Here is a 57,671-nt window from a genome sequence, read left to right as displayed (position 1 = left end):
ATAACGCTTGAGCGTGGCGATCACCTGGGCATGGCTGCGGCGTACGTGCAGCAGCGCCGGTAGGTCGAAGTCGCAGGCGATCTGTAATTGCGCTTCAAACAATACCTGCTGCTCGGCAGGGTCGAGCTCCGGCAGGTAATAGTCCAGGCCGATCTCGCCTACCGCACATATGCGCGGGTCGCCGCGCAGGCGCTCGAACCAGTTGCGCAGTTCCAGTAGATGTTCGGGCCGATGCTGGGCCAGAAACACCGGGTGCAGGCCGAGCGCGGCATACACGCGCGTGTCGCTGCAGGCCAGCTGCCAGACCCGCTGCAGGTTATCTGCCGTCACCCCCAGCACCACCACTCGCTCCACGCCGCTCGCTGTGGCATTACTCAAGACATGCTCGCGGTCGGCGTCGAACTCGGGAAAGTCCAGGTGGCTGTGGGTATCGATCAGGCGCATGGTCAGGTCGGCTGAATACGTTGCTTGAAGGTTCGCGGTACCGCGTGCACACCCGGTTGGTAGCGCTTCTGTTCGATGGCTGCCAGCGCCAGTTCCAGCGCGGTGGCGGCGATCAACCCGTGCTGCTGGGCCATGGCATTGACCGGCAGTGGCAGGAAATCGAGCAACTGGTTGTCACCGAAGGTACCCAACTGCAGCTGGCGTGATTCGGCCGGGCGGGCCTGGAGGGCGTCGAACACCCCTTGCAGCAGAACATAGGAGGTGGTCACCAGCGCATCCGGCAAACCGCCATGCTCGGCAATCAATTGCTCCATCAGGCGCTGGCCGCACTCGCGGCTGAACGCTTCACCCTCGTAGCGGCGGATCTCCCCGGCAAACTGCTGCAGGGCTTGATCGAAGCCGCCGGCACGGGCCTGACTGACCGAAAGCTCTGGGCGTGCACCGATCAGGGCAATGCTGCGCGGGGCGGTTGCCAGCAGGCTGCGGGCCAGTTGCTGGCTGGCGTCGCGATCGTCGCTGATGACCGAGCAGAAGTGCGTGGGGTCAAGGCCACGGTCGATAGCGATCACCGGCAGGCCTTTGTCTTGCAGGGCGCGGTAGCTGTCATCTTCGCTGGGCAGGCAACTGGCGACGAACAATGCATCGCAGCGCCGCGCGCGGAACAGCTGCTGCAGCTGCCGCTCGATGTCCGGCTGGTCGTCGCTGCTGGCGATCAGCAGTTGGTAGCCACGCGCGCGGGCCGCCTGTTCGAGTTGCTTGGCAATACGTGCATAGCTGGGGTTCTCCAGATCCGGGAGAATGAAGCCCAACGTGCGCGTGTGCCGGCTACGCAGACCCGCCGCCTGGGGGTTTGGCGTGAAGCCATGGGCGTCGACCACCGCCTGCACACGCTCGACGGTGGCGCTGCTGATGCGCTGCTGTTCGGCCTTGCCGTTGATGACATAGCTGGCGGTGGTGACTGACACACCTGCCAGACGGGCGATATCACTGAGTTTCACCGAATTTTCCTTGTTATTTCCGGGACTGGCTGTGGGACCTGATTGGCTAGTTTGACCCAGCCTCAAGCCTGCGCGCAGGCGACCATTGTCGCAATTGTCCGACGGGATGGGGCTTTTTCGTCGCAAGATTATCGAGTAACGTGGCCGCCTGGTCAGATTAAACGTTTCAGCCGACATTTATCAGCGGGCACTGCCGCCTGCGTCGGCTGTTGAGCTGGTTGTTTTGCTGAATTTCACAACAATACCTCAGTACCCACTGCGGGACTGCAAAAGGAGAAGGTCATGCTCGAGCTCGCCAAAGAGCAGATAGCCATGGGTCAGTCTGCCGCCGACAAAGGCCAGGCCCTGCGCCTGCTGGCTGACTGCCTGGTTGCCGATGGGCTGGTTGCCGAGGGCTACCTGCAAGGCTTGCAGGACCGCGAGGAGCAAGGCTCGACCTTCCTCGGTCAGGGCATTGCCATTCCCCACGGCACGCCGCAGACGCGTGATCAGGTGTTTGCCACCGGCGTGCGCCTGATGCAGTTCCCCGAGGGCGTGGACTGGGGTGATGGGCAGATGGTCTACCTGGCGATTGCCATCGCCGCCCGCTCCGACGAACACCTGCGCCTGTTGCAGTTGCTGACCCGCGCCCTCGGCGAAACCGACCTGGCCCAGGCACTGCGCCGGGCCAGCTCTGCCGAGGCGCTGTTGAAACTGTTGCAGGGCGCACCGCAGGCGCTGGCGCTGGATGCGCAGTTGGTCAGCCTGAACCTGGCGGCTGACGACTTCGAAGAGCTGGCCTGGCGCGGCGCTCGTTTGCTGCAACGCGCCGGCTGCGTCGACAGCGGCTTTGCCGCCATGCTGCAGCAGGCCGAGCCGCTGCCGCTGGGCGAAGGCCTGTGGTGGCTGCATAGCGAGCGGCAGGTGCGCCAGCCGGGGCTTGCGTTCATCACCCCGCAGCAGCCGCTGCGTTATCGCGATCAGCCGCTCAATGGCCTGTTCTGCCTGGCCAGCCTGGGTGCTGCCCATCAGGCCTTGCTCGAGCGCCTGTGCGAAGTGCTGATCGAAGGCCGTGGGCAGATGCTCTATCAGGCCACCAGCAGCCGTACCGTGCTTGAAGTGCTCGGCGGCGAAGTGCCGGCCGACTGGCCCAGTGCACGGATTGTGCTGGCCAATGCCCACGGGCTGCATGCACGCCCGGCCAAGGTGTTGGCGCAACTGGCCAAAGGCTTCGAGGGTGAAATCCGTATTCGTCTGCTTGACGACAGCCAGCCGGCGGTATCGGTGAAGAGCCTGAGCAAGCTGCTCGGCCTCGGCGCCCGCCGTGGTCAGACGCTGGAATTGATTGCCGAACCGAACATTGCCAACGATGCCCTGCCGGTGTTGCTGGCGGCCATCGCCGACGGCCTGGGTGAGACGGTTGAAGCACTGCCCGAAGCCAGCACCGTAGAGGTCGCAGTGGTTGCCGAACCGCTCTCGGCACCTGTTCCTGGCAGCCTGATTCAAGGCGTGCCTGCCGCCCCGGGCATTGCCTGCGGGCCGGCGCATGTCTGCGTCGAGCGTGAAATCGACTATCCGCTGCGCGGTGTCTCGCCAAGCCAGGAGCGAGCGCAATTGCGCGCTGCGCTGGAAACCGTCAATGCCGAGCTGCAGGCACTGGTGCAGCGTAGCGACAAGGCCATCGGCGAGATCTTCATCACCCATCAGGAAATGCTCGCCGATCCGGCCCTGATGGACGAGGTCGAGCAACGCCTGAGCCAGGGCGAAAGCGCTGCCGCCGCCTGGATGAGCGTTATCGAGGCCGCCGCGCGCCAGCAGGAAGCCCTGCACGACACACTGCTCGCCGAGCGCGCTGCCGACCTGCGTGACATTGGTCGACGCGTGCTGGCGCAACTGTGCGGCGTCATCGATACCCCGGAGCCAACAGAGCCGTATGTGCTGGTGATGGCCGAAGTCGGCCCGTCCGACGTCGCCCGGCTCGATCCGCAGCGGGTCGCCGGTATCGTCACCGCCCAAGGTGGCGCCACCGCCCACAGCGCCATCGTTGCGCGCGCGTTGGGTATCCCAGCGGTGGTTGGTGCAGGCGCGGCAATGCTGCTGCTTGCCCCGGGCACGCCGCTGCTGCTCGACGGCCAGCGCGGCCGAGTCAACGTGGCGCCGGCTGCCGATGAGCTGCAACGTGCATTGACCGAACGCGACCAGCGTGAACAGCGCCTGCAGCAAGCCTGGGCCAGCCGCCATCAACCCGCCGTCACCCGCGACGGTCATGCCATCGAAGTTTTTGCCAACATCGGCGGCAGCCAAGGCATCGACAAAGTCGTCGAGCAGGGCGCCGAAGGCGTTGGCCTGCTGCGCACCGAGCTGATCTTCATGGCTCACCCGCAGGCGCCCGACGTCGCTACTCAGGAAGCCGAATACCGGCGCGTCCTCGATGGCCTCGACGGGCGCCCGCTGGTAGTGCGCACGCTGGATGTCGGCGGCGACAAGCCGCTGCCGTACTGGCCGATCGCAAGCGAAGACAACCCGTTCCTTGGCGTACGCGGTGTGCGCCTGACCTTGCAGCGCCCGCAGATCATGCGCGACCAGTTGCGCGCATTGCTGCAAGCTGCCGACGGCCGCCCGCTGCGGATCATGTTCCCGATGGTCGGGCAGATCCACGAGTGGCGCGAAGCCAAGGCCATGGTCGAGCAGCTGCGCGAGGAAATTCCGGTCGCCGACCTGCAATTGGGGATCATGGTCGAGGTGCCTTCCGCGGCCCTGCTGGCGCCACAGCTGGCGCGCGAGGTGGACTTCTTCAGCATCGGCACCAATGACCTGACCCAGTACACCCTGGCCATCGACCGTGGCCACCCGAGCCTGTCGGCCCAGGCTGATGGCCTGCACCCGGCAGTGCTGCGCCTGATCGACATGACCGTGCGCGCCGCCCATGCCGAAGGCAAGTGGGTGGGGGTCTGTGGCGAGCTGGCCGCCGACCCGCAAGCGGTGGCCATATTGCTTGGGCTTGAGGTCGACGAGCTCAGCGTGGCCTCGCGCAGTGTCGCCGAAGTCAAGGCGCTGGTGCGCCAGCGTGATTACCAGACGGCCCGTGCGCTTGCGCTCGAGGCCCTGCAACAAGACAGCGCCGCCGCCGTGCGGGCGTTGGTGGAGCACTACTGATGGCCAAGATTCTTACCCTGACCCTGAACCCGGCGCTGGACATCACCGTCAGCCTCGACAGCTTGCGCGCAGGCCAGGTCAACCGCAGCCAGGCGCAGCACAGCCACGCCGCCGGCAAGGGCCTGAATGTCGCCCAGGTGCTGGCCGACCTTGGCCACAGCGTGACCGTCGGCGGGTTTCTTGGCCGCGACAACCTGCAGCCGTTCGAAGCGCTGATCGAGTGGCGCGGCTTTACCGACTGCTTCGTCCGCGTGGCCGGCGAGACGCGCAGCAACATCAAGCTGGTCGAGGCCAACGGTTGCGTCACCGATATCAATGGCCAGGGACCGGAGGTCGATGCCGCCTCGCGCAGTGCGCTGATGCGTCAGCTGCTGCAAATCGCTCCTAGCCATGATGCGGTAGTGGTCGCCGGCAGTCTGCCGCGCGGCATCGACCCGCAGTGGTTTGCCGAACTGCTCCTGCAGCTTAAGGCGCAAGGCTTGAAGATTGCCCTGGACAGCAGCGGCGAGGCCTTGCGCGCAGGCCTTCAGGCGGCGCCCTGGCTGGTCAAGCCGAACACCGATGAGCTGGCTGAGGTGCTTGGCCACAGCGTCACCGGCCGAGCCGAACAGCAGCAGGCTGCCAGTCAACTACTGGCAAGCGGCATCGAGCACGTAGTGGTGTCGCAAGGCGAGCAGGGCGTCAGTTGGTACCGCGCAGGTGCCGCGCTACACGCGCAACCACCGCAGGTGCGGGTGGCGAGCACGGTCGGTGCCGGCGATTCGCTGGTGGCCGGCATGGTCCATGGCCTGTTGCAGGCGGAGTCACCGGCACAGACGCTACGCCGCGCCACCGCCATCGCCGCCCAGGCGGTGACGCAGGTCGGCTTTGGTATCCGCGACAGCGCGCAGCTGGAGCAACTGCAAGCAGGCGTACACATCACAGAACAACAAGAGGCTTGCCGATGAACATTGCCATTGTCACCGCCTGCCCCAACGGCCAGGTCTCCAGCGTACTCAGCGCGCGCCTGCTGGCGGCTGCAGCGCAGCGCCGCGGCTGGAGCACCAGCGTCGAGGTGCAGGATGCCGAGCACCCCGAACGTAGCCTGAGCGCCACGCAAATTGCCGAGGCCGACTGGGTGCTGGTGATCAGTACCGGTGCGGTCGATCTGTCGCGGTTCGTTGGCAAACGCCTGTACCAGAGCACGCCGGCTCAGGCGTTGGCCGATCGCGAGAGTTTTCTCGATGAGGCCGCCGCTCAGGCGCAGGTCCACAGCGCCAGCGCCGTGCTCGATGCGCCGGCCGCGCTGGGCCCGCCAAAGATCGTTGCGGTCACGGCCTGTCCAACCGGCGTCGCCCATACCTTCATGGCCGCCGAAGCCTTGCAGCAGGCGGCGCAGCAGTTGGGCTACCAGCTCACGGTGGAAACCCAGGGTTCGGTCGGTGCGCGCAATCCGCTGTCGGCACAGGCCATTGCTGAAGCCGATGTGGTGCTGCTGGCGGCCGATATCGAAGTGCCGACGGCGCGCTTTGCCGGCAAGCGGGTATACCGCTGCGGCACCGGCATTGCTCTCAAGCAAGCCAAGGCGACCCTCGACAAGGCCTTGCTCGAAGCCAAGCAGGAAAGCGCTGCCGATGCCGCAGCGGGAGCCACGGCCAGCAGCGAGAAGAGCGGTGTGTACAAGCACCTGTTGACCGGTGTGTCGTTCATGCTGCCCATGGTGGTGGCCGGCGGTTTGCTGATCGCCTTGTCCTTCGTGTTCGGCATCAACGCCCACGAAGTGCCCGGCACCTTGCCGGCGGCGTTGATGCAGATCGGTGCTGAGGCAGCCTTCAAGCTGATGGTGCCGTTGCTGGCCGGTTACATCGCCTGGTCAATTGCCGACCGCCCTGGCCTGGCGCCGGGGATGATCGGCGGTATGCTGGCGACCATTCTTGGTGCGGGCTTTATCGGCGGCATCGTAGCCGGCTTTCTTGCCGGCTACAGCGCCAAGGCGATCAGCCGCTGGGTGCGCTTGCCGAGCAGCCTCGAGGCGCTCAAGCCGATCCTGATCATCCCGCTGCTGGCCAGCCTGTTCACCGGCCTGGTGATGATCTATGTGGTGGGCCAACCGGTGGCGTCGATGCTGGCGGGCCTGACCCAGTTCCTCGACAACATGGGCACCACCAACGCCATTCTGCTCGGGCTGCTGCTGGGCGGGATGATGTGTGTGGACCTTGGCGGGCCGATCAACAAGGCGGCCTATGCGTTCTCGGTCGGCCTGCTGTCGAACCAGAGCTTTGCACCTATGGCCGCGACCATGGCCGCCGGCATGGTGCCGCCGATCGGCCTGGGAATCGCCAGCCTGATTGCCCGCAGCAAGTTCGCCCAGAGTGAGCGCGAGGCGGGCAAGGCTGCCTTGGCCTTGGGCCTGTGCTTCATCTCCGAAGGTGCGATCCCATTTGCTGCCAAAGACCCACTGCGGGTGATTCCGGCAAGTGTCATCGGCGGCGCGCTGACCGGGGCGCTGTCGATGTACTTTGGCTGCAAACTGATGGCGCCGCATGGCGGCCTGTTCGTGTTGTTGATCCCCAATGCGATCAACCATGCGCTGCTGTACTTGCTGGCGATCGCCGCCGGCAGCCTGGTCACCGCAGTGATCTACGCGGTGCTCAAGCGTAAGGAACAAGTCGAGCTAGCGATAGCGCCGGTCAAGGCCTGAACCCAAATCTGGGCCCATCCGCGAGGGTGGGCTCAGGTTCTGTAGCAAATCCCGAAAAGCCCCAATTGAATTTCTGACTGGCTTGTTCCAAGCGGTGTTTGTGACATCTGTTTCTTGCACAACCTGGTATTTCTGTCAGTTGCTGATAGGCCGCGCAGATGAGTAACTGCGTCCGACCATTCTTCAGTGCTGGATGGCTCAGGGAGAGCTTCATGACGGATTCAGGTGTAATACGGAGGTTGCATGACAATGACATCCAGTCAGCATGGGCGCGTTTTTTAGAGTTACAAACGACTTTCTTTGGGCCCGGGGAGGTCCAGTGGCTGCAACATCACCAGGCATTGCGCGGCGACGTGCTTGAAATTGGCAGTGCCTTAGGACACTACGGGTCGTATCTGGCCGGGCAGTGTGCCGCGCATCAAGTCGTCGGCCTTGAGGCCAGTGCCGATTTAATCGCTCGCCAGTCGTCCCTCCCCGGCAACTATCGGATCGAGCAATGCCGTGTCGGCGCTCAACCCCTACCTGAACGCCACCGCGGCCGCTTCGACACCTGCGTGGTGCGCTATGTATTGCAACACGACCCCGCGCCGTTACGCTTGCTGCAGACGTTGCATGATGCGCTGCCGGTCGGTAGCCGAATTTTCCTGGTCGAGGAAGATGATCGGCTGTTTGTATCCAACGGACGGTACGCCCCTTGGGATGCAGCCGTGGCCATCTGGAAACGCGCATGCCGCTTTGGCGGCACCAATAGCCAAATCGGTATGGACCTGCCGATCCTTGTCGAGCGCGCCGGTTTTGCTGTGGAAGACTTCAGCATCGACCTGCGTAGCAATATCGACAATCCGGTAATGTTCTTCGACTTTTTCAAATCCGTGGTCGAATTGTTGTGGCTGTCGACGCCCGAGTTTGTAAGTGATGAAGAGTTTGCATTCGTTTCCATGGGTTTAGAGCAGGCGCCTCCCTTGGGACTGTGTGCGGTTTATCCACAGATCAGACTGGTTGCTCGAAAACGGTGAAAGAATTTCAAGTGGGGCTTTGCGTGTAGCGCCTAGCGCCTAGCGCTTGTGCTTCTGCCGCAATGGCACGAGCAGTTCACCCAGCCCGTTGTGATCAATCTCATGCATCAAGGCCAGCAGCGCCCCTAGCTCACCTGGCGGAAAGCCCTTGCGCGCGAACCAGCCAAGGTAATCGCCGGGTAGATCGGCCAACAGCCGTCCCTGATATTTGCCGAACGGCATGCTGCGGGTTACCAGCAGTTGCAGGTATTCAGGTTTCATCGCCAGCCGCCTCCGGACAAAGCGCCGACGATACTGCAATCTGCACGAGGGCCCAAGCGGTCATCATGCAGAACGCCACTTCGGCGAATCCTACCTTAGATCATAACTATATGATTTTTATAGATTTTATCCTGCTCGACAAATTGGCACGAAGCCTGCTCTGTATATAACCACTTCCCACTGCCAAGGAGTTTGAGCAATGAGCAATCCAAACAAAGATGTAATCGACGTCCTCAACGACCTGATCGAATACAGCAAGGATGGCGAGAAAGGCTTCAAGACCTCTGCCGAGGACGTGAAGAATCCTGAGCTGAAAGCGTTCTTCGTCAAGCGCGCCGCCGGCTGCGCCACCTCGGCTGCCGAGCTGCAAAGCGAAGTGCGTCGTCTGGGCGGCGACCCAGAAACCTCCACCAGCATCAGCGGTGACCTGCACCGTGGCTGGGTCAACCTGAAGTCGCTGGTTACCGGCAAGGACGACGAAGCGATCCTCAATGAAGTCGAGCGCGGTGAAGACCACGCCCTCAAGGCTTACAAAGAGGCCCGTGAGAAGCTGGTCAAACTCGGCCGTACTGCTACCGACAGTAGCTACAACCTGGTCGAAACCCAGCTGCAAGGTGTTCAGCGCAATCACGATGAAGTGAAAGCCCTGCGCGACGCAGCACGCGCCCGCTCTTAATCGAGCGGTCCCTCTACCCGGTTACGGCCTTTGGCCTTGGCCCGGTAGAGGGCCTCGTCCGCGGTGCCCAGCAGGCTGGTCAAGTCTTGCTGGGTACCGGGGATGTACAGGCCGATTCCGATGCTCACCGTCACCGAGTGGGTATCTGCGCCAAACGGCGCCAGGCTTTCCACCCCCTGCTTGATCCGCTGCGCCAGCAGTAGTGCGCCCGCCTGTTCAGTTTCCGGCAGCACAATCTGAAACTCTTCCCCTCCATAGCGCGCTGCCAGGTCTGACGGCCTGCGAATACAGCCCTCTATGGTCTTTGCGACTTCCCGCAATGCATGGTCACCACCGGCATGCCCGTGACGTTGATTGAATGCCTTGAAATAATCGATATCGACCATCAGGATCGCCAACGGCCTGCGATTGCGCTGTGCCCGCGCCCATTCCAGACGCAGCACCTGATCCAGCCGCCGGCGGTTGGCAAGGCCGGTCAAGCTGTCGGTTGCCGCCAGTTTTTCCAGGCCCAGTTCGAGCTCCTGACGACGGCGTAGCTCGCGCCCCAGCAGTACGGTCAGCCAGAGGATGGCGATGCACAGTACGCCCGTGGCGATACTCACCACGGCGGCGGTGCGGCGCCACGACTGGAACACTTCATTGCTCGAATGCGCCACTACCACCAGCAATGGCTGGTCGGCAACCTGGGCGAAGGTGTACAGGCGCTCGACCCCGGACGCACTGGATTTGGCGGTAAAGCTGCCACTGCGTTGGCTGAGGATACGCTGGAAGTTGGGCCGGGCACCGAAGTTACTGCCGATCAGCGTACTTGGCGCCGCGCTGGGATGGCGTGCGAGTAACTGGCCGTCGGTATTGAACAGGCTGATGCTGCTGTCGGCACCGATATCCAGGCGCTGGAACAGCTCGCTGACGTAACCCAGGCGCAGCGCACCGGCAGCAATACCGGCAAACTCTCCATTCGGCCCGCTGATTCGCCGGCTGAAACTGATGCACCAGTCCAGATCGCCAAGTCTGGCCTTGAACGGCGGGCCGATCAGCATGCCTAGATTGGCGTTGGCCTGATGGGCTTTGAACACTCCGGTATCGGCGAAGTTGGCTTTGCGCGGGACAATATTGGTGGAGTCGCCGATCACGTTGCCCTGCGCATCGATCCACAGCACGTCGCCACGCCGGCGGTCGACGAAGGCTTCGTTGAACAGCAGCCGCTGGCGCAGCTCGCTCGGCACGCCAGTCAGTTCCTGGCGCCCGACTGCCCAGATCAGCCCTTGCAGGGACTGGTCGTAAAGCTCGATGTTGCGCAGCACATCGCTCTCGATCAGCTGGACGATGTTGCTCGACGAGCGGATTGCCGACTGCTCGACACTGTCGCGTTCGCGGGCCAGCAAGAACACCACGATCGCCAGAATCGCGAGCACAGCCAGGCAGCTGCCCAGATTGAGCAATAGTTCGGGGTGCGACTTGAGCGGGGCATTCCCCGGTGATCGATTGGGCAACATCAGGCTCGTAACTGCGTAAGTCCCTCGTGTCCTTGAGGGGAGGGCCAGGGCGGGGCGGCGGTAGTGTAGGGAAGCGGTGATTGTCGGACAAGAAGTTATCTGGCCATCCGACGAGTGCGTGCAGCACTGGTGGGGCTGATACGGGGCGCTCGGCAGCTGTAAAGCCGCGTTGCAGAGTGCCCCGTGCTTGCAGGTCGTGATCAGAACAGGTTGAGCGGATAATCCACGATCAGGCGGATTTCATCGTTGTCCTGCTCGGCAGCATAGGCCTGGTTGGCGCGGTGGCTGGCATAGCGCAGCAGCACCGACAGGTCCTTGAAGTCGCCCTGCTGGAATACGTACTTGATGTCCAGGTCACGCTCCCAATGGGTAGCGTGCTTGCCGTCGGCATTGTAGTAGTCGTAGTAGGCGTTGTTTTGCGCTGCCTTGGTCAGGTCAGCTTCACCGCGTGAGTACGACAGTTCAGTGCTCAGGCCATCGACGCCGAGGCCGGCAAAATCATAGGCGTAGGCCAGCTTCCACGAGCGCTCGTTCGGTGCGTTGAAGTCCGAGTACATCCGCGAGTTGTCGAGGAACACGCTGTCACCCAGATTGATGTAGTCGAACGGCGTGTTGCCGTTGACCCGCTGATAGGCGGCGGTAACGCTGTGATGACCGGCGTTGACGGTGAAGTGCAGGCTGAAGGTGTTGTTGTCGATGTCGCCCAGCAGCGCCTGGCCGGTGTCCTGCGTGTGATAGAAGTGCAAACCCGGGTTAAGGCTAACCAAGTCGTTGACTGCATAGGTGTAGTCAAAGTCGAAGTAGTACTGGTTCCAGATGTCCTTGAGCTCGGCTGCATAGAGGTTGCTGGTGATCGCTTCGCTGCCGCTCCAGGAGGCGCCGGCCCAGCTCAGGTGCTGACTGTCGCGGTTATCCTGCAAGGCGCCGTAGTAAGTGTCGATGCGGCGGTGGCCGCTCTGGTTGTACGGTTTGGTGAAGCTGACCTGGCCACCTTCGAGGAGCAGGCCGTCGATGCTGTTGTTGCTCAGGCTGACGCCGCGAAAAGTCTGCGGCAGCATGCGCGTTTCGCCGCCGGCGATAACCGGGTTGCTGAGGAACAGGTCACCGGCCTTGAGCTCGGTGTCGAACGCCCTGAGCTTGAGCGCGGCACCGGCGGTGGAAAAGGAATGCGGCGCAGCGCCCAGCTCGCCGTTGGCCTTGGTGTGTTCAGGCAGGACGCTGGTGCCGGCATAGCCGCCACCGCCATCGAGCTTGAGCCCGAGCATGGCGTGCGCATCCAGGCCGAAGCCGACAGTGCCCGGGGTGTAGCCGGACTCGAAGCGGGCGACGAAACCCTGGCCCCATTCACGGTTGTCGCGCACGCCGCTATTGAGGTTGTTGCGGTTGAAGTAGGCGTTGCGCAGATGCAGGTTGAACGAGGAACCTGCAACAAAACCTTCAGCGGCTTCGTCGGCGTGGGTAACGCTTGGCATCGTTGCGGCGAATGCAATGAACAGCGGGGTGAAACGGAAAGCGGAAGACACCGGTTAGAGCTCCTTTGGTCTGACGGTGGGGCAATTTTTATTGTCGAAAAACGCAGTGACTGCAGTGAGTCAAGGTATCTGCGTGGTGCAAATTCTGGACATAAAAAAAAGCCGCTGATCAGCAGCGGCTTGAAGAGGCTAACACATCGGCGCTTAGGGCGCCCATGTGCAGGCCTTGGGAAGAGGGGCAGTTGCAGGCAGCTCGATCAGCTGTCGCTGGCAGCATCCTGGTCAGTCTTGGCAGCCGTCTGCTGCGCATCTTTGCTGGCCTCAGCCGACTGTGCGGCATAGCCTTCGCGGGCTTCTTGATGGACCGCTGCGAGGGCTGCGTTACGGGCGACAAAGGCCGGCGATTCTTCAGCCATGGCCAGCGGTGACAACAACAGGGAAGAGACAACGAACAGGCTCGCGATACCCATACTGTTGGACATTTGAAACAACCTTCTTGCGCTGCAAGTGTGAGTGAGGACAGGCGCCAAACTAGTCCTCTTCAGCCCGCAGAAACAGCATCCGGTTGGAGATGCACTGTTGCGGAAAAAGTAACGATAACCATCGAACGCCTCAGCTTTCAGCGGCAAACCCGCTGGCTTGAGCGCTCGGCAGGCGAATGCCGAAAGTGTTGCTGCCTTCGCTGCTGCGGACAAATACTTCACCGCCGTGCATCAGCGCGATTGCCTTGACGATCGCCAGGCCCAGGCCATGATTGCCAGCGCCGTTATTGCTGCGCGCGGCATCGACCCGGTAGAAGCGCTCGAACAACAGTTGTAGGTGCTCGTCGGCGATGGCTGGGCCGGGGTTGCTCACAGCAATGCTGACCTGCTCGGGCTGCGCTTCGATGCGTACGGTGATCACCTGGTCGGCCTGGGTGTGCTGCACGGCGTTGTGCAACAGATTTATCAGCGCTCGGCGCAACTGCGCGGTTTCGATCGGCGCGACAGCATCGCCGCTGACCCTGACCTGCACTTGAGCGTCTTCGAGGATGTAATCCAGGTAGTCGAGGGTGGTGGCCACTTCCGCGGCCAGCGACGCCTCGGTCAGTGCGGTGGCCTTGCTGCCCTGATCGGCGCTGGCCAGGAACAGCATGTCGTTGATGATGCTGCGCAGCCGTTCCAGCTCTTCAAGGTTTGATTGCAGTACGTCAAGGTAGTGCTCGGCGCTGCGCCCGCGGGTCAGTGCCACCTGGGTCTGGCCGATCAGGTTGGTCAGCGGCGAGCGCAGTTCGTGGGCGACATCGGCGTTGAACGCCTCGAGTCGCGAATAGGCGAGGGTGACCCGCTCCAGGGTGGCGTTGAAGGCGCCGGCAAACTGCGCCAGCTCAGGGGCCAGTTGCTCGGTCGGCAGCCGCCCATCCAGGCGCGGCACGGCCAGCGCCTGGGCTTTGCTGGAAAGCTCTGACAGCGGGCGCAAACCGATGCGTGCCACCCAGTAGCCCAGCAGAGCGGCCAGCAGCACGCCCAGCGCGGCCAGGCTGACGATGGCCACCAGCAAGCTGTGCTGCGCCTGCCAGAAGGTTTCGGTGTCGATGCCGATCATGAAGCGCAGCGCTGGCCGCTGTGCCAAGGGCGGCAGCTCGCTGACCAATATCTTGTACGGGTAGGGACTGCCGTTCAGGCGCAGGTCGCGCATGCCATCGGGGCCTTCGGCGAAGGCGCGGATCTGTTCGCTGGGTTTGCCGTACTCGAACTGCGGGTCGCTACTGACCGCCCAGAAGCGGATGCGCCGGTCTTCTTCGCTGAGCAGGTTGAGCTTGTTGCTGACCTTGAGCCAGTGCTCGTGGGTGCCGAAGCGCTTCAGGGTTGACTCGAGCACGCTGTAGCGGGCGTCCAGTTCGGCCGCAGGCAGCAGGTCGAGGCTGCGGTCGACCTGGCGGTACAGCGCGGCGCCGATCAGCAGGAACACCGCCAGCGCCACCAGCATGAACAAGCCAGCCAGGCGCAGCGCGATGGAATTAACCGGCACGGTTTTCCAGGACATAGCCCATGCCTCTGATGGTATGCAGCAGCTTGTTGGCGAACGGCCCGTCGAGTTTGGCCCGCAGGCGTTTGATCGCCACCTCGACGACATTCGCGTCGCTGTCGAAGTTGATGTCCCAGACCAGCTCGGCGATGGCGGTCTTGGAGAGGATTTCGCCCTGGCGCCGGGCCAGCACGCTGAGCAGCGAGAACTCTTTGGCGGTCAGCTCCAGACGCTGCCCGGCGCGGCTGGCCTTGCGGCTGATCAGGTCGATCGAGAGGTCAGCGACCTGCACCTGCAGCGGCTCATGATTGCTGCTGCGGCGAGTCAGCGCCTGCAGGCGGGCGACCAGTTCGAGAAACGAAAACGGTTTGCCGAGGTAGTCGTCAGCGCCCTCGCGCAGGCCGTGGATACGGTCTTCGACGCGCTCGCGGGCAGTCAGCATGATCACCGGCGTCTGCTTGCGTGCGCGCAGGCCACGCAGCACGCCGTAGCCATCCAGGCCGGGGAGCATGACGTCGAGCACGATCACGTCATAGTCGCTATGCAGGGCCAGGTGCAGGCCGTCGGTGCCATCGCGGGCGACGTCAACGGTGAAGCCTTGTTCACTCAGGCCACGGTGCAGGTAGTCGGCGGTTTTTTCTTCGTCTTCGACGATCAGTACTCGCATGGTCTGCTCTCAGCTGATACGTGGCGCGGCGGCGTCGGTGTGGCGGCGATGGAACAGGCGCTCCAGCGCCAGGTAGATCACCGGCGTGGTGAACAGTGTCAGCGCCTGGCTCACCAGCAAACCGCCGACCACGGCGATGCCCAGCGGCTGGCGCAGTTCGGCACCGGTGCCAAAGCCGAACATCAATGGCACTGCGCCCAGCAGCGCAGCCAGGGTGGTCATGATGATCGGCCTGAAACGCGTCAGGCACGCCTGATGAATGGCCTGCTCCGGGCTCATGCCGTGTTTGCGCTGAGCCTCGAGGGCGAAGTCGATCAACAGGATACCGTTCTTCTTGACGATGCCGATCAGCAGCACCACGCCGATCAGGCCCATGATGCTGAAGTCCTGCCCCATCGCCCAGAGCAGAATCAGCGCACCGAGGCCCGCTGATGGTAAGGTCGAAATGATGGTCAGCGGGTGTACGAAGCTCTCGTAGAGCACGCCGAGGATGATGTACACCGCTACCAGCGCAGCGAGGATCAGCCACGGCTGGCTCGACAGCGAACTCTGAAAGGCCTGTGCCGCGCCCTGGAAGTTGCCGCTGATCGAATCGGGCATGCCCAGTTCGCGCTGGGTCTGCTCGAGGATGCGTACGGCATCGCCAAGGGCCACGCCCGGCGCCAGGTTGAATGACAGGTTGGCGGCCGGGAACAGGCCGTCATGGGCGATCGACAGCGGCCCGGTACTCGGCGCAGCGACGTGCGCTACCGCGGCCAGTGGCACCATCTCGCCGGTCAGCGGCGAGCGCAGATAGAAGTAGTTGAGGCTCTCGGCCTTGCCACGCTGGCGCGCGTCCAGTTCGAGTATCACCTTGTACTGGTTGGTCTCGGTCTGGAATTCGCTGATCTGCCGCTGGCCGAAGGCGTCGTACAGTGCCTGGTCGATATCGGTGGTGGTCAGGCCGAAGCGTGCCGCCGCCTGGCGGTCGATGTCGATGCGGGTGACGCTGGCGCCCAGTTGCAGGTCATTGGACAGGTCACGCAGGGCCGGCACTTCGCGCAGGCGCTCGGTCAGGCGTTGGGTCCAGAGGTTGAGGGCAACGCCGTCGTTGCTTTTGAGCACATATTGATACTGGGTGCGCGACGGCCCGGAGCTGAGGTTGATGTCCTGGCCGGCGCGCATGTACAGCACCACGCCGGGCACCTTGGCCAGTTGCGGGCGCAGCCGGTCGATCAATTCGCTGGCGGTGACGTCGCGCTCGCCGCGGGGTTTCAGGGCAATCCAGAATCGGCCGTTGGCGATGGTCTGGTTGTTGCCGGTCACCCCCACTGCGTGGGAGAAGGCACGTACTGCCGGGTCAGCCTCGATGATCTTGGCCAACGCTTCGTGCTTGGCGACCATCGCCGGGTACGATACATCCGCCGCCGCTTCGCTGGTGCCGAGAATGAAGCCGGTGTCCTGCAGCGGGAAGAAGCCCTTGGGGATGGCCACGTAACCGACCACCGCCAGCGCCAGGGTCAGGCCGAACACGCCAAGGGTCAGGCGCTGGTGGGCGAGGGCGCGATTCAGGCCCTTTTCATACCAGCGCAGCAAGCGCTCACCGAAACCGCCATGCTGCTCGGCACTCGGCCGACGCATGAACAGGGCGCTGAGTGTGGGTGCCAGGGTCAGCGAGACCAGCACCGAAATCAGGATGGTCGCGGTGGCGGTCAGGGCGAATTCCTTGAACAGCCGACCGACCACTCCGCCCATGAACAGCAGCGGGATGAACGCGGCAATCAGCGAGAAGCTGATTGAAATCACCGTGAAGCCGATCTCGCCGGCGCCTTTGATCGCCGCTGTACGGCTGTCATCGCCGGCTTCAAGGTGACGGTGAATGTTCTCGACCACGACGATGGCATCGTCGACCACAAAGCCGACCGAAATCACGATCGCGACCAGGGTCAGGTTGTTCAGGCTGAAGCCCATCACGTACATCAGTGCGCAACTGGCAATCAGCGACACGCCAAGCACGCTGGACACCACCAGGGTCGCCGACCACTGGCGCAGGAACAACGCCATCACGCCGATCACCAGCACTACCGCGATCAGCAAGGTCAGCTCGACCTCGTGCAGTGACGCGCGGATGGTCTGGGTACGGTCCTGCAGCACCGACACTTCGACCGAGGCCGGCAGCATTTCCTGCAAGCGCGGCAGCGCCGCCAGCACGCGGTCGACGGTGTCGACGATATTCGCCCCCGGCTGGCGAAACACCACCAGATTGAGCCCGAGCTGATCGCCGGCCCAGGATTTGACATAGGCGTTCTCGGCGCCCTCGATGACCTTGGCGACATCGCTCAGGTACACCGGCGCGCCATCGCGATAGGACACGATCAGCCGGGCGTAGTCCTCGGGATGAAACAGCTGATCGTTGGCGCTGATGGTCGACACACTGTGTTCACCGTACAGCGCGCCTTTGGCCAGGTTGAGGCTGGTCTGCTGAATGGCCAGGCGGATGTCGGCCAGGGTCAGGCCGATGGCGGCGAGTTTTTCCGGCTGCGCCTGGACCCGGATGGCCGGGCGCAGCTGGCCGGAAATATTGATCAGGCCGACCCCGTCGATCTGGCTCAGCTGGCGCGCGAGCAAGGTCTCGACGTAGTCACTCAGTTCGTTGCCGGGCATTTGCGCCGAGCTGACGGTAAGCACCAGCACCGGGCTGTCGGCCGGGTTGACCTTGCGCCAGGTCGGCGGGTTGGGCAGGTCCTGGGGCAGTTTCGAGGTGGCCGTGTTGATCGCTGCCTGGACTTCCTGGGCGGCGGTGTCGATGTTCTTGTCGAGGCTGAACTGCAGGATCAGGTTGGTCGAACCCAGTGCGCTGCTGCTGGTCATCTGGGCCAGGCCGGGGATGGCGCTGAACTGCACCTCTAAAGGCGTGGCCACCGATGAAGCCATGGTTTCAGGGCTGGCCCCGGGCAGTTGGGTGGTGACCTGAATGGTTGGAAAATCCGCCTCTGGCAGCGGTGCCACTGGCAACCTTGGGAAGGCAATTGCGCCGAGCAGGATCAGCGCGAAGGTCAGCAGCAGGGTTGCCACCGGGTGATCGATGCACCAGGCCGAGAGGCCGTTGCGGCTGTTCATGGCTGTGGCCTGCGCTCGGCCAGCTCGGTGCTGGCGGGTGCATCGCCGAGCACGTCGACGCGCGCGCCAGGTTTGAGCCGCGACTGGCCATCGAGTACCAACTGATCGCCGGCGGCTACCCCGCTGATGATGGTCAGGTCGCTGTCCTGAAACAGCGCCTTGACCGGCACGCTGGTGACCTTGTCGCCGTCCAGTCGATAGACATAGTGGCCATCGACGCCGCGTTGCACCACCGGCGGTGGCACCACCAGCGCGCCGCGATCAAGCCCTGTGCGCAGTTTGACCGTGACCAGTTGGCCGGGCCAGAGCAGGCCGTCCTCGTTGTCGAATGTGGCCTTGATGCGCAGGGTGCCGGTGTTGGCCGATATCTGGTTGTCGATCAAGGCCAGGCGGCCTTCACCGAGCAGCGTGCGCTGATTATCGGCATCCATGAACGCTTGCACCAGTGCCGGCTCGGGTGCCTTGAGCAACTGCTGCAGGGTGGGCAGCAGTTGTTGCGGCAGGGCAAACTCGACTGCAATTGGATCGATCTGGGTCACGCTGAACAGGCTCTGGGTATCGCTGCTGCGCACCAGATTGCCGGGGTCGACATTGCGGATACCGACCCGCCCGGTGACCGGCGAGCGAATCTGTGTGTACGACAGCTGCACCTGCGCGTTGACGATGGCCGCCTGATTGCCTTTGGCGGTTGCCTGCAGCTGCTTGACCAGCGCCTGTTGCTGGTCAAAGGTCTGCTTCGATACGCCGTCATCGCTGCTGAGCAAGCGATAGCGTTTGAGATCGACCGCAGCTACCTGCAACTGCGCCTGGCTCTGCTCGAGCAAGGCGCGGGCCTGATCGAGGCTGGCGCGGATGGCCCGGTCGTCAATGACCGCGAGCAGATCGCCCTGCTTGACCCACTGGCCTTCCTTGACCAGCACCTGGGTGAGGATGCCGTCGACCTGCGGGCGGATCTGCACGCTGTGCAGCGACAGCACGCTGCCGATCGCCGTGGCGAAGCGCGGCACGTCCTGCTGCTCCACCTTGATCACCCGCACCGGCACTGCGCTGGGCGCGTGATTCTGCGGCGCTGCCTGGCGCTGGCTGAACCACCACGCAAGCGCGAGCAGGACGAGCAGCGCAACACACAGCACAATCACAGAGCGGGACGGACGTCGCATCGGGTCTGGCACCGTAGCCGAAGGGGAGGGAGAAACGCTTGGGTCTACTCACAGCTTATAGCCCGGCAACCGGGTCGCCAGGGTGACAGCCAGCTGTCAGCGCTGACAGTTTTGCCCTGCAGAGCGGCGCGCTCAATGCCTGCGCCGCACTGCAGTGTCGTTCAGAAACCGATAAAGGCGTAGTACTGCGGCGTCTCGGCGGCCGTGCGCAGGCCATGTTCTAGCAGCTCGGCGCTCAGCGCAGGGTCGACCACATGCACGCTCCAGGCAGCACGCTCAGCGCTGGCGACTTGCTCCAGCGCTGTGCTGAATGCGCCCATGTCCGGCAGGTACGCAGTGAAGCCGTTGCCTTTCAGGGCACTGGTGTTCATCCCCAGCGCTTCGCAGATGGCTACCTTGGCGGCGATGTCGTCGCGGTCGGCCTGGCGTGACGCGGCGATCAGTGCGACCAGCTGCGGATCGGCCAGCATCTGCCCATGGATCAACTCAGGGCCTTGTTGCCATGCCTCGGGCGGGCAGTCCTTGTTCTCCGGGCGCAGCGGCAGATGCGGATTGATCTCGGCGGGATAGATCCGGCACACCAGCGGGCGGGTTTCATAGATACGGCACAGGTCGCCTTCATCGAGGTTGCGGCAGCGGCCAGGGTTGAACGCGGCAAAGGTCACTGACACGCGCAGCTCGGCGGCGCCGCAACTGACCGGATATGAACGCCCCAGCACATGTTCGCGCTGGTCCACCGGCATGCCCGGGCCATCACTGACGAAGCCTTCGATCAACACCACTACCTGCCCCTCTGCCGCCGCCCATTGGCGGGCCTCGGCGAGGGTCAGTGGCACATGGTGGCCGGTGCAGCACTTGCCACAGCCGGTGCAGGCAAAACGAATGGGTGGGTTCACTTGGCGCTGGGGTTCCACTCGCTGACGTAGGCCTGCTTGTGCGCACGGTCATACAGGCACAGCTCGGTGCCGGTGTGCTTTTTCATGTGCTTTTGCGGGTAGATGCCTTCGATCAGCAGGGCGCTGTAGCCGACCCGATCATCGAACTCGGTGGGTTTGCCGCGGGCGTGGGCGTCTTTCAGTTGGCTGGCGGCCAGGCAGTCCTTGAGCATCTGCTGGCGATATTCGTTCCAGGCTTCACTGCTGGAAGCCTGGGCGACACCGCTGCTCAGGGCGCAGGCGGCGAGGAGGTAGCGCAAATACTTCATACAGGGTACCGGTAACAATTGCCCAGGGAGCGCCGATTATGCCTGACTCGTCACCCGCTGGGCATGCAGCTGGCGGTGTGCGCCGGGCAAATGGCAACCAGGTGTTACCGTTCGGCGAACACCACGGTGCGCGCTGCGGTCACCAGGCACTCGGTGAGGTCGGGCGAGGAGAACTTGGTGAGGATCGCGTTGGCGCCGGCGTTTTTCGCCTTCTCGCTGCTCATGGCGCTGTCCAGCGAGGTGTGCAGGAGGATGTACAGGTGCTGGAAGTCCGGCGTCTCGCGCAGGGTACGGGTGAAGGCGTAGCCGTCCATCTCGGACATCTCGATATCCGAGACGATGATGTTGATCTCGCGTTCGGTGCCTTGCAGCTCGAGCAGGACGTTGATCGCATCCTTGGCACTGCGCGCGGTGTGGCACTCGATACCGAGGCCGCGCAGGGTGTGCACCGACTGCTGCAGGGCAACCTGGCTGTCATCGACCACCAGAATGTTGGCGGCCGCGAGCAGGCTGGCGTCTTCCTCGCCGAGTTCACCCGGCAGCGGCTCGGCTGGCGCCGGGGCGATGGCGTGGATGACCTTCTCGATATCCAGCACCTGCACCAGGGTGTTGTCGACCCGGGTCACGCCGGTGATGAACGAGCGGTTGCCCGAGCCGAATGGCGGCGGTTTGATGTCGGTGCTCAGGCAATGCACGATGCGGCTGACGGCCTGTACATGCAGGCCTTGGCGCGAGCGGCTGATCTCGGTGACGATCAGGCAGCCGCCATCGGGATCGGCCAGCGGCCGTTCGCCGATGGCCAGCGACAGGTCGATCACCGACAGCGAGTTGCCGCGCAGAGTGGCCACGCCTTTGACGTGCGGGTGCGACTCGGGCAGCTTGGTCAGCTGTGGGCAGGTGATGATTTCGCTGACCTTGAGCAGGTTGATCGCCATCAGCTTGCCGCTGCGCAGGGTGAACAGCAGCAGCGACAACGAGTCCGCGCGGGCATTTTGGGTGGCCATGGGCAACCTTCGGCTAAGTCAGAATAGGGAGGATGCCGGGTTATCGGCCTGCCCGGCCCAGGCTTTAGCACCATCCTTTACCAACGGCGTACGCGCACTGTGTAGGAGGGGCCTTGCCGGGGCGTCGGACCGGTCGGAAAGGCCAGCGCAGCTGGCCCGGCAATCTTGCGGTATTGCAAAAATCTTGGGGCCGCTACGCGACCCTTTCGCGACACAAGGCCGCTCCTACAGGGACCGCGTTGCTCTTGGGGCGACCTGTTCAACGTTCGCGCAGCGCCTCTTTGACGCGATGAGCGGTTTGATCAGGTAATCGAGGATGGTTTTTTCGCCGCTGCGGACATCCACCGTGGCGCCATGCCCGGGACATTTTATCAACGGCGTACGCGCACTACTGTAGGAGCGGCCTTGTGTCGCGAAAGGGCTGCGTAGCGGCCCCAGGATCTGCGCAACACCACTGAATCGTCGGGCCCGCTTTGCGGGCCTTTCCGACCGGTCCGGCGCCCCGGCAAGGCCGCTCCTGCGGGGACCGCGTTGGTCTTGGGGCGAGCTGTTCAACGTTCGCGAAGGGCTTCTTTGGCTCGATTGAGCGGCTTGATCAGATAATCGAGGATGGTTTTTTCGCCGCTGCGGATATCCACCGTGGCGATCATGCCCGGGACAATGGCGAAATGTTTGCCGGCCTTGTTCTGCAGGCTGTCCTGTTCGGTGCGGATGAACACCCGGTAGTAATAGATCTCGGGTTTGAATTCGTCCTGCAGGGTATCTGGCGAGATACCCACCACCTTGCCTTCGAGGCCGCCATAGATCGAGTAGTCGTAGGCGCTGATCTTGACCTTGGCCGCCTGATCGGGGTGGATGAAGGCGATATCGCGCGGGGCAATGCGCGTTTCGATCAGCAGGCGCTCGTCCATCGGCACGATTTTCATCACCTGGCCACCTGGCTGCACCACCCCGCCAAGGGTATTCACTTCGATATCCTTGACGATGCCGCGCACCGGCGAGCGCAGGGTCAGGCGGGACAGCGAGTCGTTGCGGCCGCGGATCACCTGCTCGAGGCTGTCGGCTTCGGCACTGGCCCTGGCCAGGTCTTCGCGGGCGCGCACCAGGTAGTCCGAGCGCGCTTCGTTGGCCTTGAGTTCGAGCTCCGAGCGCTGGCGGTTGAGGCGGATCACTTCGACCCGGCTGGAGGCGCCCATCTTGGCCAGGTTTTCGGTGATCTTCAGTTCGCTGCGCACCAGCCGCAGCGAGTCCTCGATGCCGGCCAGGGTCTGCTCGAGGCCGCGGCGCCGGGTCTGGTACAGCGCGGTTTCGGTCTCGATCAGCTCCGGCGACTTGCTCAGGCTGGGCGGGAATTTCAGCGGCTTGCCGGTGACCTCGGCGCGCAAGCGGGCGACGCTGGCCAGCGCTGCCCAGTACTTGGCCTCGCTCTCGCCGACGCTGGATGAAGTCTTGGTTGGATCGAGCTGGGCCAGCACCTGGTCGCGCTCGACCAGATCGCCTTCGGCGACGTTCATCTGCGCGACGATGCCGCCTTCGAACGACTGGATCACCTGTTCGCGTGAACTGGGAATGACCTTGCCGGTGCCGGTCGACACCTCGACCACCTCGAACCACGCCGCCCAGGCCAGAAACGCCGCCAGCATCAAGGCGCAGACCATGATGATGCGCCCGGCGCGGAGCACGGCGTGGTCGTCTTCGCCATCCAGGTATGAAGCCGGAAGTTCGTGGCTGCTCATGCTTTGCCTCCCTGGCCTGGCTGACCGCCCTGGCTCAAACGTGACAGGGCAGCGTCACGTTTGTCGTCGATGATGATCCGCCCGCCATCGAGCACCAGCACCCGATCGACCCGTTGCAGGACGCTCATGCGGTGGGTGGCGATGATCAGCGTGCGGCCCTGACAGAAACGCTCGAGGTTATCCAGCAGGCGCCGTTCGCTGATGTCATCCAGCGACGCGGTCGGCTCATCAAGCAGCAGCACCTGTGGCTGGCGCACCAGCAGCCGCGCCAGCACCAGTGCCTGGCGTTGCCCGCCGGACAAGCCTGCGCCGCCTTCGAGCACCAGGTGGTCCATGCCCTTGGGCAATTGCCGGACGAATTCCAGCGCGCCACTGGCGGCCAGGGCGGCGAGCAGTTCCTGATCGCTGGCCTGGCCCGCGCCGAGGGTGAGGTTTTCCCGCAGGGTGCCGTGGAACAGTCGCGAGTACTGCGCCAACAAGCCGACGTCGCGGCGCAGGTCAGCCGGGTCGAGGTGGGCCATGGCGATGCCATCGAGCGTGACCTCGCCCTCGACCAGATCCATCGCCCCGCCCAGGGCCTGCAGCAGGGTCGACTTGCCCGCGCCATTGCGGCCCAGAATCGCGATGCGTTCGCCGGGCTGGATGTTCAGTTGACTGATGTTCAGGGCCGGCGGTGATTCAGGGCTATAGCGGAAATTGGCCTGGCGCAGCTGATACTCGCCACGAATCGCCGGCAGGTGCACACGCGCTTCGCCTTCGGGATGATCGACCGGTGACTGCATCAACTTGTCCAGCCCTTGCAGGGCGACCTTGGCCTGTTGCCAGCGGGTCAGCACGTGGGTCAGTTGGGCCATGGGCGCCATCATCCGCGACGACAGCATGGACGCAGCGACCAGGCTGCCGGTGGTCAGATCACCGGCAATCACCATCGGCGCGCCGACCACGATGACCACGGCAAACACCGCGCCCTGGACGTTCTGGGTCCAGGTCACCAGGCCATTGGTCAGTGTGCGCAGGCGCAGATTGCTGTGGGCGCAGGCGGCGTTGTACTGGTTCCACTGGCGCTCGAAGCGGGCCTCGGCCTGCAGTGCCTTGATCTCGTCCATGCCCTGGATGCTCTCGACCAGCATGGCGTTGCGCAGCGCCGACTCGCGCATTGACGCGTTGGCCAGGCGCGCCAGCCGCCGCTGCGCGAGCAGGCCGGGCAGGAGCATGGCCACCAGTGCTGCCAACGGGATCACCACCAGCACGCCGCCGATCAACCAGAACACCAGCAGGAACAACAGGAAGAACGGCAAATCGGCCAGCGCCGTGGCAGTGCTGGAGGTGATCAGGTCGCGGATCTGTTCCAGTTCGCGCAACTGTGAGATGAACGAGCCGGTAGATTTTGGCCGCACCGAGTTGCGCAGGCGCAGGGCGTGGCCGAAGACCAGGTCGGAGATGCGCAGGTCGGCGCGTTTGCCGAGCAGGTCGGTGACCTTCAGGCGCAGCAGGCGCATGCTGAAGTCGAACACCAGCGCCAGCACTACGCCGCCGAACAACACGTACAGGGTCGGCAGCGATTCGGCCGGAATCACCCGGTCGTATACCTGCATCGAGAACAGCACCCCGGCCAGTGCCAGCACGTTGGCCACCAGCGAGGCGAGCATGACCTGGCCATACGGGCGCAGGTCGCGCAGGACGATGCGGGCGAACCAGTGGCGGTCATACGGCGCGGTGTAGTCGTCGGTGCGCACATCGCGCAACGGCCGCGCCGGACGCAGCAGGGCCACCCGCACGATGCGGCCGGTCAGCGCCTCACGAGGCAGGCGCGAGGTCAGCCCCTGATCACCGGCAAACACCACCGCAAGATCGTTTTCTTCGGTAACCGCCTCGACCGTGGCCAACTGGCCGTCGTCGAGTTCCAGCACCATCGGCGTGCGCCACTGGCGCAGGCCTTTGGCATCAAAGCGGACGAAACGCAGGGTCAGCCCGGCCTGGCGCGCCATGTGCCGCAGGATCTCGTCCAGCGGCCGTGCATCCTCGATAGCGGCCAGGCGGATGCGCTGCGGTGAGACGTCCAGGCGGTAGTAGTGGGCGACCTGCAGCATCACCTCCAGCCACGGTCCGAGGTCAGCCCGGGGCGTTGCATCCGGCGCGGGCGCGGCCTGTTGCGTCTGCTGCAGGTCAAGGTTGACGGTGTCGGTCATGGTTGAATCTCCACGCCTTGCAGGCTGCGGCCTTCCAGGGCGAAGGCCGAGCGCAGCGCACTGCTGTTGTAGAGGCAGTCGATATCCAGCCGGAGCAGGTCCGAGCGGGTGCCGGCCAGTTCGAAGCGTGACTGGTAGATTTCCTGCTCGGCGTTGAGCAGGTCGAGCAGCGGTCGTGTGCCGAGGTCCAGGTACTGTCGGCCATAGAGCATGCGTGCCTCCTGGATGCTGACCTGACGCGCTTCCAGCGAGCGCAGCCGCCGCGCCAGGCCGGCGGTCTGCGCCTGTGCCTCGGCCAGGCCGCGGCGGGCCTGCAGGCGGGCGGCGTCTTCGGCAGCGTCGGCCGAGGTCAGCGCGTAACCGGCGGCGCGGCTGCGGGCACTGACGGCGCCGCCTTGATAAATCGGCACTTCGAGGTTGAGGTAAATGCCGGCCTGGGTGCGGTCGAGGCGCGAATTGTCGCGGTCGTATTCGTTGTCCAGGTAATGATTGACCTGCGGCTGCAACGACAGGGTCGGGTAGGCTTCGGCCTTGGCCTGGGCCAACTCGGCCTGGGACTGCGCGCGCAAGGCCAGGGCCATCAGCACCGCTGGCAAGCGCTCGTCGCCGCCTTGGACGCGGCTGCAGGCACCCTCGAGTTGGCGCGGTGACTCCTCGGCCAGCGCCGGTGGCGAGATGCGCCCGAGCAGCGCCGCCAGGGTTGAGCGCCAGCGTTGATGCTGCGCTTGATATTCAGCGAAGGTGGCTCGCGCGCTCTCGACCCGTGACTCGGCCTGCACCGTGTCGGACCGGGCGCTGGCGCCCATGTCGCTGCGTTGCCGGGCGAGCTCGACGATATCGCCGACGCCGCGGATCTGCTCGCGGGCAATCAGCGTCAGTTGCTCGTAGCGGCGGGTTTCGATCCAGGCATAGGCGGTGTCGCGGGCAAGGTCATCGAGTACCAGCAGGATGTTGGCCTGGGCCCGGGCGGCAGCGGCGCGGGCGGCGCTGACGGCGTTGTCGACCTTGCCGAAGTCATACAGCATCTGCTTGAGCGACAAGTTCAAGGCCTGGCTGCTGCGGTCGGCGCCGTTGCCGGTGTCGTAGCCGCCGCGCAGGCCGCCGGAAATCTGCGGGTAATAACCGGCGCGGGCGACGTTGATGCCTTCGCCCTGCTTGTACAGGTTGCCCACCGCCTCGGCGATGCTGGGGTGCCATTGCGCAGCCATCAGCACCGCTTCGTCGATGCCGAGGCGGTCGCCAGCTATTGCCGACTGGCCGACCGGCGCGCGCGCCGGTAGGGCATCCGGAGCATCGCGCAACAACGACGGGCCGATCTGGCGCAGTTGCGGGTCTATGTCATCGGCCGCCATGGCGGCCGGGTAAAGGTTGTACGCGAGGAGCCCGAGGGCTCCCACTAACAGCGGTGACAGCTGACAGCCTCGCTTCACAGGTTTCCCTTACTGCTGGTCGTCCTTGCCGCCGGTTGCCCGGCGGGGTTTATCAGCTTCAAACAACATGAATGCCGTTCTGTACCCACAAGTGGTGGCTTGGATCCTCCTGGGCGGTGTATTGGGTGTAGTCGATGCCGTCGGCATTCTGCTGGCCGGTCAGGCTCCAGTTATCGGTGAGCTGAACGGTATCGTTGCTGTCGCCCTTGATCAGCAGGGTGTCATTGGCACTTTCGGTTACCGCCACCACGTCGGCCAGGCTCAGGCTCAAGGTCACCGAACTGGTGTCGTTGAGGTCGATCACCTCGATGTCGTGCAGGCGCCCGACCAGGTTGCCGAGGTCGATGCTGGCATCGCCGCCGGCCCACAACAGGGTGTCGGTACCGCTGCCGCCGTCGACGTTGGCGAACTGCTGATCGACGATCACCAGCGTGTCGTCACCGGCACCGCCGCTCAGGCTGATTGCCCCACCCTGACTGCCGTCGAGGTGGTCGTTGCCATCGCCGCCGTGCAGCCCTTCGACCGCAGTGGCGGCGGCCACGCTGAACAGCGCGCCGGCGTCATCGTCGCCGCCGGCCAGCAACGCCGAGGTAGCAGTGAAGGCGGCTGCGTTGTTCAGGCCAATGGTCAAGGTGGCTGTGTCGGTGGTGCCGTTGGGGTGGGTCAGTTCGTAAGTGAAGGTGTCCTGCTGGCCGATTACTGCGCCGGTCAGGCCGGGCTTGAGGGTGTAGCTGTAGCTGCCGTCGGCCTGTACCAGCAGCGTGCCGTAGGTGCCGGCCAAACTGATGCCGTTATAGCCGGGGATGGCATAGGTGTTGGCCGCCACCAGCACGCTGAGCACGGTCAGGCTGGAACCGAGGGTATCGCTGCCGGTACCTGTGGTGTCGTTGAGCAGGTTGCCACTGACTGGTGTATAGCCGCCGACCACGAACTCCTTGGTGTAGGTCGTAGTGGTGTTGATGGTGGTGGCGATCGAAGCGGCCAGGCCAATGCCGCCGGCGCTGACGCGAATCTGATACGAGCCTGGCCCCTTGTCCTGGAAGGTGTACGCCGCGCCGCCGCCGAGCAGGCTGACCAGTGAGCCGCCGGTAACGGTTTGTTCAACCACATACAGACCTGTCGCCGGGTTGAGCTTGAGCAGCTCGATCCGGGTGCCGCTGAGCAGCCCGAGCAGATTGCTCGAGTTGAGCACTACCTGCAGGTCGGCAGTGGTATCGACCGCAACCGTATTGGTTGCCGACGTCACCGAGCGGTTGCCTACCAGCGGCAAGCTCAGGTTAGCGAGGTTGGCGCTGCCGGTGGTTTCACGGTTGACCAGGCTGATGCCGGTGCTGTCGAGGTCGTTGACCGCATCGACCACGATGGCCGGCGCGCTGTAGTTGTTGTCGTTCCAGACCTCGGTGGCTTGTGGGCTGTCGATGCGCACGTAGAGGTTGGCGGTATCTTTGAGGCCGTTGGCGTGCAGCAGTTGATAGCTGAACACATCGACCTTGCCCACGCTCGACGGGCTGCCGTTGGGGGTATAGCTGTAGCTGCCATCGGCGCGGATCAGCAAGGTGCCGTACAGGCCCTGCACTTCGGTGGCGGCGCCGGCAGAGATGTAGCTGCCGTTTTTCAGTACCTGCACCACCGCGCCGTTGTCCGGGCCGGTCTGGTCAACGCTGCCGTCGATGCCGGGGTCGCTGAGGACGTTGCCGGTGGTCGGTGTGCCGGTGCCGGTGAACTGGGTCAGGCTGGTGGACTGCACGTCGAGGCTGGTGGTGACTGTGGTCAGCAAGCCGATACCGCTGCTGTTGACCGTCAGCCGGTAGTCGCCCGCCAGCAGTTCACCGATATTGACCTGCACACCCTGGCCCAGCGGCAGCAGGATCAGGTCGAGCAGACCTTGGCTGTTGCCGGTGGCGAGAGTGACCCAGGCGCCAGCAGCGTTCTTGACCTGCAGGGTGTAGGTGGCGCCGTCGAGCAAGGCCAGAGCGCTGCTGGTGTTGAGGGTCAGGGTCGGGTCGGCGGTGGTGCCGGCAGCGACCGTCCAGGTAAAGGTTTTCGAGAAGCCGGATAGCAGCGTTGTGAAACTGTCGGCGAAGGTCTTGGTGGTGATGACCGGGGCCAGGTTCACCGTGGCTACCGCCAGATTGTCGCTGGCCGAGACTGGCGCATTGGCATCGACGTCCGGCGCGATCAGCGCGACCCCGGCGGAGACGTTGTTGCGCGGGTCGGTGAGGGTAATCGAAAGGGCCTGGCCGTTATCCTGGGCAGGGCTCAGCGTGACCGTGAAGGTGCCGTCCGGATTGACCGTGGCAGGCTGCGAAACCACCCCGCTGGGGCCGCGCACCGTCACCGTCGCGCCAGGCTCGCCGCGCCCGGTGATGACGCTGCCGTCGGCATTGATCACCAAATTGCTGGCGATGGCCGGTGGGGTGATGTCCGGGGCAGTCAGGGCCACCCCGGAGGTATTGCCCGCGGCATCGCTCTGGTTGACCGTCAGTGCCTGGTTGTCGACCTGCGCCGCCAGCAAGCTGACCACGAACAGGCCGTTGGCGCCGACGATGGCGCTGCCCAGCACTACGCCGCCGGCGCCGAGTACGGTGATCTTGTTGCCAGCGATGCCGGCGCCGCTGACCAGGGTGCCAGCGGCATTGATGGTGGCGGTCGGAGCGGGCGGTGGCGTGGTGTCCGGTGCGCCGATGGTGGTGGTGCCGGAGATGTTGCCGGCAGCGTCGGCCTGGCGCACGGTCAGCACCTGGCCGTCGTTCTGGGTAGCGGTGAGGATGACGGTAAATTGCCCGTTGGGGCCTACTATGGCGGTGCCCAGCGGTGCGCCGGCAGCCGAGAATACGCTGACGGTGGCACCGATTTCACCATTGCCGCTGAGCTGGGTGCCCAAGGGGTTGATCGCAAGGTTGCTGACCGGGTTGGGCGCCTGCACGTCAGGAGCGATGAAGCCCACGTTGTCGGACAGATTGAGAGCAGCGTCGCGCTGGCTGACCGAGAGGAACTGGCCATTGAGCTGCGGCGCGTTGAGGTTGATGCTGAAGCCACCGCCGGCGTTGACTTGGCCAGTGCCAAGCAGGGTGCCCTGCGCATCCCGTACGAACACGGTGGCGCCCGCTTCACCAGTACCGGTGAGGACCAGACCGTTGCTGGACAGTGCGCTGACCACCGGTATCGCAGGTGGGGTGGTATCGCCGGCCTGGATAATCACTGGCGCCGACTCACCGGCGTCGGCTGCGTCGGCGGTTACCGAGAGCAGCTCGCCGTTGCGTTGCGCCGGGTCCAGGGTCACGGTGAAGCTGCCGTCCAGCTGAGTGACGATGGTCGAGCCAATGTTCTGGCCAGCGGCATTGGACACAGTGATGACAGCGCCGACGGAAGAGGTACCGGTCAGCGTTACGCCGTCACCGGCCAGTACGACATTGAGTGGTGCCTCTGTGAGCGGGGTCAGCGGCGGAGTATAGGTCTGTGGCGCGGAAGGATTTTGCGCAGCGTCAGTCTGTACAACGCTGAGTTGAATACCTGGCAACGCCGGGTTCTCGAGCTCGATCTGGAAGGTACCGTTGGCGAGCACTGTGCCAGTACCTAGCACCGCGCCGTTCTGGCGGACGATCACACTGGCTCCCGCCTCACCACGGCCACTGAGCACATTGTAGGTTGCGTCGATCACCAAGTTGCTGACGGGCGCAGGGGGGCTGGTGTCTTGAGCGGTGACGGGGACTGCCGGCGCGGCATTGCCGGCTGCGTCAGTGGCGACCACTTCGAGAACCTGGCCGTTATTCTGCGCCGGGTTGAGCGGCACGCTGAAGGTTCCGCCGGGGGGCACCTGGATGGAACCGACCACGGTGTTGTCCGGGGCGCGTACGGTGATAAAGCTGCCGACCTCGCCATTACCGCTGAGCAGCGTGCCATTAGCGCTAACGCTGAGGCCGGTGGGTTGCGCCGGTGGGGTCAGGTCAGGTGCCGTGACGTTGAAGGCCGGCGACGGATTGCCGGTAGCATCCTGGGCGACGATGCTCAGCCGCTGGCCGTCCAGTTGCGCCGGTGACAGGTTGAGCACGAAGGTGCCGTCGGCGGCGATGCTGCCCTGGCCGACCAGGTCGCCCTTGTCGTTGAGCACGGTCAGCCGCGCGCCAGCCTCACCAGTGCCGTTCAACTGGGTGCCACTGGCGTTGATGGTGGCGTTCACTGCATCCGGTGGGGTGGTGTCCGGAGCGGTCGCCGGAGTGCTTGGCGACAAGTTGCCCTTGGCATCTTCGAGGGTCACCTGGAGCTGCTGGCCATTATTCTGCGCCGGGCTCAATGCCACCACGAAGCGGCCATCGACGCCAACCTGCACGGTGCCGATTTCAGTGCTGCCGAGGTAGACCCTGGCGGTACTGCCTGGCTCACCGACGCCGCTGAGCTCGCTGCCATCGGCATTCAGCTGAAGTTGCACAGGTGCCGCAGGCGGTGTCAGGTCAGGTGCCTCGACGCTCACCGGCTGGCTGACGTTGCCGGGTGGGTCGGCCTGTTGCACCGCGAGCACTTGCTGGTTGATCTGCGCAGGCGTGAGCATGACCTCGAAGCTGCCGTCGGCGAGCACTTTGGTGGTGCCCAGCAACGTGCCGTTGGCATCGGTTACGGTGACGGTTGCGCCGGCTTCGCCGCGGCCCGCGATCATGCTGCCGTCGGTACTGATGGTCACCGCAGTGAGCTGGGCCGGCGGGGTGAAGTCAGGCGTATCGAGAGTCGCTGGCGCAGAGACGTTGCCGGCCAGGTCGGTCTGGGTCAGGCTGAGCCGTTCGGCATTGCCCAGGGCTGGGTTGAGGGTGAGGGTAAAGAAGCCGTTGGCATCGACCAGTGCTTCACCCAGCGGCGCGCCATCCGGGCCGCTGACCTTGACCGTGGCCCCGGCCTCGCCGCGACCAGTCAGGGTCGCGCCGTCGCTGGCAATCGCCAGCGCGGTCAGCGCATCCGGTGCGGTGATATCGGTTGCGATGATGCTGCCTGCAGGTGACTGGTTGCCGGCGTTGTCGGTGAGCACGACCTGCAGGCTTTGGCCGTTGGCCTGGATCGGATTGAGCGAGACCTGGAAGCTGCCGTCATCACGCACGATGCCGCTGCCGATGACGCTGCCGTCAGCGGCCAGTACCGTGACTTTGCTGCCAGCTTCGCCGGAGCCGCCGAGCAGTGTGCCGCCGCCAGTGACGGCGAGATTGCCCGGTGCGTTCGGGGCGAGCAGATCAGGTGCGGTCAGGCTGACGCTGTTGGATTCGTTGCCGGCGGCGTCGGTCTGGCTGGCGTCGAGCGCCTCGCCATTGCGCTGCGGAGCAGTCAGTTGCAGGCTGAAACGGCCGTCGGCGCCGACCACCCCTTCGCCTAGATCGACGCCTCCTGGGCCGCTGATGCTGACCCGGGCGCCGGGCTCGCCACGGCCGGTCAAGGTCAGCCCATCACTGGCCAGCTGCAGTTCGCTGAGCGGCTGCGGCGCAGTGGTATCCGGCGCCTGCAGGGGGGCCGGCAGCGAAGCGCTGCCGTCGGTGCCGACTGCGCCGACCTGCAGGGTTTCACCATTGGCCTGGACGCTGTTGAGCGCCACGGTGAAGGTGCCAGCCGCCGTTACCACGGCAGTACCGAGCACTGCGCCACCAGGGCCATACACAGTCACCGTGCTGCCCACAGTGCCGCTGCCGGTCACGCTGAGGCCGTCTGCGGCCAGCAGCAGATTATCCGGGATGTCCGGCGCCAGGCTGCCTGGTGCGGTGACGGTTTCGGCGGGCGAGGCGTTGCCGCTGGCGTCGCTCTGGACCACGCTGAGGTTGCTGCCGACGATTGCCGGCGGGCTCAGGTTGACCGTGAAACGGCCGTCCGCAGCCACTGTACCGGTGCCCAGCAAGGTGCCATCGGCGGCGCGGACGGCTACTGCTGCACCGGCTTCGCCAGTACCGGCCAGGCTGGCGCCATTGGCGGCCACGGCCAGGTTGGCGACGGCGGCGGGCGGGGTCGTGTCAGGCGCGGTGAAGCTACCGGGTTGGGAAACGTTGCCAGCGGCGTCGGTGGCGGTTACTTGCAGGGACTGACCGTTGGCCTGGACGCTGTTGAGCGTGACCTGGAACGTGCCATTGCTGGCCGCGACCACGCTACCGAGAACATTGCCGGCACTGTCACGCACGGTGACTGTGCTGCCGGCCTCGGCGGTGCCGCTCAGTTGCACGCCGTTGCTGGCCAGCAGCAGGTTGGCTGGCTCTGCGGGAGGGGTCAGGTCCGGAGCTGTCACGGCAACTGGCGCCGAGGTGTTGTTGCTGGTATCGCTCTGGGTCACGCTCAGGCGCTGGGCGTTGAGTTGTGCGTTATCCAGGGTCAGAGTAAAGCTGCCGTTGGCGGCGACGTTGCCGCTGCCGATGATGGTGCCGTCCGGGCCGCGCACCGTGACGCTGGCGCCGGGTTCGCCGAGGCCGGTCAAGGTCAGGCCATTGTTGTTGAGCACCAGGTTGGTCAGCGGTGCCGGTGGGGTCAGGTCAGGCGTGTTGACCGAGGTCGCGGGTGAGGTATTGCCCGCAGCGTCCTGCTGGGTCACGCCAATCGGCTGACCACTGGCCTGGGGCGTGCTGAAGATCACGCTGAAGCGGCCATCGGCACCTACTGTGGCGGTGCCGAGCAAGGCTCCTGCACTGTTGCGCACCTCGACACTGGCCCCTGCTTCGCCCAGGCCGGACAGCTGGCGGCCGTCGGCGCTGAGCAGGGTTTGGGTAACCGCCGCAGGTGGTGTGCGATCCGGCGTGGCCAGGCTGGCAGGAGGAGAAATATTGCCAGCCGCGTCACTCAAGGTGACTTGCAGCGGTGCACCGCTGGTTTGCGCTGCCGGCAGGGTGATCTGGAATTGGCCGGCCGGGTTGACGGTACCAGTAGCCAGCACAGCGCCACTGGCGTCGCGCACGGTCACGTTGGCCCCGGCTTCGCCCTGGCCGCTGACGACGGTGGCCGCGCTGTTGAGGCTGACGCCGCTGGCCGCCAGGGGGGCTTGCAGGTCTGGCGCAGTGGTCGTGGCTGCCAGCGAAACGTTGTTGCTGGCGTCGCTCTGGGTGACGGTCAACAACTGCGCATTTGCCTGCGGCGGATTGAGGCTGATGCTGAACAGGCCGCTGCTGCCGACAGTCGCCGAACCGAGCAGGGTGCCATTGGCATCGACCACCGAAACAGTCGCGCCGACCTCGCCGCGGCCGGTCAGCAGGCTGCCGCTGCGGTCAATTGCCAGTTGTGTTGGCGCATCAGGCGCCGTGGTGTCCTCAGCCGTGACGATGGCCGGCACCGAGGGCTTGCCTCCGGCGCCAAAGCGCGCGTTGACCTGCAGGGTCTGGGCATTGAGTTGAGCGCTGCTGAAGAACACCCGGAAGATACCATCGCTGCCCACCGTTGCGGTGCCCAGGGTGGCGCCGCCTGAGGTCACGGTGATCAATGCACCGACTGCGCCCATGCCGGTCAGGACGAAGCCGTCTTCACTAAGGTCGAGGTCGGTCGGTGTTGCAACTTCGCTGCCGTCCGGGCCAGCCAGCGGTGTGCTGGCTTCGCCGCCTGGGTCCTTGACCACCACAGTCGCGCTGTCGCCGCTGGCCAGCGGCGGGTTGATCTCCACCACGAAGCTGCCATCCGGGCCTGCTACCACGCTACCTATGTCATTGCCGTTGGCGTCACGCACGATCACCGTGCTGCCGGGCTCGGCGTTGCCGCCGACGCTGGTGCCATCAGGGCTGATGCTGATATCGGTCGCTTCTGCAGGTACGGTGGTGTCAGGGGCGGTGATCGGCAGCACCGGGCTGGTGTTGGTGGCCGCATCGACAGCCTCCAGCAGCAGCGGTTGACCGTTGTTCTGATTGCTTGGCAGCTGCACGCTGAAGCTGCCGTCTGGGTTGACGCCGGTGCTGATCACCAGATTGCCATCAGCATCGCGAATGATGACCTGGGTAGCACCTGGGGCATTGCCGGTTACGGTGCCGTCAATGGCCACGCTGACGCCGCTGGGCAGGGCTGGCGGGGTCAGGTCGGGCGCGGTGACTGGCACAACATCGGTGTCATTGCGGCCATCGGTGGCGACCACGCTCAAGCTCTGACCATCTTTTTGCGCCGGGTCGAGGGTAATGCTGAAATCACCGCTTGGCGGCACGGTGGTGCTGCCGATCACAATGCCGGCAGCGTCACGCACTTCGACCGTGCTACCCGCTTCGCCCCTGCCAGTGACCTGGGTGCCGTCGGCGTTGACCTGCACGGCGGTTGGCAGGGTAGGGGCAGTGGTGTCGATGGCGTTGATCGGCACGCTCGGGGAGGTCTGCCCTTGCAGGTCGGTGACGGTTACCGACAACTGCTCGCCGGCGACCGGCACGGGGTTGAGCGGGAGGCTGAAGCTGCCGTTGTCAGGCACCACCACACTGCCGATGAGGACCCCGTTCGGGTCGCGCACCTGAACCGTCGTGCCGGGTTCGGCTTGACCGCTGAGCAGGTTGCCGCCCGCATTCAGTTGCACGCCTTGAGCAGCTTCAGGGGCTTGCAGGTCTGGCGCGGTCAGGGTGTCCGGCTGGGAGATGTTGCCAGCCTGGTCCTTTTGCGTGGCGGTCAGGGTCTGGCCGTTGAGCTGGACAGGGTTGAGGGCGACCTGGAAGCTGCCATCGCCCTGCACGGTTGCACTGCCAAGGATGACGCCGCCAGTGCCGGTCACGGTGACGACGCTGCCGGGTTCACCGCGACCACTGAGCACACTGCCGTCCGCCGCCAATACCAGGCCGGTGGGTGCATCGGTGGCCTGGCCGTCAGGGGCCGTGACGGGCACGCTGGTGGAAATATTGCCCGCCGGATCGCGCTGCTCGATGGTTAACGCCTGGCCGTTGTTCTGGGCTGGGCTGAGGGGGACCGTGAAGCCGCCGTTGGCTTGCACTACCGCGCTGCCGAGTACTGTACCGTCAGCGGCGCGTACGGTGACGGTAGCGCCGGGTTCACCAAGGCCTGTGATCTGGCTGCCGGTGCCATTGATCGCCTCATTGCTGATCGGCTCCGGTGACTGAGTGTCGGGCGCAGTGAAGTCGACCGGGCCGGCACTGTTGCCGCGGCTGTCGGTGGCCTCAACGGTCAGTTTCTCGCCGTTGCGCTGAGGTTGGTTGAGGGTAACGCTGAAGCTGCCGTCGGCGCCTACCGTGCTACTGCCTAGCACGGTGCCGTCGGCAGCCCGCACGGTGACCAGCGAACCGGCCTGACCGACACCGGTCAATTGGGTACCCGCGATATCCAGTGCCATTTGCGCCGGTTGCAATGGGCCATCGAGGTCCGGCGCTGTCGCGCTGGCGCTGGACTCATTGCCCGCCGCATCGCGCAGGTCGACGTCGAGCACCTGGCCATCGGTCTGGGCGGGGATGAGGGTGACGGTGAATACGCCGTTGGCGCCTACCTGCGCGGTGCCCAGCAGATTGCCCTGAGCGTTGCGCACTTCTACTGTGGCGCCGGCTTCGCCGCGCCCGGTCAGGGTCACGCCGTTGGCGCTGATCTGCAGGTCGCTGGCTTCGCCTGGCGGGGTGATATCCGGGGCAGTGATCTGCGCTGGCAGCGAACTGCTGGCGCCATCCACCGCAACCACGTCGAGCAATTCGCCGTTGGCTTGCGCCGGGTTCAGCGGCAGGGTGAAGGTACCGCCGGCGCCAACCACCGTGCTGGCAAGCACATTGCCTTGGGCATCACGCACTTCGATTCGGGTACCCGGGGTAGCACTGCCGCTGATCGAGCTGCCGTCTGCGGCCAGGCTGAGGTTGCTCGGGGTTGCCGGGATGGGCGTAGTGGGTACGGTCAGGTCGAGCTCCGGCGAGGTGTTGCCGGCGGCATCTTTCTGCACCAGGCTGATTGCCTGGCCAGCAGCGGCGGGGGTATCCAAATTGAACAGGAAGGTGCCGTTGGCACCGACCGTGCCAGTGCCGAGCAGGGCGCCACTGGCATCCCGGACCTCGACGATTGCGCCTGCTTCACCGCGACCGGCAATGGTCAGGCCGCCATTGCCCACGGTCACGCCGCTGATGATCGCTGGCGCAGTGATGTCCGGGGCGTCGTAGGCGAGCGGGGTCGATGCGTTGCCGGCCAGGTCGATGACGCGGATATCGAGCACCTCACCATTGGCCTGAGGTGGGTTGAGGGTCAGGCTGAAGGTGCCGTCGGCAGCAACGATGGCGCTGCCGAGCAAGTCGCCATTGGCGGCGCGCACCTCGACCCGGGCGCCAGGCTCGGCATTGCCGGTGAGAGTCTCGCCAGCGCTCAAGCTGAGATTTGTCGGCTGGGCGGGTGCCAGCAGGTCAGGGCTCAGCAGTGTAGCGGGGGTCGAGGCATTGCCTGCGGCATCGGTCAAGGTGACTTGCAGGCTTGAGCCATCGGTAACGGCGGCAGGCAGTTGCAGGTTGAAGCTGCCGTCGGCCAGGACAGTGCCGATCGCGAGCAGATAGCCTTGGGCGTCAAGCACCTTGACCGTGCTGCCCGGCTCGCCGCGACCCGATACCGTACGCCCGTCTCCGCTGATAGCCAGCCCGCTGGCCGGGTCAGGTGCAGTGGTGTCGGGGCTGTCCAGATCCGGTGCGTTGACACTGCCGGGGGCAGAGAGATTGCCCCTGGCATCGGTGGCGGTAACCTGCAGCGCTTCGCCGTCGATCTGAGCTGGATTCAGGGCGATGGTGAACACGCCGGTTGGGCCGACCACAGCGGTGCCGAGTTCAACGCCATTGGCGCCCACCACCCGCACCGTGCTGCCAGGCTCGGCGCGGCCGCTGAGCTGGCTGCCATCCGCGCTGACCACAAGCTGGCTGGGGGCGGCGGGTGCGGTGATATCCGGTGCGCTGATCTGCACTGGCAGCGACACGCCGCCATTATCATCAAGGGCAACCACGTCGAGTAACTGGCCGTTGGCCTGAGCAGGATTGAGCACCACGATAAAGGTGCCTTCGGCGCCGACCACAACGCTGCCGATGACATTGCCGTTGGCGTCACGCACCTGAATGCGGCTGCCGGGTGGGGCACTGCCGCTGAGCGAACTGCCGTTGGCAGCGATGCTCAGGTCACTCGGGCTGACTGGGGTGGCGGTCAGGGGCACATCGAACGGCTGCGGCACTGACGCATTGCCGCTGGCATCGGTCTGCACCACGTTCAGGCGCTCGCCCGGCTGCACGGCACTGTTCAGCTCGATCAGGAAGGTACCGTTGGCCGCTACTGTGCCGCTGCCGAGCAGCAGGCCATTGCTGTCGCGGACTTCGACCGTGGCACCGGGTTCACCGCGACCGCCCAGCACCAGCCGATCGGGGCCGACGACCAGGCCGCTGACAGCAGCTGGGGCGGTGGTGTCGGGGGCATTGAACAGGAGTGGCACCGAAGTGTTCTGGGCGGCGTCGACCAGGCGCACGTCCAGCGCTTCACCGTTGGCTTGGGGCGGATTCAAGGTCAGGCTGAAACTGCCGTCAGCAGCCACAACGCCGCTGCCGATCAGGGCGCCTGAGGCGTCGCGGACCTGCACCGTAGTGCCTGGCTCGCCTTTACCGGTCAGGGTGACACCGTTGCTCAGTTGCAGGTCGGTGGGCTGCTCTGGCGCAAGCAGGTCGCGCGACACCACACTGCCGGCGGCGGAGACGTTGCCGGCCGCATCGGTGAGGGTGACCTGCAACGTGCTGCCGTCGAGCACGGCAGGGTCGAGGGTGATCTGGAAGGTGCCATCGGCGCCGACCGTGCCGCTGCCCAGAAGGTTGCCGTCAGCATCGCGTACCTGCACGCTGGCGCCCACCTCGCCGCGACCGCTCAATTGCTTGCCGGTCCCGGCGATGGCCAGATTGGTTGGCGCATCTGGCGCAGTGGTGTCGACCGGCGGCGTATCGATGTCCGGGGCCGTAGCGGTGCCGGGTACTGATGTGTTGCCTGCCGCATCGGTAAGTGTGATCGCGAGCGCCTGACCATCGGTCTGTGGCGGATTCAGGGTGACATCGAAACGGCCATCGGCGCCGACGGTGCCGGTGCCGATCAGGTTACCCGCCGCGTCACGAATGTTGACCGTGGTGCCGGCCTCGCCACGGCCACTCAGCTGTTTGCCGTCAGCCGTGATAGCCAGATTGGTAGGCGCATTCGGCGCAGTTGTGTCGACCGGCGGCGTGTCGATGTCCGGGGCCATGGCGTTGCCTGGCGCAGAGATGTTGCCGGCAGCATCGGTAAGCGTCACCGCGAGCACCTGGCCATCGGTTTGTGGCGGGTTCAGAGTGATCTCGAAACGGCCATCGGCGCCGACGGTGCCGGTGCCGATCAGGTTGCCCGCTGCGTCACGGATGTTGACGGTACTGCCGGCTTCGCCACGACCGCTCAGCTGTTTGCCATCACCCGTGATGGCCAGATTGGTTGGCGCATTCGGCGCAGTGGTGTCGACCGGCGGCGTGTCGATGTCCGGGGCCGTGGTGTTGCCAGACGCTGAAGTGTTGCCGGCAGCATCGGTAAGGGTCACTTCGAGCGCCTGGCCATTGGTTTGTGGCGGGCTCAGGGTGACATCGAAACTGCCGTCGGCACCGACGGTGCCGGTGCCGATCAGGTTGCCCGCCGCGTCACGGATGTTGACCGTGCTGCCGGCTTCGCCGCGGCCGCTCAGGCGCAGGCCATCAGGCGAGACCAGTAGATCAATCGGGCTGGCGGGTGCGGTGGTGTCGCCAGGGTTAGGTGAGCTGCTGCCACCACCGCCACCACCGCCACCCCCGCCGACTGCCGCCGCAGCGCCACCGGCGCCCAGCAAGCCCAGGGCCGCGATGGCAAAGGTGTTGGTCCCGCTGCCGGCAACGCCGACCCCGGCCATCAGCTCATCCAGCGAGGCGATGTCCTCGAAAGTGAAACCGGTAAAGGCTTCGGCGTTGTACTGGGCGTGCCAGAGCGTGCCGTCTTCGCCGACGAAGACCATGTCACTCTGCTCGCCAGCCGCGTCGACCACAAAGAAGTTGCCGATGGTGACCTTGTCGCCTGACTTGAGCGTGACGATCAGGTCCTGGCCGCTGCGAGTGACGGTGGCCACATCGCCGGGTGGTACCGGCATCTGCACCAGGCCAGGCCCTTTCAGGCTCAGATTGCCCCAGGCGTTCTGGGTAACGGCGACGGTTTGCTTGTCGGCAACGACGATGTTGTCCATAGATGCTCCCTGCTGATGGCCCGGCGCTGAACACTGACCAGAGGGCCGGCGCAGACGTGCGCAGCGGCCGCCCAGAGCGGTCCTTGTTCACCGGTAGTAAGGGAGATATAGCAGCCGTGCGGAAGCCAACCAGAGGCTTTCTGAGTTAATCCTTTTGTACAGTCGGCCTCATTTGAGCCCTAGCCGACGACACAAACGGCTGAGGTTTGCCCGGTCCAGACCGAGCTCGCGAGCCGCGCTCGCCCAGTTGTTCTGGTGCCTTTGCAGGCAGGCCTCGATCAGCTGGCGCTGATAACTGTCGACGGCCGTACGCAGGTCGCCGTTCGTCGTTTCAATCGCATCGGCGGGCAGCGGCAGAACTGCGGCTGGCAGGGGCGCTACGCTGCGCAGGTCGAGGTCAGCGGCCTGGAGGGTGAGGATACGCGGTCGCTGTGCTTGCTGGCCAAGCGCTTTGAGCGCTGAACGGCCAATCAGGTGTTCCAGCTCGCGCACGTTTCCTGGCCAGTCGTAGGCGAGCAGGGCGGCTTGGGCCTCACTGCTCAGGCGCAGGCTGTTCAAGCCCAGGCGTGAGCGGTTTTGTTCGAGGAAGTAACCCGCCAGCAGCAGCACGTCGCGGCCGCGCTCGCGCAGCGGCGGCACCTGCAAGGGGTACACACTCAAGCGATGATAGAAATCGGCGCGGAAGCGGCCGTTGCGCACTTCGTCGGCGAGGTCGCGGTTGGTCGCGGCGATCAGGCGCACGTCGACATGGTGCTCGCGGTCCGAGCCGAGCCTTTGCAACTGGCCGCTTTGCAGCACTCGCAGGAGCTTGGCCTGGACCGTCAGCGACAGCTCGCCGACCTCATCGAGGAACAGCGTACCGCCGTTGGCCAGTTCGAACTTGCCGCGACGTTCGCCATGGGCGCCGGTGAAGGCGCCGCGGACATGGCCAAACAGCTCGCTCTCGACCAGGGTGTCCGGCAGCGCTGCGCAGTTGAGGCTGATCAGCGGCTTGTTGGCGCGGCTGCTCGCCTGGTGCAGGGCCTGGGCAACCAGCTCTTTGCCGACGCCGGTTTCGCCGGTGATCAACACGGTCAGGTCGCTGCTGCCGACCAGGCGGATTTCTTCGAGCAGATGGGTGTGGGCCTTGCTCTGGCCGATCAGCTCCTTGTCCTGGCCACTGGCTTGGCGATAGACCTCGGCTCGCTGGTGCTCGTCCTCGGCGCGCAGGGCCAGGTGCTGAATCCGCTCGGCGACGGTGACCGTGGCGGCGGCGAGGCTGGCGAAGGCCTGCAACGCTTCCACTTCCAGGCTCTGAAATTGCCCCGGCGTGAGTGCGTCGAGGGTCAGCAGACCCCACGGCTGCTCGTCGACCAGCAACGGGCAGCCCATGCAGTCGTGGACCTCCAGGTTGGCGTCAGGGGCGTTGACCAGGCCGTCGTACGGGTCGGGCAGGTCGCTGTCACTGGCAAAGCGGGTCGGTTCACTGTGGCTGAGCAGAACCTTGAAGCGTGGGTGCTCGCTGACCCGAAAGCGCCGGCCAAGGGTATCCGGTGCAAGTCCATCGACCGCCAGCGGCACCAGCCATTCGCCATCCAGCCGCAGCAACGCAGCAGCGTCGCAGGGCAGCAGGCTGCGCATGGCTTGTAGCAAGCGCCGGTAGCGTTCCTGGTCGGGCAGATCGCGGGACAGGTCGCTGACCAGCGGCAGCAGGGCGGTGAGTAGTGGCTTTGCGGTCATAAAGACTCCTATTGGTCTTAATGACTATAGTTCAGACTTGGTCATTTTGACACTCAGCGGCCCAACGCCCCGGTTTTGCTGGGCCTGTCAGTTGGCACGATTGCTGTAACAGCATTTGCATCCATTCGAAGCCTCAGGCTCAGGAGTTGCTGCAATGCTCAATGCCGAACAACGTGCAATCGTCAAAGCCACCGTACCGTTGCTGGAAAGCGGCGGGGAAGCGCTGACCACCCATTTCTATAAAATGATGCTCAGTGAATACCCAGAGGTACGTCCGCTGTTCAACCAGGCTCACCAGGCCAGCGGCGATCAACCGCGGGCGCTGGCCAATGGCGTGCTGATGTATGCACGCCATATCGACCAGCTCGAGCAACTCGGCGGTTTGGTCGGGCAGATCATCAACAAGCATGTCGCCTTGCAGATCCTGCCTGAGCACTACCCGATCGTCGGTCGCTGCCTGCTGCGCGCCATCGAGGAAGTATTGGGCAAGGACATCGCCACACCTGCGGTGATCGAGGCCTGGGCCGGCGCCTATGGCCAGCTGGCCGACATCCTCATCGGCGCCGAAGAAGGCCTGTATCAGCAGAAGGAGCAGGCCACTGGCGGCTGGCGTGGCGCGCGTGAGTTTCGTCTGGTACGCCGCGAGCAGGAAAGCAGCGAGATCGTCTCGTTCTATTTTGCCGCGCAGGACGGCCAACCGGTGCTCAAGGCCGAACCTGGCCAGTACATCGGCTTGCAGCTGTTCATCGATGGCATCGAGCAGCGCCGCAACTATTCGCTGTCGGCACTGAGCGATGGCCAGCAGTACCGTATCAGCGTCAAGCGCGAGGCGGGCGGCAAGGTCTCCAACTATCTGCATGAGCAGTTGATGGTGGGCGATACGCTCAATCTGTTCCCACCGTCAGGCGACTTCACCCTGGCTGCCAGTGACAAGCCGTTGGTGCTGATCAGCGGTGGGGTCGGCATCACGCCGACCCTGGCGATGCTTGAGGCTGCCCTGACGACGCAGCGTCCGGTGCATTTCATTCATTGCGCGCGTAATGGCGCAGTGCATGCCTTCCGCGACTGGGTCGACGCGCTGGCTGAGCGTCATCCGCAGCTCAAACGCTTTTACTGCTACGCCGAAGCGGGGCAGGGCGCAGACGCCGTGGGCCTGTTGAGCGAGCAGCAATTGGCCGCTTGGCTGCCGCAGGAGCGGGATGTCGATGCTTACTTCCTGGGGCCGAAGGCATTCATGGCGGCGGTCAAACGCCAGCTCAAAGGGTTGGGCGTGCCCGAGGCGCAGAGCCGTTACGAGTTCTTCGGGCCGGCGGCTGCGCTGGAGTAAACCCGTTGTTGCAGTCTCCCTTTTGATTTTTGTCTGGTTTGAGATGGCTGGGGCCGCTGCGCGGCCCTTTCGCGACACAAGGCCGCTCCTACAGGGAACCGCGTAAGTTGCTGGTACATGGTCCCCTGTAGGAGCGGCCTTGTGTCGCGAAAGGGCTGCAAAGCAGCCCCGGCGATAACGGGCCGGCTGCAGCTTAATCTCGCTTTAATCCCGCTACCCTTCACTTGCGTGTGTCGAGGCGCTTGCGCCTGCCCGGCATTCGCCAGCCTATATACAGGGCCGTCGTTGAACCGAAGAGGTTTGGCTCGGTCCTAGTGTCTCCGGAGAGTGGCGCTTGCCGTTGTCTCGACACATCCACGCTCATGGCCAGCGTGTAAACTGCCCAGCGGCTGGCCTGCGTGCTGTCACTCTCCCTCGAAGGAATCGGCAATGAACGAACAACTCTCGCGCCTGAACCGTGAACGGCGCTTTCTGGCCCTGCTGGGCCTGATCTGCCTGGCGCTGATTGGCGGCGCGCTGTATATGCAGATCGTCCTTGGCGAGGCGCCATGCCCGCTGTGCATCCTGCAACGCTATGCATTGCTGCTGATCGCGCTGTTTGCCTTCATAGGCGCGGCAATGCCCAACCGCCGGGGCCTGACCCTGTTCGAAGGGCTGGTGGTACTCAGTGCCATTGGCGGAATCGTTGCGGCTGGGCGCCATGTGTATATACTCGCCAACCCTGCGGTCAGTTGCGGTATCGATACCCTGCAACCGATCGTCGATGACTTGCCACTGGCCAAGGTCTGGCCACTGGCGTTCCAGGTCGAGGGTTTCTGCAGCACGCCATACCCTCCGCTGCTGGGTCTGTCGCTGGCGCAATGGGCGCTGCTGGCGTTCGTGCTGACCGCGATTCTGGTACCGGTAGGCATCTATCGCAACCGCAAACGGGCTTAGACCAAAGTACCGCTTGAGCGCAAGTCTGTTGCACGGCGAGAGAAGCACGTTTTCTCGCCATTCGCTTGATCCAGATCAATGACCAAGCCTTGCAGAATCAGCGTTTCAGGCCTGTAGGACAGGGTGCGACAAACTGTCGCGAACCTGATTTTCCCTACTCCATTGTTACCGAATCTGCAAAAGACTGTTGCTCAATAAGTCATAGTCAAGGGTGGGCGACCTATCTACAATCGCCCCCAATTTCCGTTCGGCACTGCTTGCGAGTCGCAGGATTTGAAGGAAGCCACGGCCTCCTTTTTGCTGACTTCGTCAAGTTTCGCCCAACGGCGATACCGGGCGGACACCCCTCCGCGTTAACCCGCACCAAATGGACTTGGTACAGCTGTACGGGCCGTTTGCCTACACCATAAATACCGTTAAGCCCGCTAACCGCCCAGGTCCACGTTGAGGACCCCAGGCAGGAGCGAATTCGAGCCAAAATTGCTGACGCTTGGCAGGACGAAGTGTTGGTGACCAAAACACAAATTGCATTGAAGCAAGCTGATCTAGAGGTCGTGAGATGAGTAAAAAGCGTTACCCCAGACTGTTTGGCATATTGCCCTTTTTAGGCATGCTTTTACTCAGTGGGTGCAACTGGACCCTGCTCGACCCGAAGGGTCAGGTCGGCATTGAGCAAAAGAACCTTATCCTGATCGCTACCGGCCTGATGCTGCTGGTGGTAGTGCCGGTCATCATCATGACCCTGGCATTTGCCTGGAAGTATCGTGCTTCCAACAAGGCAGCCACCTACACCCCAGACTGGTCGCACTCGACCAAGATCGAACTGGCCGTGTGGATCATCCCTGTCATCATCATCGTTGCCCTGGGCTACGTGACCTACGTGTCCACGCACAAGCTGGATCCGTATCGTCCGCTGGATTCCGACGTGAAGCCGGTACAGGTCGATGTGGTCGCGCTGGACTGGAAATGGCTGTTCATCTATCCGGAACAGGGTATTGCCACCGTCAACACGCTGGTATTCCCGGCCAACACGCCGGTGAACTTCCGTGTGACTTCGGACGCTGTGATGAACTCGTTCTTCATCCCGGGTCTGGGCGGCCAGATCTACGCGATGGCGGGCATGACCACCAAACTGCACCTGATCGCCAACGAAAACGGTGTGTTTGACGGTATCAGCGCCAACTACAGCGGTGCTGGTTTCACCGGCATGAAGTTCAAGGCTACTGCCACTTCCCAGGCCGACTTCGAGAAGTGGGTTGCTGAAGTCAAGCAGTCGCCAAAAACGCTGAGCAAGGCTGAATACGAAGCCTTGGCCAAACCAAGCGAAAACCACCCAGTCACGCTGTACAGCGTGGCCTCGCCTGACCAGTTCCAGTCCATCGTCGACAAGTACGAAGGCATGAACCGCGGTCGGCCGAACCACGAAGAACAAGGCAGCAAAGACCTGGCCACAACCCAGGGTGTGGAGTCGAGTAAGCAACCAGCTGCCGGGGCAGAGGAGTAAGAGATGTTCGGTAAATTAAGTCTGGAGGCGATCCCGTATCACGAGCCGATAGTCATGGTGACACTTGCCATGATCGCGCTGGGTGGTATCGCTGTAGTAGGTCTGATCACCTACTTCCGCAAGTGGACCTACTTGTGGTCCGAGTGGCTGACGACTGTCGACCACAAGAAAATCGGCGTGATGTACATCATCGTCGCCATGATCATGCTGATCCGCGGCTTTGCCGATGCCATCATGATGCGTACCCAGCTGGCCGTGGCCACGGGTGGCGAAACCGGCTATCTGCCGCCTGAGCACTATGACCAGATCTTCACCGCGCACGGTGTGATCATGATCATCTTCATGGCGATGCCGTTCTTCACCGGTCTGATGAACCTTGCGGTTCCGCTGCAGATCGGTGCACGTGACGTGGCCTTCCCGTTCCTCAACTCCCTGAGCTTCTACCTGCTGTTGGCAGGCGTGCTGCTGGTCAACATCTCCCTGGGTGTTGGTGAGTTCGCCAAGACTGGCTGGGTTGCGTATCCGCCGCTTGCGGGTATTCAGTACAGTCCGGGCGTGGGTGTCGACTACTACATCTGGGCACTGCAGCTATCGGGTCTGGGGACAACGCTGACCGGCGTCAACTTCCTCGTCACCGTGATGAAAATGCGCGCGCCTGGCATGAAGCTGATGGACATGCCGATCTTCACCTGGACCTGCACCTGGGCCAACGTGCTGATCGTGGCCTCGTTCCCGATCCTGACTGCTGCTCTCGCTCTGCTGACTGTTGACCGTTATCTGGACTTCCATATCTTCACCAACGAGCTTGGTGGGAACCCGATGATGTACGTCAACCTGTTCTGGGCGTGGGGTCACCCTGAGGTTTACATTCTGATTCTGCCGGCCTTCGGCGTGTTCTCGGAAGTTACCTCGACGTTCTCTGGCAAACGCCTGTTCGGCCACCACTCGATGATCTATGCATCGGGCGCGATCGCCATTCTCGGCTTTGCAGTTTGGCTGCACCACTTCTTCACCATGGGTGCCGGCGCGAGCGTCAACACCTTCTTCGGTCTGGCGACGATGTTGATCTCCATTCCGACCGGGGTGAAGCTGTTCAACTGGCTGTTCACCATGTACCAAGGCCGCGTGCGCTTCACCGCGCCGATGCTGTGGACCCTGGGCTTCATGGTCACCTTCTCGATCGGTGGCATGACTGGCGTTCTGCTGGCTGTTCCAGGTGCTGACTTCGTGCTGCACAACAGCCTGTTCGTTATCGCTCACTTCCACAACGTGATCATCGGTGGTGCGGTGTTCGGCTACATTGCCGGCTTCGCCTTCTGGTTCCCGAAAGCCTTTGGTTTCACCCTGAACGAGAAGTGGGGCAAAGCTGCCTTCTGGTTCTGGATCTCGGGCTTCTACGTTGCGTTCATGCCGCTGTACGCCCTGGGCTTCATGGGCATGACCCGTCGTCTGAACCACACCGAAAACCCACTGTGGGAACCCTACCTGTGGGTAGCGGTAGTCGGCGCCGTGCTGATCCTGTTCGGTATCGCTTGCCAGCTGATCCAGCTGTTCGTGTCGATCCGCGATCGCAACCAGAACCTGGACGTCACTGGCGATCCATGGGGTGGCCGTACTCTGGAGTGGTCGACTTCTTCGCCGCCGCCGTTCTACAACTTCGCTCACATGCCTGAGAAAGTTGGTCTGGACGCCTGGCACGAAGCCAAGGAAGCCGAAGTTGCGTACAAGGTTCCGGCCAAGTACGAAGCGATCCACATGCCAAGCAACACCTCGACCGGCCTGTTCATGGGCATGTTGTTGACCGTCTTCGGCTTTGCCTTCATCTGGCATATCTGGTGGCTGGTTGGCGCAAGCCTGGTAGCAACCATCGCAGTCTTCGTTCGCCACGCTGCACGTGACGACCAGGGCTACATGGTGCCGGCTGAAGAAGTGGCGCGCATCGAAGGCGAGCGCATGCAAGCGCTGGCCAAAGCAGGTGCTCTGCCTGCCGGCGCACGTGTCGAATCGTTTGAACGGGTGTAATCAATGTCCAGTCAAGTAATCCACGGTGACGCTCATGGTCATGACCATGGGCACGACGATCACCACCACGACTCGGGCCAGATGACCGTACTTGGTTTCTGGCTGTACCTGATGACCGACTGCATCCTGTTTGCGTCGCTCTTCGCCACCTACGCGGTGCTGTCCGGCGGTTTCGCCGGCGGCCCGTCGGGTCACGACATCTTCCAGCTCGACTTCGTGCTGGTTGAAACCGCGTTCCTGCTGCTGTCCTCGATCACCTTCGGCTTCGCCATGCTGAAGATGTTCGACGGCAACAAGGCAGGTGTACTGGGCTGGTTGGCTGTGACTTTCCTGTTCGGTGCTGGCTTCATCGCGATGGAAATCTATGAGTTCCATCACCTGATCGCCGAGGGTTACGGCCCGCAGCGCAGTGGCTTCCTGTCGGCGTTCTTCGCGCTGGTCGGTACCCACGGTCTGCACGTGACTGCCGGTCTGATCTGGATGGCGATCATGATGTATCAGATCAACAAGCACGGCATCACGCCGACTGCCAAGACCCGCATGAGCTGCCTGAGCCTGTTCTGGCACTTCCTCGACGTGGTCTGGATCTGCGTATTCACCGTCGTTTACCTGTTGGGGGTTCTGTAATGGCTAACGCACACGACACTCATCACGAAGGTAGCCACGGCAGCGTCAAGTCGTACATGGTCGGTTTCGTACTGTCGATCATCCTGACTGCGATCCCGTTCGGCCTGGTCATGTTCCCGACCTTTCCGAAGAACCTGACCGTCCTGATCGTGGTGGCCATGGCCGTCATTCAGGTAGTGGTACACCTGGTGTACTTCCTGCACATGGACCGCTCGAAAGAGCAACGTTCCAATGTGTCGACGTTCCTGTTCACCGTTCTGGTAATCGCGCTGCTGGTCGGCCTGTCGCTGTGGATCATGTTCAGCATCCACCTCGAAATGATGGCCAAGTGAGGTAAGACTGCATGTCACTGAAGCACTTTATCCAAATCACCAAACCGGGGATCATTTTCGGTAACGTGCTTTCCGTGGCAGGCGGTTTCTTCCTTGCCTCCAGCGGGCATGTGGATTTCGCCCTGTTCCTGGCGGTGGTGCTTGGTACTTCGATGGTGGTGGCGTCCGGTTGCGTGTTCAACAACTGCATCGACCGTGACATCGACATCAAGATGGAGCGCACCAAGAACCGCGTGATGGTCCAGGGCGGCATGTCGCTGCCCCTGGCGCTGATTTACGCCACCCTGCTTGGGCTGGGTGGTTTCAGCTTGCTGTACGTGCAGGCCAACCCGTTGGCGGCGTACTGCGCCCTGATCGGGTTCGTCGTCTACGTCGGTTTCTACAGCCTCTGGCTGAAGCGCAAATCGGTGCACGGCACCTTGGTTGGCAGCCTGTCCGGTGCCATGCCTCCGGTGATCGGCTACTGCGCCGTGAGCAACAGCTTCGACCTGGCTGCAGTGACCCTGCTGGTGATGTTCAGCCTGTGGCAGATGCCGCACAGCTTTGCCATCGCGATCTTCCGCTTCAAGGATTACAGCGCTGCCAATATTCCGGTTCTGCCGGTGGCCCGCGGTATCCTCGCGGCGAAAAAGCAGATCGTGCTGTATGTGCTGGCATTCGTCCTCGCTACCCTGATGCTGACCCTTGGCGGTTACGCCGGGCTCGGCTACATGGCGGTTGCCGCCGGTATGGGCCTGTACTGGTTGTACATGGCCTGGGGCGGCTACAAGGCTGAAGATGACAGCAAGTGGGCGCGCAAGGTATTCGGCTTCTCCATCCTCACCGTCACTGCCTTGAGCGTGATGATGTCGGTAGACAGCCAGACTGCCGCTGACGTGCTCATGACCTACGCACGCTGAGTCCAGCTGTTTAAAAAAACCCGGCCTTGTGCCGGGTTTTTTTATGGCGACGGGGCAGGCCTGTCGAGCGGGTAAATGTTCTGCCTGTGGTGGTTTGCGGCAGCTGCGTAGAGTCGGCCTCCCAACCTGTGGAGGCTTTCGGCATGAGTATATTGACCGTCTATTTTTGCGGCACTGGCGCGACTGCCGCCGATGTGAGCAACCCTGACTATTGGAACGGCGAGCTGATTTCAACGCTGGCGTTCAACGACCAGAGCCGAGAATTTGCTGCAAAGATCGTCATCGATGGCCCTGGCAGCGGCAATCTGCAGGACGACATGTTGTTTGTCGATGACAACGATCATGGCGCTGCAATGGGCAGTTTGCTGGGCAATGGCTGGGAAGAAAACGTTGCCCACGCCATGCAGGTGATCAAGGGCAAGAGCTTGTGGCGGCGGGGTACGCGGACCCAGGCCGAGTATCAGCGGCTGAAAGACCTGGGTGTACCGCTCGCTGCCCCTGGGGTCACCGGCAATTGGTTTCGCGATCGCTATGACTATGGTGAATCGGTGACCACGCCCCAGGCGCTGCAAGAGCAGATCATCCAACAGTTCCGCAAACCGCTGCTGCCCACCCAGGTCAATCTGGTCGGCTGGAGCAGGGGAGGCATAAGCTGCCACATGCTGGCCAACGCCATGGCCATTGACCCTGAACTCATGCACATCCCGGTCAATATCCTGGCAATCGACCCGGTTCCGGGCATTTTGAACCTGCAGGATGCGCGTGTCAGGCTGGCAGCCAATGTGCGTGAATACATCGGTTTCTATGCGCGTGACGAGCGCTCGAAAGGTTTTGCCTGCGTCATCCCGGAAGTTGCCAGCAGCACGCGCATCAGCGTGTTCCCCATCTCGGGTCGCCACGCCACGCTGGTGGGCAATGCGTCGCTCACCGGCGTCGGCCCTGGCGCCGAGCTCAAGAGCCCTGGCTTGCTGGTTCGGCACTTGGCCGAGCTCTGCCTGGGCAGGTGGGGCGTGCAGTTGGGCAACTGCCTGGGGCTGAGCCGCGAACAGATCGAAGACTGCTGCATGGAGATTGGTGCTGACGACGGGCGTTATGCCGCGATGCGCACCCGCTCTTATATTTCGGCGTCCTTTGTGCACCTCAAAGAGGGCGATGAGGGCGACCGCTTCGTGCATCACGGCAGCCGCTCTTCGAGCTTCAGCAAGGTCTTTGGGGCGCAGTTCGATCCGCAGGACGGATTGAGCATGACCTCTCTGCATGCTGCCGTGTTCGACGCCATAGCGGGTTGAATGCACGTTTGCGGCGCCTGCATCTTTACAACTCGGTGAGCCGGCGTTTATGGTATTGCCGGCCACCGCAGTGGCCAACGTCGCTCGGACGGTTCCGGGCGCTTACGTCTTCGAGGTTCACATGGCCGACCAAGGTTCGCCGCGCCGCTTTGCGCGCATAGATCGTCTCCCGCCCTATGTTTTCAACATCACTGCCGAATTGAAGATGGCTGCGCGTCGGCGCGGCGAGGACATCATCGATCTGAGCATGGGCAACCCGGACGGTGCCACGCCGCCGCACATCGTCGAGAAGCTGGTGCAGGTCGCTCAGCGTGATGACACCCACGGCTACTCCACTTCGCGCGGCATCCCGCGCCTGCGCCGGGCTATTTCACGCTGGTACCAGGACCGTTACCAGGTCGATATCGACCCGGAAAGCGAAGCCATCGTCACCATCGGTTCGAAAGAGGGCCTGGCGCACCTGATGCTGGCCACCCTCGATCACGGCGACACGGTGCTGGTGCCCAACCCCAGCTATCCGATCCATATCTACGGCGCCGTTATCGCCGGCGCGCAGGTGCGCTCGGTGCCGCTGGTGCCCGGGGTGGACTTCTTCACCGAGCTTGAGCGGGCGATCCGCGAGTCGATCCCCAAACCGAAGATGATGATCCTGGGCTTCCCGTCCAACCCGACTGCGCAGTGTGTCGAACTAGACTTCTTCGAGCGCGTGGTAGCGCTGGCCAAGCAATACGACGTGCTGGTCATCCACGATCTGGCCTACGCTGACATCGTCTACGATGGCTGGAAGGCGCCTTCGATCATGCAGGTGCCCGGTGCCAAGGATATCGCGGTGGAGTTTTTCACCCTGTCCAAGAGCTACAACATGGCGGGCTGGCGGATCGGCTTCATGGTTGGCAACCCGGAGCTGGTCAGTGCCTTGGGGCGGATCAAGAGCTACCACGACTATGGCACCTTCACCCCGCTGCAGGTCGCGGCCATCGCCGCGCTGGAGGGTGATCAGCAATGCGTGCGCGACATCGCCGAGCAATACCGTCAGCGTCGCAACCTGCTGGTCAAGGGCTTGCACGAGCTGGGCTGGATGGTCGAAAACCCCAAGGCTTCGATGTATATCTGGGCGAAAATCCCTGAGGCCTACGCGCACTTGGGCTCGCTGGAGTTCGCCAAGAAACTGCTGGCCGAGGCCAAGGTTTGCGTCTCGCCTGGGATCGGCTTTGGCGATTATGGTGATGACCATGTGCGCTTTGCTCTGATCGAAAACCAGGACCGCATCCGTCAGGCGATTCGTGGCATTCGCCAGATGTTCCGGGCGGATGGGCTGACCGCCAAGTAACCTCTTCGCACGCTCAGCAGCCAACCGACATGCCGCCGATCAGCGGCATGTTTTTTTTCATATACCCTCTTCTCAGCCACCCCCGGTTGGATCAACAATGGCGCCGCGGGCTCAGCCCCGATAACAACAACTCTCCCTCCCTGGCGATCATGTCCGAATATAACCCTTGCCTTGACTGCGGCGCGTGCTGCGGGTACTTCCGTGTGTCCTTCTTCTGGGGCGAATGCCAGTCATCGGGCGGTGTTGTGCCGGACGATCTGGTGGTGCAGATCACCCCGAGCCGGGTCGCCATGATCGGCACCGACGCCAAGCCTTGCCGCTGCATCAGCCTCGATGGCGAGATTGGCAAGCAGGTGGGGTGCAGCATCTACGCCAACCGTTCCACGCCCTGTCGCGAGTTCGAGGCGTCCTGGGTCGATGGCGTGCACAACCCCAGTTGCGACGCAGCTCGTGCTGCCTACGGGTTACCACCGCTGGAGGCCAACGAGCCGCACTGGCCAGATGAAGGCGCCGAGGTGGCGTGATTGCCTTGGGTTGAAAATGCCCGGTGACCCTGGGGTCCGACTGACGCTAGACTGTCATCTTTCCAGCGATGGACAGGAGGTCCGGCGTGACCCAGCCCCGCAGTTTCCCCTCTGACTTGCTCCTTGAAAGCCCGCGCCTGCACCTGCGCCCGATGCGTCATGCCGACGCCGCGCAGTGGTTGGAGATGATGGCCGACCCGCAGGTCATGCGTTACTGGCACCACGCGCCGTGGCAGGACCTGGCCGAGGCGCAAAGCGCTCTGGCGGCAGACCGCGAAGCGTATGCCAAGGGCGAGCAGCTCAAGCTTGGCATGTACCGGCGCGACACCGGGGCGCTGATCGGCATGGTTCAGCTGTTCAACATCGACGACGTCTCCCGTCGCGGCGAAATCGGCTATTGCCTGGCCAGCAGCGTGCAGGGTCGCGGCTATATGGACGAAGCACTGACCTGCTTTATCGATTACCTTGCGCACACGTTGCACCTGCGCCGCCTGGAAGGTGAAATCGACCCGCGCAATCAGGGTTCGGCACGTACTCTCGAGCGTCAGGGCTTTGTCCTTGAAGGCACCCTGCGGGCACGCTGGTGCGTAGCCGGAGAGTTGTCCGATTCGGGTATCTACGGCCTGTTGCTGGAGCCACCGGTTGCCTGACATGACGGTGAACGACGGTCGGATGAACGCCGGCCGCCGCTGGTTCCTGCAATTGCCCACGTTCTATATCTCCCTGAGCCTGTTGCTGTTCCTCTGCAGTCTGGCGTTTGACGGTGTCTACCTGAGCGCGGGGCGGCATATGCCCGCCTTGCAGATCCTGCTGTACGGGCCTTGGGGGATTCCGTTCGAGCACTACCAGTGGTTTGCCAATCCTTTGTTGGCCCTGGCCGTGCTCAGCCACCGGCGCTTTCGCCGGTTGGCACTGGTGCTGGGCCTCGCCGCGCTGTATCTGGCAGTGAGCAGCCTGGGCATCGATCGCCTGCCGGACAACCGCAGCTATGCCTTCCAGGACCTGATTGGTTTTGGCGCGGGCTTTTACCTGTGGCTGGCGGCAATCGGCTTGTTCTGCGCGGGGCAGGGCTGGTGGTGCTGGAAGGCCCGCAGTGCGGCGCAAATGCCAGGATGGCGCTGGCTCGACGTGGCCTTGATCGCCGCGTTGGGGGTGACGGTGTACGTTGCCACCGAAATGCCCTCGCTGCGCTTTCAAGTGGAAAGGGTGCTGGACCCGCCCATTCAACCGCAGGCCTTCTGACGGGGCTGCTGTCAGCGCGCAGTGCCCCACTGCACCAGCAGCATGCCCAGCACGATCATGGCCACGCCGGCCAGCCTGAGGATGTTGACGGGTTTTTCCGGCAGGCCCATCAAGCCCCATCGATCGATCAGCAATGAGGACAGTACCTGCCCGGCGATTACGCAGACGATGAACCCGGCCGCACCCAGGCGCAGTGTCAGGATCAGCGCGGCAGTGATGTATAACACGCCTGCCAATCCTCCCAGCCAGGCCCACCACGGCGCCTGGGTCAGATTCTGCAGCTGCGGCAGCGGTGCCCGCAGCACCAGCAAAGCCGGTATCAGTAGCATCAGGCTGACCAGTAACGAAACCCCCGCTGCCCATAAAGGATGCCCCAGCAGTCGGCCGAGGGCGGCGTTGCTGCCTGCCTGGAACGGCACAGCTGCGCCGGCCAGCAGGGCGATCAGCATGGGAAGCAGGACGGACAAGGCAAGTGCATGCGGCATCGGGATGCTCCTGAAGAAATGACTAGCTGCAGTCTGTGTTATCCATTTCAATGATGGAAATTCGAAATTCGCACAGTTGGTATTCGCTACATGGATGATCTACGCCGCATCGATCTCAATCTGCTGCTGACCCTAAACGCGCTGCTCATTGAGCAGCACGTATCCCGCGCCGCGTTGCGTCTGCATCGCAGCCAGCCTGCGGTGAGCCATGCGCTGGCTCAGCTGCGAGAAATCTTTGCCGATCCGCTGTTGGTGCGGCGTGGTGGCAGGCTGCAATTGAGCCCCCGGGCGCAATCCCTGCGCGAGCCTTTGCAGCATGCGTTGCAGCAGTTGGACGGTCTGCTTGGCAGTCCCGGCTTTGAAGCCAGCAAATCGCGTCGTACTTTTCGCCTGTCGATGTCGGACTATGGCGCCAGGGTCTTGCTGCCCGGCCTGTTACGGCAGGTCCGCGAAGAGGCGCCCGGGGTCGACCTGGTAGTCTCGCAGGGCAGCCGGGAGGCCATGCTGGGGCAGTTGATCGACGGAGAAGTGGATCTGGCGCTTGGCGTGTTTCCCGATTGGCCGGCTGAAGTGCAGCGCCAGGTGCTCTTCGAAGAAAGTTTTATCTGTGTGGCCGACCGCAGGGCCCTGCCGCAGCGCGCAGGGCTGAGCTTGAGTCAGTGGTTGCTGCGCCCCCACGTACTGGTTGCGGTGCGGCCGGGCATCGACAACGAGATTGATTGCGCCCTGCAGCAGGTGGGCGAGCAACGGCGGATTGCCTTGACGCTACCGCACTGGGGCGTAGCGCAGACGCTGTTGGTTGGCACCGATCTGATCCTTACGGTGGCGCGGCGCAGCCTCAGCGGGGCGCGTCTGGACCCAGCGCTGCGCACCTTCGCCCCGCCATTGGCGATCGCACCCTTTGCTTTTGCCCAGGCGTGGCATGCGCGGCGTGAGGGCGACGCCGGCCATGCCTGGTTGCGTGCGCGGGTGGCGAGCATATGTAAGAACACAGAGTGAGCCGAGTGGGTTTGGTCTGATTGTTGCCGTGGGTAGCCGGCCTTGGGTGGAGAAGTGCTAGGCTGGTCACCGTCACTCATCCGCGAGACTTGCTCATGCGTAACCGCACTACTATCGCCATGACCTTGATCCTGGGTTGCTCGAGCGCAGCCGCGAGCGCCGACGACTTTTCCGCCAGTTATACCGAGTGTATGGACAAGGCCTCCAGTACCGTTGCCATGAGCAGCTGTATCCAAAGCGAGACCAGCCTGCAGGATCAGCGTCTGAACCGTGTCTACAAACAGTTGCAGGCCAAGCTTGCAGGCGATGCGCAGAAGGCCTTGCGCACGGCGCAGCGCAGCTGGATCAAGTATCGCGATGACAACTGCGCCTTGCATAGCCAGGCCAGCGGCGGCACCCTGCGCCAGATCGAGGCCGGCACATGTGTGATGGGCATGACCCGCGACCGTGCCGCGGAGCTTGAGCGGATACTCAGCCCGGGGCAATGACTGGCTGGCCTTGGATTATTAGTCCGTGGTTACCTGGCCGCACTGGGCTTCGCGCTGCATCGACTCCAGATTGCGCTCGATCGTTTCGCAAATGGTGTCCATCTGGATTTGATGCTCGCTGAAGCGGAACGGGCTCTGCAGGTCGGAGCCGATCCGCTCGATCGCCAGCAGCATGAAGCCCACCACGGTTGAAGCCAGTGGGGTGAACCAGCCCAGCGACTCGACCAGGCCGATCGGCACGATCAGGCAGAACAGCGAAATGAACAGTCGCGGGAAGTACACATAAGGGTAGGGCAGGGGGGTATTGGCGATCCGCTCCATGCCGCCTTGCGCGTTGGACAGATCGACCAGGGTCGACTCCAGCCGGGCCAGGCGAATGCTGTCCAGCCTGCCGGCCTTGTATTCGCGGGCGAGCAAGGCAGCCGAGCCGCTGAGGATGTCATTGGCGAAGTTGTTCGAGCGATTACGCCGCTCGAATTCCTTGGGTGGAATAAACGCCATCAGCTCGTCTGGGCATGCTTCCCCCTTCAAATGCGCCGCCAGGCAATTCACGTAGGCGACATGCCGGCGTAACAAAGTAGCCTTGATCGGGTTCAAGCCCTCATCGCCGTCATCAATCAGGGTCAGCACCTGGCGCGCGAAACTGCGCGAGCTGTTGACCAGCGCGCCCCACAGGGTGCGTGCCTCCCACCAGCGGTTATAGGCACTGCTGTTACGGAAGCTGACCAGCACCACCAGTGCCGAGCCGAGCAGCGTCAGTGGCATCAGCGGCAAGGTGAACTTGCTGTTGAAGAACAGCATGAAATCAATGGTGACCAGGACATCCCAGATCAACAGCCAGAACAGCGACCAACCGATATAGCCGAAGGTCTTCGCCACCAGGCGCAGCTTGCGGGCGATGAGTTGTTTCACGCGGTAGACCTCGAACGGAGCGGATGCAAATCCGACGCCGGACGAGGTCCAAGGTTCGCGGCTGTTGGTCGGGGCGCTGTAACCAAACGTTTTCAGGCGCTGGGTTCATCGTGCTGTGGCAGCAACTACCATGCCTTTGACCGGCGTCACTGGCAGTTGCGGCTTGCCCTGCTTGGCCAGCAGATGCTGATAACGCCGCCATTCCTTGTCGATTTCGCTGTAGGACATGAACACACTGATGCGCTCGCTGCTGGCCAGGTCGGCGCGGTCGTGCGCCTGCACTTCGTCCCTGGACAGATAAGCGATATTGATACCCAGCACCTTGCCGTCGTCGGCAAACACCGGGCCGCCCGACATGCCTTTGGTAATCGGGCCGTCATGCACACCATAGAACACGCTGCCCTTGGTGCCTTGCAGGCGCACCAATGATGGCAATGCGTGGCCTTTGCCCTGCATTGGCATCATCAGGCTGTTGAAACCGACGGCTGTCACTGCTTCGCCAGGCACATATTGACGCCACAGCGGAACCTGGGTCGCCTTGTGCTTGAAGAACACCACATCGCCCAGGCCTTCATGGACGATGTTCGGCAGGAACGGGGTGTGTTTGGCGGTGACGGCGTAGTCCTCGTTCCACTGAATGGCCGAGGCCATCAGCAGCATCGGCAACGGGCCGCGCGAGGTTACTACGAAAGCCTGATCATAGACCGGATCAGATACATACGAGGTTGGCACTCCATTGCACCCACTCAGCAGCATCATTGCTGCCAGACAGGGCACGATTTTTCTCATGAATCACACACAGAAGAATGGAGCGCCAATATGGCGATGAGCCATCACCAAGGCAATACTTTATTGCTATACCCGACGAGCGACAGCTTAAGGTGTAGATGGCCACTGGCCCAATTGATTTGGCGGATGCCTGCGGCGGCTGCCGTCAGCGCTTGGGCGTCAGTGTTCTGCCCGTCGCGAATGGCGCGGGGAGACCGCTGCTCTATATAGAGAGCAAGAGCAGGGGAGGCTGGCTTCAAGCGATGCGCAATAAATTCGCGGGAGGGGGTTGACCGGCTTTTTCTATCCTGTATTATTCGCCTCCCGCTAGCGAGAAGTTTCAAGCTGATCCTGGCGCAAGCAACTGATTTGATTGAACAAATCAAAAATAAAAGGTTGCTAAGTGAGATGAGCTTCTGTAGGATGCGCATCTCGGTTGAGACAACAAGTTCTTAA

General features: G+C 63.5%; 40 protein-coding genes (1 of these 40 running past the window's edge). 19 read left to right on the top strand and 21 right to left on the bottom strand.

What is annotated here, in order from left to right:
- Positions 1 to 444, bottom strand: partial view of a TatD family hydrolase gene (locus tag ACQZ2L_RS22065; RefSeq protein ID WP_430327858.1) — the 5' portion only. 333 nt of this gene lie to the left of the window's left edge; only the first 444 of its 777 coding nucleotides appear in the window; the start codon lies at positions 442 to 444; its stop codon lies off the left edge, out of view.
- Positions 445 to 446: 2 nt separating this feature from the next.
- The gene (gene cra, locus ACQZ2L_RS22060; RefSeq protein WP_186701459.1) at positions 447 to 1,442 is read right to left on the bottom strand and encodes a catabolite repressor/activator; all 996 of its coding nucleotides are present in this window, start codon (positions 1,440 to 1,442) and stop codon (positions 447 to 449) included.
- A 282-nt stretch (positions 1,443 to 1,724) separates the two neighbouring features.
- On the opposite strand from cra, the gene ptsP reads away from it, so the two are divergent.
- The 4 genes from ptsP (at position 1,725) to ACQZ2L_RS22040 (ending at position 8,273) form a co-directional block, all read left to right on the top strand.
- Positions 1,725 to 4,577, top strand: coding sequence for a phosphoenolpyruvate--protein phosphotransferase (ptsP, locus tag ACQZ2L_RS22055; protein ID WP_430327857.1), 2,853 nt, complete (start codon positions 1,725 to 1,727; stop codon positions 4,575 to 4,577).
- Positions 4,577 to 5,524, top strand: a complete 948-nt coding sequence (gene pfkB, locus ACQZ2L_RS22050; RefSeq protein WP_430327856.1) for a 1-phosphofructokinase — start codon at positions 4,577 to 4,579, stop codon at positions 5,522 to 5,524. The genes ptsP and pfkB overlap by 1 nt, the downstream gene beginning before the upstream one ends.
- On the top strand, positions 5,521 to 7,257 hold the full coding sequence (locus ACQZ2L_RS22045; protein ID WP_430327855.1) for a PTS fructose-like transporter subunit IIB: 1,737 nt from the start codon (positions 5,521 to 5,523) through the stop codon (positions 7,255 to 7,257). The genes pfkB and ACQZ2L_RS22045 overlap by 4 nt, the downstream gene beginning before the upstream one ends.
- A gap of 212 nt (positions 7,258 to 7,469) precedes the next feature.
- On the top strand, positions 7,470 to 8,273 hold the full coding sequence (locus ACQZ2L_RS22040; RefSeq protein WP_430327854.1) for a class I SAM-dependent methyltransferase: 804 nt from the start codon (positions 7,470 to 7,472) through the stop codon (positions 8,271 to 8,273).
- Positions 8,274 to 8,312: 39 nt separating this feature from the next.
- Here ACQZ2L_RS22040 and ACQZ2L_RS22035 read toward each other — a convergent pair whose 3' ends face one another.
- The gene (locus tag ACQZ2L_RS22035; RefSeq protein WP_430327853.1) at positions 8,313 to 8,534 is read right to left on the bottom strand and encodes a DUF3820 family protein; all 222 of its coding nucleotides are present in this window, start codon (positions 8,532 to 8,534) and stop codon (positions 8,313 to 8,315) included.
- 199 nt (positions 8,535 to 8,733) lie between these two features.
- Here ACQZ2L_RS22035 and ACQZ2L_RS22030 point away from each other — a divergent pair, with 199 nt between their 5' ends.
- Positions 8,734 to 9,210: a PA2169 family four-helix-bundle protein gene (locus tag ACQZ2L_RS22030; RefSeq protein ID WP_314877859.1), complete on the top strand. Its 477-nt coding sequence runs from the start codon at positions 8,734 to 8,736 to the stop codon at positions 9,208 to 9,210.
- Here ACQZ2L_RS22030 and ACQZ2L_RS22025 read toward each other — a convergent pair.
- From ACQZ2L_RS22025 to norR, 15 genes are all read right to left on the bottom strand, one after another.
- Complete coding sequence (locus ACQZ2L_RS22025; protein WP_430327884.1) at positions 9,207 to 10,703, bottom strand: sensor domain-containing diguanylate cyclase; 1,497 nt, start codon at positions 10,701 to 10,703, stop codon at positions 9,207 to 9,209. The two genes, ACQZ2L_RS22030 and ACQZ2L_RS22025, sit on opposite strands and share 4 nt — an antisense overlap.
- A gap of 203 nt (positions 10,704 to 10,906) precedes the next feature.
- Complete coding sequence (locus ACQZ2L_RS22020; protein ID WP_430327852.1) at positions 10,907 to 12,229, bottom strand: OprD family porin; 1,323 nt, start codon at positions 12,227 to 12,229, stop codon at positions 10,907 to 10,909.
- A gap of 206 nt (positions 12,230 to 12,435) precedes the next feature.
- Positions 12,436 to 12,660 carry a hypothetical protein gene (locus tag ACQZ2L_RS22015; RefSeq protein ID WP_430327851.1) on the bottom strand — a complete coding sequence of 75 codons (225 nt, stop codon included), beginning with the start codon at positions 12,658 to 12,660 and terminating at the stop codon, positions 12,436 to 12,438.
- Between the two features lie 130 nt (positions 12,661 to 12,790).
- Complete coding sequence (locus ACQZ2L_RS22010) at positions 12,791 to 14,203, bottom strand: heavy metal sensor histidine kinase (RefSeq protein WP_430327850.1); 1,413 nt, start codon at positions 14,201 to 14,203, stop codon at positions 12,791 to 12,793.
- Positions 14,178 to 14,852, bottom strand: a complete 675-nt coding sequence (locus ACQZ2L_RS22005; protein WP_103436083.1) for a heavy metal response regulator transcription factor — start codon at positions 14,850 to 14,852, stop codon at positions 14,178 to 14,180. Before ACQZ2L_RS22005 ends, ACQZ2L_RS22010 begins: the two co-directional genes overlap by 26 nt.
- Positions 14,853 to 14,861: 9 nt before the next feature.
- On the bottom strand, positions 14,862 to 17,951 hold the full coding sequence (locus ACQZ2L_RS22000) for a multidrug efflux RND transporter permease subunit (RefSeq protein ID WP_430327849.1): 3,090 nt from the start codon (positions 17,949 to 17,951) through the stop codon (positions 14,862 to 14,864).
- Positions 17,948 to 19,111, bottom strand: coding sequence for an efflux RND transporter periplasmic adaptor subunit (locus ACQZ2L_RS21995; RefSeq protein WP_430327848.1), 1,164 nt, complete (start codon positions 19,109 to 19,111; stop codon positions 17,948 to 17,950). The genes ACQZ2L_RS22000 and ACQZ2L_RS21995 overlap by 4 nt, the downstream gene beginning before the upstream one ends.
- A 161-nt stretch (positions 19,112 to 19,272) precedes the next feature.
- Positions 19,273 to 20,007: a YkgJ family cysteine cluster protein gene (locus tag ACQZ2L_RS21990; protein WP_430327847.1), complete on the bottom strand. Its 735-nt coding sequence runs from the start codon at positions 20,005 to 20,007 to the stop codon at positions 19,273 to 19,275.
- Positions 20,004 to 20,315, bottom strand: a complete 312-nt coding sequence (locus ACQZ2L_RS21985; protein WP_430327846.1) for a hypothetical protein — start codon at positions 20,313 to 20,315, stop codon at positions 20,004 to 20,006. Before ACQZ2L_RS21985 ends, ACQZ2L_RS21990 begins: the two co-directional genes overlap by 4 nt.
- 104 nt (positions 20,316 to 20,419) lie before the next feature.
- Complete coding sequence (locus tag ACQZ2L_RS21980) at positions 20,420 to 21,319, bottom strand: chemotaxis protein (protein WP_101316622.1); 900 nt, start codon at positions 21,317 to 21,319, stop codon at positions 20,420 to 20,422.
- A gap of 551 nt (positions 21,320 to 21,870) precedes the next feature.
- Positions 21,871 to 23,055, bottom strand: coding sequence for an HlyD family type I secretion periplasmic adaptor subunit (locus tag ACQZ2L_RS21975; RefSeq protein ID WP_430327845.1), 1,185 nt, complete (start codon positions 23,053 to 23,055; stop codon positions 21,871 to 21,873).
- Positions 23,052 to 25,244, bottom strand: a complete 2,193-nt coding sequence (locus tag ACQZ2L_RS21970) for a type I secretion system permease/ATPase (protein ID WP_430327844.1) — start codon at positions 25,242 to 25,244, stop codon at positions 23,052 to 23,054. Before ACQZ2L_RS21970 ends, ACQZ2L_RS21975 begins: the two co-directional genes overlap by 4 nt.
- Positions 25,241 to 26,674: a TolC family outer membrane protein gene (locus ACQZ2L_RS21965; RefSeq protein ID WP_430327843.1), complete on the bottom strand. Its 1,434-nt coding sequence runs from the start codon at positions 26,672 to 26,674 to the stop codon at positions 25,241 to 25,243. Before ACQZ2L_RS21965 ends, ACQZ2L_RS21970 begins: the two co-directional genes overlap by 4 nt.
- A 58-nt stretch (positions 26,675 to 26,732) precedes the next feature.
- Entirely contained in the window at positions 26,733 to 39,812 is a 13,080-nt protein-coding gene (locus ACQZ2L_RS21960) for a BapA/Bap/LapF family large adhesin (RefSeq protein WP_430327842.1), read from the bottom strand.
- A gap of 168 nt (positions 39,813 to 39,980) precedes the next feature.
- Entirely contained in the window at positions 39,981 to 41,531 is a 1,551-nt protein-coding gene (norR, locus tag ACQZ2L_RS21955) for a nitric oxide reductase transcriptional regulator NorR (RefSeq protein ID WP_430327841.1), read from the bottom strand.
- A gap of 154 nt (positions 41,532 to 41,685) precedes the next feature.
- On the opposite strand from norR, the gene hmpA reads away from it, so the two are divergent.
- The 12 genes from hmpA (at position 41,686) to ACQZ2L_RS21895 (ending at position 53,563) form a co-directional block, all read left to right on the top strand.
- A complete protein-coding gene (hmpA, locus tag ACQZ2L_RS21950) occupies positions 41,686 to 42,858 on the top strand; it encodes an NO-inducible flavohemoprotein (RefSeq protein ID WP_430327840.1) in 1,173 nt (390 codons plus the stop codon).
- 429 nt (positions 42,859 to 43,287) lie between these two features.
- Positions 43,288 to 43,794 (top strand): disulfide bond formation protein B, encoded by a 507-nt coding sequence (locus ACQZ2L_RS21945; protein WP_101316636.1) that lies wholly within the window; start codon positions 43,288 to 43,290, stop codon positions 43,792 to 43,794.
- A gap of 559 nt (positions 43,795 to 44,353) precedes the next feature.
- Positions 44,354 to 45,298, top strand: a complete 945-nt coding sequence (gene cyoA / locus ACQZ2L_RS21940; RefSeq protein ID WP_430327839.1) for a ubiquinol oxidase subunit II — start codon at positions 44,354 to 44,356, stop codon at positions 45,296 to 45,298.
- A gap of 3 nt (positions 45,299 to 45,301) precedes the next feature.
- Entirely contained in the window at positions 45,302 to 47,320 is a 2,019-nt protein-coding gene (gene cyoB, locus ACQZ2L_RS21935) for a cytochrome o ubiquinol oxidase subunit I (RefSeq protein WP_430327838.1), read from the top strand.
- Positions 47,321 to 47,323: 3 nt separating this feature from the next.
- Positions 47,324 to 47,947, top strand: a complete 624-nt coding sequence (locus tag ACQZ2L_RS21930) for a cytochrome o ubiquinol oxidase subunit III (RefSeq protein WP_103436096.1) — start codon at positions 47,324 to 47,326, stop codon at positions 47,945 to 47,947.
- Entirely contained in the window at positions 47,947 to 48,279 is a 333-nt protein-coding gene (gene cyoD, locus ACQZ2L_RS21925; RefSeq protein WP_430327837.1) for a cytochrome o ubiquinol oxidase subunit IV, read from the top strand. Before ACQZ2L_RS21930 ends, cyoD begins: the two co-directional genes overlap by 1 nt.
- An 11-nt stretch (positions 48,280 to 48,290) precedes the next feature.
- Positions 48,291 to 49,178: a heme o synthase gene (cyoE, locus tag ACQZ2L_RS21920; RefSeq protein ID WP_103436097.1), complete on the top strand. Its 888-nt coding sequence runs from the start codon at positions 48,291 to 48,293 to the stop codon at positions 49,176 to 49,178.
- A gap of 143 nt (positions 49,179 to 49,321) precedes the next feature.
- The gene (locus ACQZ2L_RS21915; RefSeq protein WP_430327836.1) at positions 49,322 to 50,467 is read left to right on the top strand and encodes a hypothetical protein; all 1,146 of its coding nucleotides are present in this window, start codon (positions 49,322 to 49,324) and stop codon (positions 50,465 to 50,467) included.
- A 121-nt stretch (positions 50,468 to 50,588) separates the two neighbouring features.
- Positions 50,589 to 51,797 (top strand): alanine transaminase, encoded by a 1,209-nt coding sequence (alaC, locus tag ACQZ2L_RS21910; RefSeq protein WP_101316650.1) that lies wholly within the window; start codon positions 50,589 to 50,591, stop codon positions 51,795 to 51,797.
- 149 nt (positions 51,798 to 51,946) lie between these two features.
- Complete coding sequence (locus ACQZ2L_RS21905; RefSeq protein WP_103438698.1) at positions 51,947 to 52,321, top strand: YkgJ family cysteine cluster protein; 375 nt, start codon at positions 51,947 to 51,949, stop codon at positions 52,319 to 52,321.
- 86 nt (positions 52,322 to 52,407) lie between these two features.
- Positions 52,408 to 52,971 (top strand): GNAT family N-acetyltransferase, encoded by a 564-nt coding sequence (locus tag ACQZ2L_RS21900; protein ID WP_430327835.1) that lies wholly within the window; start codon positions 52,408 to 52,410, stop codon positions 52,969 to 52,971.
- Positions 52,972 to 53,023: 52 nt separating this feature from the next.
- Entirely contained in the window at positions 53,024 to 53,563 is a 540-nt protein-coding gene (locus ACQZ2L_RS21895; RefSeq protein ID WP_430327883.1) for a hypothetical protein, read from the top strand.
- Between the two features lie 11 nt (positions 53,564 to 53,574).
- Here ACQZ2L_RS21895 and ACQZ2L_RS21890 read toward each other — a convergent pair whose 3' ends face one another.
- On the bottom strand, positions 53,575 to 54,048 hold the full coding sequence (locus tag ACQZ2L_RS21890; protein WP_430327834.1) for a DMT family transporter: 474 nt from the start codon (positions 54,046 to 54,048) through the stop codon (positions 53,575 to 53,577).
- A gap of 90 nt (positions 54,049 to 54,138) precedes the next feature.
- On the opposite strand from ACQZ2L_RS21890, the gene ACQZ2L_RS21885 reads away from it, so the two are divergent.
- Together ACQZ2L_RS21885 and ACQZ2L_RS21880 are read left to right on the top strand one after the other, a co-directional pair.
- Positions 54,139 to 55,047, top strand: coding sequence for a LysR family transcriptional regulator (locus ACQZ2L_RS21885; RefSeq protein WP_430327833.1), 909 nt, complete (start codon positions 54,139 to 54,141; stop codon positions 55,045 to 55,047).
- A 95-nt stretch (positions 55,048 to 55,142) separates the two neighbouring features.
- Positions 55,143 to 55,535 (top strand): lysozyme inhibitor LprI family protein, encoded by a 393-nt coding sequence (locus ACQZ2L_RS21880; protein ID WP_430327832.1) that lies wholly within the window; start codon positions 55,143 to 55,145, stop codon positions 55,533 to 55,535.
- An 18-nt stretch (positions 55,536 to 55,553) separates the two neighbouring features.
- Here ACQZ2L_RS21880 and ACQZ2L_RS21875 read toward each other — a convergent pair whose 3' ends face one another.
- Both ACQZ2L_RS21875 and ACQZ2L_RS21870 read right to left on the bottom strand, forming a co-directional pair.
- Positions 55,554 to 56,447, bottom strand: coding sequence for a bestrophin family protein (locus tag ACQZ2L_RS21875; protein ID WP_101322946.1), 894 nt, complete (start codon positions 56,445 to 56,447; stop codon positions 55,554 to 55,556).
- Between the two features lie 105 nt (positions 56,448 to 56,552).
- Entirely contained in the window at positions 56,553 to 57,203 is a 651-nt protein-coding gene (locus tag ACQZ2L_RS21870; protein WP_430327882.1) for a trypsin-like peptidase domain-containing protein, read from the bottom strand.
- Between the last annotated feature and the right edge of the window lie 468 nt (positions 57,204 to 57,671).

The sequence above is a fragment of the Pseudomonas shirazensis genome (assembly GCF_050496565.1).
GTDB lineage: Bacteria > Pseudomonadota > Gammaproteobacteria > Pseudomonadales > Pseudomonadaceae > Aquipseudomonas > Aquipseudomonas shirazensis_A.
Note: the sequence above shows the minus strand (reverse complement) of the source record. Positions and strands in the feature narration are given on the sequence as shown.

Coding starts and splice junctions, on each gene's coding strand:
- ptsP (WP_430327857.1), top strand. CDS start 1,725: ATGCTCGAGCTCGCCAAAGAGCAGATAGCCATGGGTCAGTCTGCCGCC.
- pfkB (WP_430327856.1), top strand. CDS start 4,577: ATGGCCAAGATTCTTACCCTGACCCTGAACCCGGCGCTGGACATCACC.
- ACQZ2L_RS22045 (WP_430327855.1), top strand. CDS start 5,521: ATGAACATTGCCATTGTCACCGCCTGCCCCAACGGCCAGGTCTCCAGC.
- ACQZ2L_RS22040 (WP_430327854.1), top strand. CDS start 7,470: ATGACGGATTCAGGTGTAATACGGAGGTTGCATGACAATGACATCCAG.
- ACQZ2L_RS22035 (WP_430327853.1), bottom strand. CDS start 8,534: ATGAAACCTGAATACCTGCAACTGCTGGTAACCCGCAGCATGCCGTTC.
- ACQZ2L_RS22030 (WP_314877859.1), top strand. CDS start 8,734: ATGAGCAATCCAAACAAAGATGTAATCGACGTCCTCAACGACCTGATC.
- ACQZ2L_RS22015 (WP_430327851.1), bottom strand. CDS start 12,660: ATGTCCAACAGTATGGGTATCGCGAGCCTGTTCGTTGTCTCTTCCCTG.
- ACQZ2L_RS22010 (WP_430327850.1), bottom strand. CDS start 14,203: ATGTCCTGGAAAACCGTGCCGGTTAATTCCATCGCGCTGCGCCTGGCT.
- ACQZ2L_RS22005 (WP_103436083.1), bottom strand. CDS start 14,852: ATGCGAGTACTGATCGTCGAAGACGAAGAAAAAACCGCCGACTACCTG.
- ACQZ2L_RS22000 (WP_430327849.1), bottom strand. CDS start 17,951: ATGAACAGCCGCAACGGCCTCTCGGCCTGGTGCATCGATCACCCGGTG.
- ACQZ2L_RS21995 (WP_430327848.1), bottom strand. CDS start 19,111: ATGCGACGTCCGTCCCGCTCTGTGATTGTGCTGTGTGTTGCGCTGCTC.
- ACQZ2L_RS21985 (WP_430327846.1), bottom strand. CDS start 20,315: ATGAAGTATTTGCGCTACCTCCTCGCCGCCTGCGCCCTGAGCAGCGGT.
- ACQZ2L_RS21980 (WP_101316622.1), bottom strand. CDS start 21,319: ATGGCCACCCAAAATGCCCGCGCGGACTCGTTGTCGCTGCTGCTGTTC.
- ACQZ2L_RS21975 (WP_430327845.1), bottom strand. CDS start 23,055: ATGAGCAGCCACGAACTTCCGGCTTCATACCTGGATGGCGAAGACGAC.
- ACQZ2L_RS21970 (WP_430327844.1), bottom strand. CDS start 25,244: ATGACCGACACCGTCAACCTTGACCTGCAGCAGACGCAACAGGCCGCG.
- ACQZ2L_RS21960 (WP_430327842.1), bottom strand. CDS start 39,812: ATGGACAACATCGTCGTTGCCGACAAGCAAACCGTCGCCGTTACCCAG.
- norR (WP_430327841.1), bottom strand. CDS start 41,531: ATGACCGCAAAGCCACTACTCACCGCCCTGCTGCCGCTGGTCAGCGAC.
- hmpA (WP_430327840.1), top strand. CDS start 41,686: ATGCTCAATGCCGAACAACGTGCAATCGTCAAAGCCACCGTACCGTTG.
- ACQZ2L_RS21945 (WP_101316636.1), top strand. CDS start 43,288: ATGAACGAACAACTCTCGCGCCTGAACCGTGAACGGCGCTTTCTGGCC.
- cyoA (WP_430327839.1), top strand. CDS start 44,354: ATGAGTAAAAAGCGTTACCCCAGACTGTTTGGCATATTGCCCTTTTTA.
- cyoB (WP_430327838.1), top strand. CDS start 45,302: ATGTTCGGTAAATTAAGTCTGGAGGCGATCCCGTATCACGAGCCGATA.
- ACQZ2L_RS21930 (WP_103436096.1), top strand. CDS start 47,324: ATGTCCAGTCAAGTAATCCACGGTGACGCTCATGGTCATGACCATGGG.
- cyoD (WP_430327837.1), top strand. CDS start 47,947: ATGGCTAACGCACACGACACTCATCACGAAGGTAGCCACGGCAGCGTC.
- cyoE (WP_103436097.1), top strand. CDS start 48,291: ATGTCACTGAAGCACTTTATCCAAATCACCAAACCGGGGATCATTTTC.
- ACQZ2L_RS21915 (WP_430327836.1), top strand. CDS start 49,322: ATGAGTATATTGACCGTCTATTTTTGCGGCACTGGCGCGACTGCCGCC.
- alaC (WP_101316650.1), top strand. CDS start 50,589: ATGGCCGACCAAGGTTCGCCGCGCCGCTTTGCGCGCATAGATCGTCTC.
- ACQZ2L_RS21905 (WP_103438698.1), top strand. CDS start 51,947: ATGTCCGAATATAACCCTTGCCTTGACTGCGGCGCGTGCTGCGGGTAC.
- ACQZ2L_RS21890 (WP_430327834.1), bottom strand. CDS start 54,048: ATGCCGCATGCACTTGCCTTGTCCGTCCTGCTTCCCATGCTGATCGCC.
- ACQZ2L_RS21885 (WP_430327833.1), top strand. CDS start 54,139: ATGGATGATCTACGCCGCATCGATCTCAATCTGCTGCTGACCCTAAAC.
- ACQZ2L_RS21880 (WP_430327832.1), top strand. CDS start 55,143: ATGCGTAACCGCACTACTATCGCCATGACCTTGATCCTGGGTTGCTCG.
- ACQZ2L_RS21870 (WP_430327882.1), bottom strand. CDS start 57,203: ATGCTGCTGAGTGGGTGCAATGGAGTGCCAACCTCGTATGTATCTGAT.